Annotated in this window: 50 protein-coding genes and 1 riboswitch (2 of these 51 cut by a window edge); of the genes, 6 read left to right on the top strand and 44 right to left on the bottom strand. The window is 43.8% G+C overall.

Annotation, left to right across the window (positions count from 1 at the left end; all coding sequences use genetic code 11):
- From fliD to HPY31_RS05025, 12 genes are all read right to left on the bottom strand, one after another.
- Positions 1-48, bottom strand: partial view of a flagellar filament capping protein FliD gene (gene fliD / locus HPY31_RS04970; RefSeq protein ID WP_172139049.1) — the beginning only. It extends 1,440 nt beyond the left edge of the window; only the first 48 of its 1,488 coding nucleotides appear in the window; the start codon lies at positions 46-48; its stop codon lies off the left edge, out of view.
- A gap of 13 nt (positions 49-61) precedes the next feature.
- Positions 62-421 carry a flagellar protein FlaG gene (gene flaG, locus HPY31_RS04975; protein WP_016742353.1) on the bottom strand — a complete coding sequence of 120 codons (360 nt, stop codon included), beginning with the start codon at positions 419-421 and terminating at the stop codon, positions 62-64.
- 69 nt (positions 422-490) lie between these two features.
- On the bottom strand, positions 491-1,186 hold the full coding sequence (locus tag HPY31_RS04980) for an acylneuraminate cytidylyltransferase family protein (protein WP_172139051.1): 696 nt from the start codon (positions 1,184-1,186) through the stop codon (positions 491-493).
- Positions 1,183-2,229 carry a nucleotidyltransferase family protein gene (locus HPY31_RS04985; protein WP_172139061.1) on the bottom strand — a complete coding sequence of 349 codons (1,047 nt, stop codon included), beginning with the start codon at positions 2,227-2,229 and terminating at the stop codon, positions 1,183-1,185. The genes HPY31_RS04980 and HPY31_RS04985 overlap by 4 nt, the downstream gene beginning before the upstream one ends.
- Before the next feature lie 30 nt (positions 2,230-2,259).
- Positions 2,260-2,880: an acetyltransferase gene (locus HPY31_RS04990; RefSeq protein ID WP_172139063.1), complete on the bottom strand. Its 621-nt coding sequence runs from the start codon at positions 2,878-2,880 to the stop codon at positions 2,260-2,262.
- Positions 2,877-3,953, bottom strand: a complete 1,077-nt coding sequence (neuB, locus tag HPY31_RS04995; protein ID WP_172139065.1) for an N-acetylneuraminate synthase — start codon at positions 3,951-3,953, stop codon at positions 2,877-2,879. The genes HPY31_RS04990 and neuB overlap by 4 nt, the downstream gene beginning before the upstream one ends.
- Before the next feature lie 2 nt (positions 3,954-3,955).
- Positions 3,956-5,128: a UDP-N-acetylglucosamine 2-epimerase gene (gene neuC, locus HPY31_RS05000; RefSeq protein WP_172139067.1), complete on the bottom strand. Its 1,173-nt coding sequence runs from the start codon at positions 5,126-5,128 to the stop codon at positions 3,956-3,958.
- The gene (locus HPY31_RS05005) at positions 5,115-6,302 is read right to left on the bottom strand and encodes a LegC family aminotransferase (RefSeq protein WP_172139069.1); all 1,188 of its coding nucleotides are present in this window, start codon (positions 6,300-6,302) and stop codon (positions 5,115-5,117) included. The genes neuC and HPY31_RS05005 overlap by 14 nt, the downstream gene beginning before the upstream one ends.
- Positions 6,299-7,309 (bottom strand): NAD-dependent 4,6-dehydratase LegB, encoded by a 1,011-nt coding sequence (locus HPY31_RS05010; protein ID WP_172139071.1) that lies wholly within the window; start codon positions 7,307-7,309, stop codon positions 6,299-6,301. The genes HPY31_RS05005 and HPY31_RS05010 overlap by 4 nt, the downstream gene beginning before the upstream one ends.
- 25 nt (positions 7,310-7,334) lie before the next feature.
- Positions 7,335-9,200, bottom strand: coding sequence for a motility associated factor glycosyltransferase family protein (locus HPY31_RS05015; protein ID WP_172139073.1), 1,866 nt, complete (start codon positions 9,198-9,200; stop codon positions 7,335-7,337).
- Complete coding sequence (locus HPY31_RS05020; RefSeq protein WP_172139075.1) at positions 9,187-9,753, bottom strand: hypothetical protein; 567 nt, start codon at positions 9,751-9,753, stop codon at positions 9,187-9,189. The genes HPY31_RS05015 and HPY31_RS05020 overlap by 14 nt, the downstream gene beginning before the upstream one ends.
- A gap of 130 nt (positions 9,754-9,883) precedes the next feature.
- The gene (locus HPY31_RS05025; protein WP_016742363.1) at positions 9,884-10,702 is read right to left on the bottom strand and encodes a flagellin N-terminal helical domain-containing protein; all 819 of its coding nucleotides are present in this window, start codon (positions 10,700-10,702) and stop codon (positions 9,884-9,886) included.
- A 231-nt stretch (positions 10,703-10,933) separates the two neighbouring features.
- Here HPY31_RS05025 and fliB point away from each other — a divergent pair, with 231 nt between their 5' ends.
- Positions 10,934-12,178 carry a flagellin lysine-N-methylase gene (gene fliB / locus HPY31_RS05030; protein WP_172139078.1) on the top strand — a complete coding sequence of 415 codons (1,245 nt, stop codon included), beginning with the start codon at positions 10,934-10,936 and terminating at the stop codon, positions 12,176-12,178.
- 81 nt (positions 12,179-12,259) lie between these two features.
- Here the strand turns inward: fliB and csrA are convergent, their stop codons facing one another.
- From csrA to HPY31_RS05125, 19 genes are all read right to left on the bottom strand, one after another.
- Positions 12,260-12,505 carry a carbon storage regulator CsrA gene (csrA, locus tag HPY31_RS05035; RefSeq protein WP_172139080.1) on the bottom strand — a complete coding sequence of 82 codons (246 nt, stop codon included), beginning with the start codon at positions 12,503-12,505 and terminating at the stop codon, positions 12,260-12,262.
- 11 nt (positions 12,506-12,516) lie between these two features.
- On the bottom strand, positions 12,517-12,927 hold the full coding sequence (locus tag HPY31_RS05040; RefSeq protein WP_371811676.1) for a flagellar assembly protein FliW: 411 nt from the start codon (positions 12,925-12,927) through the stop codon (positions 12,517-12,519).
- Positions 12,928-12,946: 19 nt separating this feature from the next.
- A complete protein-coding gene (locus HPY31_RS05045; protein ID WP_371811677.1) occupies positions 12,947-13,504 on the bottom strand; it encodes a DUF6470 family protein in 558 nt (185 codons plus the stop codon).
- Between the two features lie 44 nt (positions 13,505-13,548).
- Positions 13,549-14,451 carry a flagellar hook-associated protein FlgL gene (flgL, locus tag HPY31_RS05050; RefSeq protein ID WP_172139088.1) on the bottom strand — a complete coding sequence of 301 codons (903 nt, stop codon included), beginning with the start codon at positions 14,449-14,451 and terminating at the stop codon, positions 13,549-13,551.
- 16 nt (positions 14,452-14,467) lie between these two features.
- Positions 14,468-15,955, bottom strand: a complete 1,488-nt coding sequence (flgK, locus tag HPY31_RS05055) for a flagellar hook-associated protein FlgK (RefSeq protein WP_172139090.1) — start codon at positions 15,953-15,955, stop codon at positions 14,468-14,470.
- A 12-nt stretch (positions 15,956-15,967) separates the two neighbouring features.
- On the bottom strand, positions 15,968-16,459 hold the full coding sequence (locus HPY31_RS05060; RefSeq protein ID WP_087341954.1) for a flagellar protein FlgN: 492 nt from the start codon (positions 16,457-16,459) through the stop codon (positions 15,968-15,970).
- A 72-nt stretch (positions 16,460-16,531) separates the two neighbouring features.
- On the bottom strand, positions 16,532-16,807 hold the full coding sequence (gene flgM, locus HPY31_RS05065; RefSeq protein WP_016742371.1) for a flagellar biosynthesis anti-sigma factor FlgM: 276 nt from the start codon (positions 16,805-16,807) through the stop codon (positions 16,532-16,534).
- Between the two features lie 110 nt (positions 16,808-16,917).
- On the bottom strand, positions 16,918-17,346 hold the full coding sequence (locus HPY31_RS05070; RefSeq protein ID WP_172139093.1) for a TIGR03826 family flagellar region protein: 429 nt from the start codon (positions 17,344-17,346) through the stop codon (positions 16,918-16,920).
- An 87-nt stretch (positions 17,347-17,433) separates the two neighbouring features.
- Positions 17,434-18,213, bottom strand: coding sequence for a ComF family protein (locus HPY31_RS05075; protein ID WP_172139095.1), 780 nt, complete (start codon positions 18,211-18,213; stop codon positions 17,434-17,436).
- Entirely contained in the window at positions 18,210-20,192 is a 1,983-nt protein-coding gene (locus HPY31_RS05080; RefSeq protein ID WP_172139098.1) for an ATP-dependent helicase ComFA, read from the bottom strand. Before HPY31_RS05080 ends, HPY31_RS05075 begins: the two co-directional genes overlap by 4 nt.
- Positions 20,193-20,341: 149 nt before the next feature.
- Positions 20,342-20,707 (bottom strand): glycosyltransferase family 2 protein, encoded by a 366-nt coding sequence (locus HPY31_RS05085; protein WP_172139860.1) that lies wholly within the window; start codon positions 20,705-20,707, stop codon positions 20,342-20,344.
- 70 nt (positions 20,708-20,777) lie between these two features.
- Complete coding sequence (locus HPY31_RS05090) at positions 20,778-21,485, bottom strand: response regulator (RefSeq protein WP_015893575.1); 708 nt, start codon at positions 21,483-21,485, stop codon at positions 20,778-20,780.
- 33 nt (positions 21,486-21,518) lie between these two features.
- Complete coding sequence (locus tag HPY31_RS05095; protein WP_172139100.1) at positions 21,519-22,661, bottom strand: sensor histidine kinase; 1,143 nt, start codon at positions 22,659-22,661, stop codon at positions 21,519-21,521.
- Positions 22,658-23,674 carry a polysaccharide deacetylase family protein gene (locus HPY31_RS05100; RefSeq protein WP_172139103.1) on the bottom strand — a complete coding sequence of 339 codons (1,017 nt, stop codon included), beginning with the start codon at positions 23,672-23,674 and terminating at the stop codon, positions 22,658-22,660. The genes HPY31_RS05095 and HPY31_RS05100 overlap by 4 nt, the downstream gene beginning before the upstream one ends.
- Before the next feature lie 148 nt (positions 23,675-23,822).
- Positions 23,823-25,028: a methionine adenosyltransferase gene (gene metK, locus HPY31_RS05105; protein ID WP_015893578.1), complete on the bottom strand. Its 1,206-nt coding sequence runs from the start codon at positions 25,026-25,028 to the stop codon at positions 23,823-23,825.
- Between the two features lie 133 nt (positions 25,029-25,161).
- Positions 25,162-25,263: riboswitch (SAM riboswitch) on the bottom strand.
- A gap of 61 nt (positions 25,264-25,324) precedes the next feature.
- The gene (locus HPY31_RS05110; protein WP_172139105.1) at positions 25,325-27,901 is read right to left on the bottom strand and encodes a S8 family peptidase; all 2,577 of its coding nucleotides are present in this window, start codon (positions 27,899-27,901) and stop codon (positions 25,325-25,327) included.
- A gap of 178 nt (positions 27,902-28,079) precedes the next feature.
- Positions 28,080-29,075 (bottom strand): SLAP domain-containing protein, encoded by a 996-nt coding sequence (locus HPY31_RS05115; protein ID WP_172139108.1) that lies wholly within the window; start codon positions 29,073-29,075, stop codon positions 28,080-28,082.
- Positions 29,076-29,115: 40 nt separating this feature from the next.
- Entirely contained in the window at positions 29,116-30,063 is a 948-nt protein-coding gene (locus HPY31_RS05120) for an SLAP domain-containing protein (protein ID WP_016740224.1), read from the bottom strand.
- 91 nt (positions 30,064-30,154) lie between these two features.
- Entirely contained in the window at positions 30,155-31,102 is a 948-nt protein-coding gene (locus tag HPY31_RS05125; protein WP_172139111.1) for an accessory Sec system S-layer assembly protein, read from the bottom strand.
- A 195-nt stretch (positions 31,103-31,297) separates the two neighbouring features.
- On the opposite strand from HPY31_RS05125, the gene HPY31_RS05130 reads away from it, so the two are divergent.
- Complete coding sequence (locus tag HPY31_RS05130; RefSeq protein WP_172139113.1) at positions 31,298-31,498, top strand: hypothetical protein; 201 nt, start codon at positions 31,298-31,300, stop codon at positions 31,496-31,498.
- Positions 31,499-31,677: 179 nt separating this feature from the next.
- Here the strand turns inward: HPY31_RS05130 and HPY31_RS05135 are convergent, their stop codons facing one another.
- Positions 31,678-33,471, bottom strand: coding sequence for a hypothetical protein (locus HPY31_RS05135; protein ID WP_172139115.1), 1,794 nt, complete (start codon positions 33,469-33,471; stop codon positions 31,678-31,680).
- Positions 33,472-33,903: 432 nt separating this feature from the next.
- Here HPY31_RS05135 and HPY31_RS05140 point away from each other — a divergent pair, with 432 nt between their 5' ends.
- From HPY31_RS05140 to HPY31_RS05150, 3 genes are all read left to right on the top strand, one after another.
- Complete coding sequence (locus tag HPY31_RS05140; protein WP_172139118.1) at positions 33,904-35,829, top strand: hypothetical protein; 1,926 nt, start codon at positions 33,904-33,906, stop codon at positions 35,827-35,829.
- Positions 35,830-36,049: 220 nt separating this feature from the next.
- Positions 36,050-36,913: a tyrosine-type recombinase/integrase gene (locus HPY31_RS05145; RefSeq protein ID WP_172139862.1), complete on the top strand. Its 864-nt coding sequence runs from the start codon at positions 36,050-36,052 to the stop codon at positions 36,911-36,913.
- A 56-nt stretch (positions 36,914-36,969) separates the two neighbouring features.
- On the top strand, positions 36,970-37,776 hold the full coding sequence (locus HPY31_RS05150) for a hypothetical protein (RefSeq protein ID WP_172139121.1): 807 nt from the start codon (positions 36,970-36,972) through the stop codon (positions 37,774-37,776).
- A 759-nt stretch (positions 37,777-38,535) separates the two neighbouring features.
- Here HPY31_RS05150 and HPY31_RS05155 read toward each other — a convergent pair.
- The 3 genes from HPY31_RS05155 to HPY31_RS05165 all read right to left on the bottom strand — a co-directional run bounded on the left by HPY31_RS05155 (position 38,536) and on the right by HPY31_RS05165 (position 46,506).
- Positions 38,536-41,553: an Ig-like domain-containing protein gene (locus HPY31_RS05155; protein ID WP_172139124.1), complete on the bottom strand. Its 3,018-nt coding sequence runs from the start codon at positions 41,551-41,553 to the stop codon at positions 38,536-38,538.
- A gap of 123 nt (positions 41,554-41,676) precedes the next feature.
- Entirely contained in the window at positions 41,677-44,847 is a 3,171-nt protein-coding gene (locus HPY31_RS05160; protein WP_172139864.1) for an S-layer homology domain-containing protein, read from the bottom strand.
- A 450-nt stretch (positions 44,848-45,297) separates the two neighbouring features.
- Positions 45,298-46,506, bottom strand: a complete 1,209-nt coding sequence (locus tag HPY31_RS05165) for a TolC family protein (RefSeq protein WP_172139127.1) — start codon at positions 46,504-46,506, stop codon at positions 45,298-45,300.
- A 272-nt stretch (positions 46,507-46,778) separates the two neighbouring features.
- On the opposite strand from HPY31_RS05165, the gene HPY31_RS05170 reads away from it, so the two are divergent.
- The gene (locus tag HPY31_RS05170) at positions 46,779-47,438 is read left to right on the top strand and encodes a YigZ family protein (RefSeq protein ID WP_172139129.1); all 660 of its coding nucleotides are present in this window, start codon (positions 46,779-46,781) and stop codon (positions 47,436-47,438) included.
- A gap of 92 nt (positions 47,439-47,530) precedes the next feature.
- Here the strand turns inward: HPY31_RS05170 and HPY31_RS05175 are convergent, their stop codons facing one another.
- From HPY31_RS05175 to HPY31_RS05215, 9 genes are all read right to left on the bottom strand, one after another.
- A complete protein-coding gene (locus HPY31_RS05175; RefSeq protein ID WP_172139131.1) occupies positions 47,531-48,400 on the bottom strand; it encodes a hypothetical protein in 870 nt (289 codons plus the stop codon).
- Positions 48,401-48,477: 77 nt separating this feature from the next.
- Entirely contained in the window at positions 48,478-52,461 is a 3,984-nt protein-coding gene (locus tag HPY31_RS05180; protein ID WP_172139133.1) for an S-layer homology domain-containing protein, read from the bottom strand.
- Positions 52,462-52,773: 312 nt separating this feature from the next.
- Positions 52,774-53,874 carry a glycosyltransferase family 4 protein gene (locus HPY31_RS05185; RefSeq protein WP_172139135.1) on the bottom strand — a complete coding sequence of 367 codons (1,101 nt, stop codon included), beginning with the start codon at positions 53,872-53,874 and terminating at the stop codon, positions 52,774-52,776.
- Positions 53,875-53,901: 27 nt separating this feature from the next.
- Positions 53,902-54,639, bottom strand: a complete 738-nt coding sequence (locus tag HPY31_RS05190; protein WP_015893594.1) for a WecB/TagA/CpsF family glycosyltransferase — start codon at positions 54,637-54,639, stop codon at positions 53,902-53,904.
- A gap of 70 nt (positions 54,640-54,709) precedes the next feature.
- A complete protein-coding gene (gene fabZ / locus HPY31_RS05195; RefSeq protein ID WP_172139137.1) occupies positions 54,710-55,168 on the bottom strand; it encodes a 3-hydroxyacyl-ACP dehydratase FabZ in 459 nt (152 codons plus the stop codon).
- Positions 55,169-55,340: 172 nt separating this feature from the next.
- Positions 55,341-55,862 carry a CDP-alcohol phosphatidyltransferase family protein gene (locus HPY31_RS05200; RefSeq protein WP_015893596.1) on the bottom strand — a complete coding sequence of 174 codons (522 nt, stop codon included), beginning with the start codon at positions 55,860-55,862 and terminating at the stop codon, positions 55,341-55,343.
- A gap of 133 nt (positions 55,863-55,995) precedes the next feature.
- Positions 55,996-56,250 carry a DNA-directed RNA polymerase subunit beta gene (locus tag HPY31_RS05205; RefSeq protein WP_015893597.1) on the bottom strand — a complete coding sequence of 85 codons (255 nt, stop codon included), beginning with the start codon at positions 56,248-56,250 and terminating at the stop codon, positions 55,996-55,998.
- Between the two features lie 35 nt (positions 56,251-56,285).
- Positions 56,286-57,134, bottom strand: coding sequence for a flagellar hook-basal body protein (locus tag HPY31_RS05210; protein ID WP_172139139.1), 849 nt, complete (start codon positions 57,132-57,134; stop codon positions 56,286-56,288).
- Positions 57,135-57,149: 15 nt separating this feature from the next.
- A protein-coding gene (locus HPY31_RS05215) for a flagellar hook-basal body protein (protein WP_172139141.1) crosses the window boundary here: on the bottom strand, positions 57,150-57,671 show its 3' portion. 474 nt of this gene lie beyond the right edge of the window; the window shows 522 of its 996 coding nt (coding positions 475-996); the start codon falls outside the window, past its right edge — the gene reads right to left on this strand; the stop codon is at positions 57,150-57,152.

Raw genomic sequence — 57,671 nt, forward strand, 5'->3', positions numbered from 1 at the left:
TTTCTCCGTGTCCATACCCGATGCCATTCCAGTCATACGTATACCCATAACTAATTACCTCCTATCTTTTCTCATCAACGAGTAACCCGATCATTTCGTGCATTTTCGCAACCATATCCATCATTTTTTTTGAAGGAATTTCACGCACAACTGTATTATCGATGTCACTTACAACTTGAACATAGTACTCATTTAACTGCTCATGTAATGTGAATTTGAGATGAGTTGTGCTGGATTGCATAAACTTGTTCAAACTCTCTACTTGCCGTTCCATATCACCCTTAGAAAACTGCTTCTCTGTATCAGAAAGGGTCTTTGTTTCATTCTGTTGCACTCCAAGTTGGTTTCCAGTTCCCCCTGCAACCTTCTCTACATATGGCATTTTTCCGTTACCAGCCATGTTACTCCCTTGGATACTCACAACCTTACCTCCCCTAATGGTTCCCTTTACCATAAGTATCGGAAAAAACCCTAGGACAGTTTACTTAGTTTATCGCGTCTTTTTTTCGTTCATTACGGTTTCAACGAAAGTAAAATCAAATTGTGTGTCAATATCAAATGAACGTTCTTTTGGCATGACAAAACCTATCGTCTCTGCTTGTAAATATGTACGAGTTTGCTGTAACCAGTTTGACCTCGCAACATATACAGCACCGTTAAGTACATAAACATCAGGTGCGTCTTGTCGTCTTAATACAGGCTGATCCGAATGAAGAACGGGCAGGAGTCCATTTGTTTCTGAAAGATGGTACATCCAGTAGGGGGATTTATCTGTAAGGGAAACAGATACGCATGCGTTTGCCCCTTGTTTTACACAATGCTCAAGACACGCATCAATATCTTCTGCTATTCGCAGTGGTGAAGTTGGTTGAAGCAGCATCGCATAGTCATAACCGGGGAGCATTTCCATCGCATGGAGGACGGGGTCTATGCCTGGGGCATGGTCTTGCGCGAACTCCGATGGTCTCAAGAAAGGAACCTCGCATCCCCATTCCCTTGCAACTTCTGCAATTTCTTCATCATCTGTCGAAACAATCACTCGATCAATGTATAATGATTTTTTCGCCTCTTCTATCGTCCAAGCGATCAACGGTTTGCCCGATAACTCTCGAATGTTTTTCCTGGGAACACCTTTGGATCCACCACGTGCAGGTATAATAGCAAGCACTTTGCTGTCGTTGATCATCCAAAGACCTCCGCAAACTCCATATTTGCTCTCTCAAAGTCAGCCATTCTCCCAATATCAAGCCAATACTCCCGGATTGGAAATGCAATCGTTTGCTGTTGATTCTTCACTAGATGATCAAACAAGCTCGGCATGTCGAAGTATTGGTTATGAGGTATATTCTCAACTGCGTTAGGGCTTAGTACGTAAATACCCGCGTTGACAAAGAAGCGCTGCGTCGGTTTTTCTTCAATAGAAGTAAGCCGATATTGGTCCAACCTGACTACACCATAAGGAATTTGATGATCATATTCCCTGACACACATCGTCGCTTGAGCTTGATAAGTTTTATGAAAATCAAGCAGCTGTTCAAAATTCACCTTGGTTAATAGATCCCCATTCATGACAAAAAACGGTTCACTTGGTTTTTCCGGTAACAAGCTGAGTGCCCCGGCTGTACCCAATGATTCTTTTTCCTGCAAATATTGGATAGAGATACCCCAATTTGAACCATCTCCAAAATGCTCTTGAATCATCTCTGCTTTATATTTCACTGATATGTAAAAGCGATGGAAACCTTGATCGATAAAACTTTGCAGAATGGTTTCCAGCAATGGCTTATTCCCTACTGGGAGCAATGGCTTCGGACAGTCATGTGTGAGCGGATGGAGCCTTGTTCCTAACCCTCCTGCCATCAAAACTACCCAGTTATCTTTCTTTGTTGGACGCAATAATTCATTTAAAACTTCTACATGAACAATTTTCCCATCCTCATCTACAATGGGAATTTGATGAATCTTTTTGATCTTCATGAGTGCCAAAATGTTTTCACGTGTTTCGTAAGGAGAAGCCACTGTTGGAAATGAATTCATAATGAGAGATATCGGGTCTTGCAGAGCTCTTCCTTTTAGCAAGCCCCTGCGTATATCACCATCAGTTACTGTCCCTAGCAACCTATCGTTTTCATCTGCCACCAACGCAATCTGCCTAGCACTTTTGTCGATAATTTCTAAAGTATGAAGAATAGGCGTTTGTGGTGATACTAGCAGCTCTCTCCAGTCCATTATTCGTCACACCTTTCTTGGAACTTATGCCTACATTTCTCTTGCGGGAACTCCCGAGACTTTTGTATCAGCTTGTACATGTTTTACAACGACGGCACCTGCTCCTACCAAACTGTTTCTGCCAATCGTCATTCCTTGAATAACAGCAGCACCCGTGCCTATATGTACATCATCTTCCACCGTGACACTTCCTGATAATACCACTCCGGGAGCGATATGTACGTGCTTACCTACCCTTGTGTCGTGTTCAATGACAGCTCGCGTATTGATAATTGAATTGCAGTCAATATGTGTATCAGGCTGGATAACTGCTCCGGCCATGACCAGCACTCCCTCTTCCAGTACTGCATGAGGTGAGACAATTGCGGATGGATGAATAACCTTGGAAAAGGAAAAGCCTTTCTCTTTCCAGAAAAGAAAAGCCTCTCGTTTTCGCGTGTTATCCCCAACAGATCCTAATCCATTTACCAACAGTACATTCGCCGGAGAGTAATTTTCTACCATCTGGTCGTTCCCAATCCAAGGGATGCCAAAAATCATGGACTTAGGTTGAGGATCTGTATAACCTATCACTTCCGCGCCCTGTAATTGTAAAATCTCTATGACAACCTTGGCATGACCGCCGCCGCCCAATACGATTATTGGCGTCATGATTGTATCACGTCATCTTCTTCGTAATCCCGATCGGCCACTTTCCCGATCCACTCCCAGTACAACATGGGTGAAATTCCTGTCCCTGGGCGTTTGGAGGTTACATTTTCAATTGTAAACTCCTCACCTTGCTTAATCGTTTTTGCAGCGACCAAGCTTTTTCGTGCAACCGATTTGTTTTTTTGTTCCACTGGAGTAGCAATCTTCATAGGCTTCCCTAAAGCCATTTCAACTTGGCGAATAGAATCAATCATCTGCTTTAACTCATCCGGCTCCAAGGACGCCATGTGATCGGGACCAGGTAAAGATCTATCAAGTGTAAAATGCTTTTCGATAACCTTGGCTCCTCGAGCTACAGCCGCAATGGGAACAGAGATACCACGCGTATGATCCGAAAACCCTACACGTAATCCAAATGCAGCTGCTAGTGTATCCATCGCTCTTAAATTTACGTCTTCAAAAGGCGCGGGGTACTCTGTTGTACAATGAAGAAGCGTAACTTTTTCCCGCAACACTTGTTGTCCTTCCTCACTTGAATAAACCTCCATAAACCTAGAAAGGGAAGGTGCTTGATTATCCGCAACATAACCATAGGAAAGGACAGCCAATGCTTGCTCAACTTCGCTTAAGTTTGACATCCCTGTCGACAGGAATACAGGGAGATTTGACCGAGCGATCTTTAATAGTAAGGGAGCGTTAGTAATTTCACCTGAAGGAATTTTTAACTGGTCAACCTGAATATCATGAGCAAGTAGATCCACACTATCTACATCAAATGGGGTGGACAGGAATTTAATATTATTGTTTCGGCAGCAGCGGACCAGTTCTTCATGCATCTCTCGACTCAATTCCAGCTTTTTAACCATCTCGAGCTGAGTCTCTTCATTATCTGTTCTTTTCTTCTGATATTCAGCTTTCAGGGCATGCCTACTAATAATATGTTCAGCCTTAAATGTCTGGAATTTCACCGCATCGGCTCCTGCTTCTACGGCCCGATAAACTAATTCCTTCGCCATGTCCAATGACCCATTATGATTGACTCCTGCTTCTGCGATGATAAATGTTCTGAACATGACTACACCTCCAAAGAAAGGTCATAGAATCCTTTATTTAGTAATGATGAAAGATTCACTTCTTTAAGAAGCCCCTTTATCTTGCCAGATACTTCTCCTTCTCCATAGGGGGAGTTCATAAATGCAATATCTCTTCTAAATTCTGGAGAAAGCGCCTGTTTTATCGCATCGCAAATCGATTCTTTTGTCTCCAAACAATTAATAACGGTGGAAGCTTGTATTCTTCCCTTTTGCCGATCTCCCATATTGACGGTTGGTTTTTTAAAATACGGAACTTCAAGTATCCCGCTAGAGGAATTTCCAATTACTACATCAACATGTTGTATGGCACTTAAATACCGCAGTTGTCCAAGCGACACAAAGGCTTTGCATGTGGAAGGACGTCTCTCAACGTACTCATCGATCATTCTGGAAATAAGACGCCCCTCCATGTCTGCGTTTGGTTTTGTAAAAATACACGTCGCATTGGGATACTCATCGAGCGCATGAAACAATTCATTCATCGCTTTCTCGGATTGGCCTTGGTTCAACGTTACCGGATGATAGGTCAAAAGAAAGCTTGGATCTCTTAATGGAAGCTGAACCGATTCCTCGAATGATTTGCGATCCATTAAATTCATCTTTCTGATATTATCCAGACCAATTGCACCAACGGTATATACGCGGTCAGGTTGCTCGCCCATTTGAATGACTCGCTGTCTATATACTTCCGTTGAAACAAAGTGTAAATGAGACATCTTGGTCACAGAATGCCTGATTGCTTCGTCAATGACACCTTCTGTGGTCTCTCCACCATGTAAATGGGCAAGCGGAATACGAGCTACCATTGCTGCCTGAGCAGCAGCTAAAATTTCAAATCGATCTCCTAAAACAACAACAATATCCGGCTTGAGTCTCTCAAAAGCCCCTGCAAAACCGATTACTCCCAATCCAACGGAGGTTGCAACCCCCACAGAAGTGTCACTTGAGAGAAGCATTTCTACTTTTTCATCGATAACAAAACCATCTTGCTCAATTACCTTATACGTAAGTCCAAATTCAGGAGATAAATGCATCCCCGTAGCAACTATTTGAAGTTGTAGATCCGGGTCATCCTGAATCTCACGCATTAACCAATAGAGAAGGCCGTATTCCGCTCGTGTTCCAGTAACGACACATATTTTACGATTCGACATACGGTGCCCCCAAATTTGAGCTACTTGGGATATTCACGATACTAGATTCTAAATTCAGAGCTACAGTCAGATCCATTCGAGGTGCCTGCTCATACATTGGAAGACTGCTCAATAGACGCCATACTGGCCTCGTCATCAAACCATGCTCGTTAGTCAATCTCAAGATATCATCACGCAGATGGTTCCATTCCGGCTTTAAACGGATCACATTGAGCCAATAGTTGCTGGTACAAAAGTTAGGCTCGGTTATAAAAGAAACTCCTTCCACATCCGAGAACCTATCTTGATAGACATGTGCCAAAGCTCTTTTCTTAGCTAGAAAAGCAGGTAGTTGCTCAAGTTGAGCACACCCCAGCGCAGCATTAATATTTGGCATCCGATAATTGTAACCAACCTGATCATGAACAAACTCCCATGCATGTGGCTTTTTCGCCGTTGTTGTCAGATGCTTAGCCAATTGCCCCAACGACTCATCATTTGTTATGATTGCTCCTCCGCCACCCGTTGTCATGATTTTATTCCCATTAAAACTTAGGGCAGAGACTCGCCCCCAATTACCGGTATGGCGTCCTTTATAATACGAACCTAATGATTCCGCTGCATCTTCAATGAGTTCTAAATGATATCTCTCACAGACGTCTACCAGCTTATCCAATTCAACTGGATGCCCAAATGTATGCATAGGTACAACTGCTTTTATTCTTCGGCCAGTTTGCTTGTTATAGCATGCTTGATTACGAAGAACTGCAATCTCCTGGAGGTACTCATCCAGCTTCACTGGGTCCAAACCAAGTGTTTCTTCAGAGCTATCAACAAAATGAGGAATGGCACCACAGTAGGCAACAGCATTGGCGGTTGCAATAAACGACAAGGCGGGAATCATTACCTCATCATCCCGCTCTACGCCTACGAGTTTTAGACATATATGCAGGGCGGCTGTACCGTTAACAACAGCAACGGCACGTTTTGTACCCGTAAACTCCTTAAGCATCTCCTCGAATTTGTCCACATATTTCCCAACTGACGAAACCCATCCTGTATCCAAACATTCTTTTACATAAACCCATTCATTTCCTTGAAAACTCGGCTCATGCAAGGCAATAAAATCTTTGTCAGGAGAAATAACTTCGTTTAATATTGATACGATCTTTTCAGCTGAGATTGTCGTCTTCATAGATTGTATATCCCCGCTTTGTACTGGCTTAAATGAGACGGATTTAAAAACCATTCGATTGTTTCAGCCAGGCCTCTTTTAAATCCCTCAGTCCCACTATAGTCAGGTTCCCAGCCAAGTAATTCTTTTGCTTTCGAATTGTCCGCCCACAAACGCTCTACTTCACTTTTTTCTGGACGAAGGCGATTGTCCTCCGTCACTATCTCAATGTCTTGTCCCATCAATTCAGCGATAAATTCAGCAGTTTGTCCAATCGATACCTCATAATTGCTGCCTATATTGATCACTTCACCAACAGAACGATCCGATTGCGCCATCGAAATGAAGCCCCTGACTGTATCTTTTACGTAATTAAAGTCTCGTGTTGGATGAAGGGAACCCAGTTTGATGGTCTTTTGCCCGGCAGCGATTTGGGTAATAATCGTAGGAATCACGGCACGAGCAGATTGTCTTGGACCATACGTATTGAATGGGCGAATAACAGAAACAGGAAGACCGAATGAACTATAAAACGACAAAGCCATCTGATCGGCACCTATTTTACTGGCTGAATAAGGTGATTGGCCTTGAAGTGGATGCTCTTCCGTTATGGGAACGAACTTTGCTGTGCCGTATACTTCACTGGTAGAGGTATGAATAACTTTTTCAACCTCCAACTCTCTCGCAGCCTGCATGATGTTTAAGGTACCTTTTATATTGGTATCTACATATGTATCCGGTGAATGGTAGGAGTATGGTATAGCGATCAGGGCAGCCAAATGCATAACGACATCGCAATTCTCCATCGCTTTCTTAACACCGTGAGGATCGCGAATATCCCCTGAGAAAATCTCTACTTGGGATACAATCTCCTGAGGAGAATGATCCAACCATCCCCAGGAGTTGAAAGAATTATAATTGACGAACGCCCTCACATCGTATCCTTCCTGAACAAGCCGCTCTGTTAAATGCGACCCGATAAATCCGTCAGAGCCTGTGACCAATATTTTCTTCCCTTTAAGGTTCATCACAACTACCACCATTCTTTTAAAACTATTTTTTCTCAGCGAAGATGCGGTCACTTGTTTCTTTCAAAACTTCCTTCACAGCGGCAAGATCATCCAAGCAGCTTTCCATGTACTTCGTAAACTGGTTCACAACTTTTTCAGCTTTATCAATAGGCTCCGTGTGATATCGTACTTCCTCGAACAACTTCATGACGATTGCAAATCCCAGACTGTTCATTCTTTGAATAACGAATAGATTAAAGTGATTTTGCTGCAACCGATCAAATAGTTTATCGAATTTGTTAAATGCCTTTTCCAGCAATAGTATATTTTTCGTGGCTGTTAATGCTCTCATCTCATCCAATAGCTCTTCAAAACGCCTGAATATTTTCCCCAACTCTTGACATGACTCATTAAGATTGCGATATTGCTGTTTAAGGTAGGTTTCATCAATATCAAGGCTTTCTTCCAGTTTATCTACCCATGCCTTATGAATGGCCCCATGTCCTATCAATTGGTTGGAGATCAAGTCCTCGAGCGGCATGAATGTAGTTCCCTCAATGTGAGCTCCACCCTTTGTTGCGTTCCATACCGTAATTGGTTGAATAGCAGAAATAAACTCCTCCATCTCCAACCTCATTTCATTATGGCCACGACTGCTCAATATCATGTTCCCGTAAACATCCTTAACGGAATAAGCGGTCTCTTTTTGTTCTTCAGTCGTCTTCGGATCAATGTAGGAAATTCCGGAAGCATAATAATCTTCCCCACGATATCCAAAATTTTGCCCCACCAGAATAATCGGTGAGCACCCAATCTGATGTAATACACTCATCGCAACGTTCGAAATGGTTCTTAATCGTTCCGCTTCCAATAGTTGTTCTTCGCTTTTTGACTTTATTAACATATCTATAATAGAGTCATTACGAACAAAAAAATGAATGAGTTTACCTGGATATTTCTCTACTGTCTCAAAGCCAATCGTCGATCCAAAGATCAATGGAATGTCCGTAATGTTTGAACCAATAATTTTCTCAAAAACTTTGGCATTCATGATACTACCATCATAAGAGAAGGCTGCATCCGGATAAATTCCATTTGAAATTAACGAGTTAATGGCAGAACCGACTGAAAATATATAAGCTAAGCCCTCTTCTTTGATTTTTCTTAAATTCTCATATTCGTCATTTAAAGAAGGACCGGCTGCTACAATGATTGCAGGTTTATCTCTAAATAATTCATTGTGTCCATGTAAAATGTTTGGCGTCTCTAACATGTAAGGGAGATTCTTGAGTCCATTGATTGCTTCCCTTTTTGAAAAAATCAAACGAGTGGAGATGATTTCTTTATTTTCATAAATGGACTCCCGAAATACTTCAACAAACTTTCGGGTCGATTCGGGATAAATTCGATCATAGCTACTCAGTATGACAATCTTAACTTCCTTATCTAAAAAATGAGTGAACTTGCGAAGATTTCCCTTCAAGTCATCAATTGTGGTTTCGGTCATCATATTTACTAATTGTTTGCCCGGTTTCCATTTGTTTAAATCGAAAACGGATAAAAACTTTGTGAGAATAGAAGGATTTGGTTCATAAATCGAAAAGCTAAGGGAAGGATGAAGCTTTAATAATTCTTGAATGTGATAACCTAAGCCAACCCCATAAAACAAAATATGCTGATTGGGGTCAAGCTCCTGAATCGAACTGACAAATCTCTCCGCTTCCCCTAACGGATCATATTTACTGTGGATATAGTTCCACCCCGACTCAACATGAACTGCAACTGTACTTACCTGCTTCCTTGTCTCCTCAAGACGTACCAGTGAGTCATTAGCTTTTTTGTCGGTTATCTGCTGCCATACTTGGGGAAAGTACGTTTTCAGTAACTGTATATTTTCAGTTAATATCAAATGTCTTCCCTCCATCTATTGCTGATAATGCTTCGATTGCCTTTTCAAAACGAGGGATGATCTCAAATTGAATAATATCACCGATTTGACCATTGTCTTGTTGGGATACGGCTAGCTCAAGATTACGAACCTCTTCCCGGCAGTCCAAAAATGCCTGGCTATCTGTAAATTCGGCCACCTTACTAATCCATTCAATACTCTCAATCAATTTACCAAAATCCTGCCATGCTCTTTCTGAAGGACTGTCATAAAAATCTTGATAAAGAGTCTCTAATAACGGCAAGGCGTTTTGCAAATACCCTTTTACAGAATGCAATGTCTCCCGTCTCCATTGTTCCTGTGTCAGGAGAATCGCTTCAATTGTTTCGATAGTTTCTCCTCTATCTGCAACGAGTTGAGCTAAATCATCATAAAATTCTTCTCTATTGACCTCAAATCCGCAAAATACCAGTGAATGGTCTCTAACCACTTGATCAACAATATTTAAAACCGTTTCAATCATTACAGAATTATTTTCGATGATATATTCTTGTCCAGCCGCAATCAGTTTCATGATTTGCACCTCCGTATTGTTCATTACTAGTATCGGCTAATCAATTTCCCCCGTTTATATGATAAACATGGAAATAAAAAAAAGCATGGGCATCCTTACGGATTTCCATGCTTTTTTATTCATTCTCTGATTAACGGAGAAGTTGCAGAACGCCTTGTGGCAATTGGTTAGCTTGAGCCAGCATAGCTTGGGAAGCTTGAGTCAAGATGTTGTTCTTTGTGAACGCCATTTGCTCTTTCGCCATATCTACATCGCGGATACGGGACTCAGCTGCAGTCAGGTTTTCAGAAGTAATGTTCAGGTTGTTGATAGTGTTTTCCAAACGGTTTTGGTTCGCACCCAAGTAGGAACGAGCAGCAGATACTTTGTTAATTACAGTGTCAATGCTACCCAGTACTTTAGAAGCTTTACCTGCAGTGTCAAGTCCCCATCCTTGAATAGCAGTATCAACTGCAGCGATAGAGAACTTATCTTTTGCCAAAGTCAATTTTTGACCTGCTTCTTGACCGATTTGGATATCAACAGATTTGGAACCATTCAACAAAGTAATTCCGTTGAATTTGGTGTTGTCTTTAATGTTAGTAACCTCTTTGGACAGCTCTTTCAACTCTTCATCCAGACGAGCACGGTCAGCAGCGTCATCGTAAGTTCCGTTAGCGGATTGTGTAGCCAGTTCTTTGATACGAACGAGCATGTTGTTCACAGTTTGCAGTGCACCCTCAGCTACTTGAATCAGGGAGATACCGTCTTGGGAGTTACGGGAAGCTTGCTCCATACCACGGATTTGTGCACGCATACGCTCAGAGATGGAGAGACCTGCAGCATCGTCAGCAGCACGGTTGATGCGGTAGCCGGAAGACAATTTCTCAACGTTTTTAGACAGGTTGCCACCGTTTACACCCAGTTGACGGTGAGTATTCATAGCAGACATATTGTGTTGGATAATCATGTACAATTCCTCCTTGAGTTTGACAGTCACGTCCCTGTGACTGTTGGTTAATAGGTAGGACTTACTACAACCGCGCGCTTGCAGCTTGCCCTCACAATATTTATATCGGAAATCTTCTTGATTCGGTTTAGTACTTTTTACTCTCTTTTTTCATTTTTTTCTCGAAATCTTATGAGCATCGCTAGAAATACCGATTTATATAAAAAGCACCGCAAAAAAGGAGGACTCAACTTGTCTCAATCCAATTCAATTATCCTCGTCCCTGCCTATATGGATCAGTTTCAATGCATTGGTTCTTCCTGCGAAGATACCTGTTGCACTGGATGGAGCGTAACCATAGACAAAGCAACCTACAAAAAATATAAAAAAGTAAAGGAGCCAGCTCTCGCAAAAAAGTTAGATAAAGTTTTAACAAGAAACAGGAGCAATCCAACCGAAAACAGCTATGCGAAAATGACGATGACTGAGTGTAAGAGCTGCCCTATGCTCTCGGCCGATCACCTTTGCGAGATCCAGTTAAATGTAGGGGAAGACTATTTGTCAACAACGTGTGCTTCATACCCTCGTGTAACCAATAGCGTAAACAACAACTATGAAATGTCTGCGAATTTATCCTGTCCTGAAGCTGCAAGACTGGCATTACTTAACCCGAATCCAATGGAATTTTTCGAAATAAAACTGGAAAAAAACCATAAACATCTGTTCTTTTCACAGCTTGAACCGAATAATTACACCAATAATCAAATAAGATCTTACTTTTGGGACTTGCGTATTTTTTCTATTGGACTCATACAGAACCGAAGTTACGACATTACAGACCGACTCTTAATTTTAGGGTTGTTTTATCAAAATTTACAGGACATCGTTGAGGCTGGAAACATAGCTGAAACCCCTCAGTTAATCGAAAACTACAGAAAGTTGATTCAAGCAGGCACATTACGCCAATCCCTAGCTCAAATTCCTATTGAGGCATCTGCACAAATTCGTTTATTAAAAGAACTAATCGATGTTCGTATTCATGCAGGAGGCGCCAACAGCCGCTATCTTAACAGCGTCGAAGCTTTCTTGGCTGGAATAAATTATACGGATACGGATGACATTGAAACCATTGCCTCACGATATCAGCATGCTCACGATATGTACTATAAGCCTTTCATGGAAGACCATTTTTACATTCTAGAAAACTATCTAGTTAATCAAATGTATAAAAACCTCTTCCCCTTCTACGGAAACAGCTTAAGCCTCATGGATAATTATGTTATGCTAGCTCTTCATTACAGCTTGATCAAGATGCATTTGATTGGGATCGCTGGCTTCCACAAATCTGATTTCAATTTAAATCATATACTTACATTGATTCAATCTTTAGCAAAAACAATCGAGCATAACCCAAGATATCTTCAATTCGCCTTCGATTATCTAAAGAAAAAAGAATTCACGTCCATCGCCGGGATGGCGATATTCCTAAAAAACTAGACAAAAAAGAGTTGTCGAAAACACATTCGACAACTCTTTTTGCAATTATACAAGTATCTTGTCACTCTAATCGTGTTATTACTATTTATCACTTTCATGATCATTCTTTAGAAAAAGCTGCTTCACCGCTACCCAATCTCTCTGATTCTGCGTCGCCAGTCGATTTTCTTCCTGAATCGCATCAAAAATTTCTTTCCTATACACTTCCAGATTACGCGGTGCATCGATGCCTATTTTAACCTGATCTCCATCAACTGCGATAATCTTGATTTCGATGGTGTCTCCTATCATGATCGATTCGTTTTTCTTTCGAGAAAGGACCAGCATGTACACACCACCTACTTTTGATCGTCAGCTTGTTGTTTAAACAACGGCTGACGAATGGAATATGTATCTTCCTGCAGAATCACTTGTCTGCCCATACGATTGCTCAGATTCACCACGATCGGGGCCTTTAGGTTCACGGTTGCCTCATTGTTTCCACGGAGCGTAACAATGGAGAATACCCCTAATTGGGATTCTTCGTCTACATGCAGGGCATTTTTGGCTACATCTGAAAGCTCAAATTCGTACTCGGGGAAAAAAGAAAAAGGATCGACTACCCAAAAGCCTACTTCCTTCTCTTCGGTAGACTGAATGATAAAAAGAGGACTTTCCTCTTCCTGTAACAGTTGAAAAAATTGCAAATGGGAAAACCCAGGGATGCCATCTTCAAAAAATAGCTTGCCCAATTCAACCTGTTGACTCATGTTCATGTTTTCCCCTCACTCACATCATTTGATCCAGTTGACTGCCAACCACATCTATTTTCAGACTATTATATTGTATCATATACGGCTCAACCTTGCCCGGCGTATAGGACAACTCCGGTGATCGTAATACCGGATCCATACGCATCCCGTTACGCTGTACATCTATAACAACCGGCTTGAATTCCGCGCTTATATTTACACCATCATCTGTCGAGGCTGCTGGGGGAGTATAGCCTCCCTCCAGCACGCGCAATCCTTTTTCTTGACCAATTGCAGCAATGGCGTTTTCCTTCGTATAGATCCGCATGAGACGATCGCCCTCTTGACTTTTCTCTGCAATCGCCTGCATAGCCTTTTGTTTGCCATAAGCAGCACTACTATCGCTAAACTGCATCGAAGTCATAATGCCAATATTAGCACGGGCCTGACTAGAATCGATCTGCAATATCGTACGGGCTTGTTCTATCGAAAGTGTAGCAGGAGTCTGGTGTAAATTCATTTCTGCTTTTGGCTGCTTAATTTCTTGAATAGGCTTATTTATGTTTAATCCTAGCTGAGCAAACGTGCTTTCCATTCGAATTTTGGGAATTTGCATTGGCTATTCACCCTCATCTTTCCCTAGCGAAGGAAATCCAACAAAGTTGGCTGAATAATACGGGCACCTGAACCTAAAGCTGCGTTGTGGACACTTTCCTGTGTTTTTAAATCTGTCATGACTTTCGCCATATCCGCATCTTCATTTTTTGACATTAGCCCAGTAATATTAACATCTTGACCCTTTAAACGCTCCGCAATAAGGTCGACACGGTTTACACTTGCCCCGAGAGAAGCTCGCTCGGCCAATAATTTATCAAATTGCTGATCAATTCCCGTGATAAATTGCGCGGCACTTCTACCATTGCTCAACTCAGTAATAATATTATCTAGCACCTTAAACATATTGTTCGCATTGTTAGGATAGTTAAATAAGTTTTGTGCGTTAATGTTTGAGGTCACAAAAACATTCTGGCTCACTTCCAAATTAATTGGAGAGCTGTTTGTACTGACGAAGTCACCTTTTCCCCCATTTGCAGCGGGATCATAAGGAGCTATGTTTGTATCTGTACCAGCAAAGATATACTTACCATTAATTTGCTGATTGGCTAGTGTACCTAAGTGAGTTTTCAATTCCCGTACTTCTGAAGCCATTGTGTTCAGGTCAGCAGGAGAAATGGCACCATCACCGGAATAAACAAGAAGCTCTTTGATCCGCTTCAAAACACTTCCAACTTCATCCATCGTACCATCTGTCATATCCATCCAGGATTGTGCTTCGTCAACGTTTCTTATATATTGATCATTCTCCATCAATGAGGAACGATAAAACATCCCCCGTGCTGCCACTACTGGATCATCAGATGGTTTAGCGATTTTGCTTCCAGATGAAAGCTGGTGCTGAAGATTATCCATAGTGCGCATGGAATTATGCAAATTCCGTAGCATATTACTATTTAACATGTTTTGCGTTACACGTACCGCCATGATTTAATCCCTCCTACTAGAGGCCCACTCGGCCCATACCGTTGATGACTTTATCCAAAACCTCGTCCATGCTTGTCATGACGCGTGCAGATGCACTGTACGCATGTTGGTACTTCACCATTTCCGCCATTTCATCGTCGATGGATACACCTGATACAGATTGTCGCTGGTTGTCTACAGTACCGACAAGCATTTCGGAGTTAAGTCGGTTACGTTCAGCTTCTTGAGCATCTACGCCCAATTGACTGATCGTATAGCGATAGTAGTTATCCAAAGTTGAACTCTCTGCTAAATCATTTGGACCAGCACCTGCTTGGAGCACTTTGAACTTAATGGATGCAATAGCCAATGCATTCTCATTGTTTCCTACTGGAGTACTTCCAGTTTCAGGTTTTGCCACAGCAATCGCATCCAAACTTTTCGTAATTTCTGGATTAATGACAATCCCAGATGCACTCGTTGGATAATTTTTAGTCGCTGGGTTTGCAGCCAGTGAACTCGCATCCACAAAGAACGGCAGATCCTGTACAGTCCCACTGTTAATATCACTCAAGCTTCGTCCTGCCCGGTGCAGATCGTTAATTTCCTTCGTCAGATTCACTGCCAAAACATCCAAGCGTTTCAGCATGCCCGGCACGATCTGATCACGAGATTGGAGGGTTCCTGCCATGTAGCCGGTTGTCGGCACAAACGCCGCTCCGCCCAGCGTCATATCACTCATGCCCGTAGCTGGATTCTGTACAGTAGCTACCGGCTGCGAAGTAATTCCAGTAACAAATTCACGACCTTCAATAGTCACGTTAACCATACCAGCTGTTGACTGAGTTGCACGGACCTCCACCAGCTTGGAGAGCTTGTCCAAAAGCACGTCACGTTGGTCATAAAGATCATTTGGCTGATAGCCGTGAGGGACAACGTTTGCAATCTGATTGTTCAAGTTAGCAATCTGTTGGCCCAAGGAATTGATCTCCATTGATTTTACGTTGACCACGTTATTGAGATCAGTTTGTACTTCCTTAATATGATTGGTTAGCGTATTAAATGTATCCGCTACTGCCTTGCTTCGTTCCCGAACAACTGCGCGAGCTGAAGTATCTGTCGGGTCCTTGGCAAGGTCCTGCCATGCTTGCCACATTTGGTCCATAACCTTTTGCAAACCAGTGTCAGAAGGCTCGTTCATGATGCCTTCCAATTTTTCCAATGTTTCCAAGCGGCCATCCCAGTATCCTTGGCGTTTGTACTCATTCCGATACTGAATATCCAAAAACTCTTCCCGCAGACGCTGGATACTAGTAGCTTGAACCCCTGTACCGAGCAACCCTGGCTCGATACTTGCTTGCATCCCTACATAAGGCAAACCAGTCGTAGCCTGCATATTCACGCGTTGGCGGCTGTAGCCTTCCGTATTCGCATTGGAGATATTGTGTCCCGTTGTATTTAGCGCGGACTGTTGAGCGAACAAGCCGCGTTTGCTGACTTCAATTCCATGAAAAGTAGAGCGCATTTCGACACCTCTTTACGCTTTTTTGTTGAAAAAAGTTCGATTAGCCTGACGATACGTATCCGAGGTCGGCCTTCCGTAGATGAAGTCGTCCTCGGGCGTATCCGTGATCAGGTCGAGCGTCATGTTGACAAAAGAAAGGGATTGCTCCAGTAACTGCTGATTCAGGTCGTTAGCATCGCGCAGTTCAGTCACAATCCGGCTTAGCTCATTACGACAGGAGTTGAGTCGCATCTTCTCTTCCGCACTGGTCGTCAACTTGATCAATTCAGCCAGTGTGCCTTCTTGCAGCGCAAAGCCCTTCTGTGCTGTCAGTTCTTTTACGACTTGCTGGCGGGCTGCTTCAGCTTCTGTGACGCCCTTGATCAGTTTTTGCTCCTGGCGTGTAATGGCTATAAGTTCATCCACATTTCCTTTTACCAGCACTTCTTTCTTGTGCATAGCTAAGGTATACAAGGCTTTGTGCAACTGGATCAAGTTGTCGAGCAGATCGTAGAGTCTGTTCATTCCTTGCTTCTCCTCATCTTCCATCGAAAACTATTCAAAGAGGCTGTTCAAAAAGCCCTCTTTTGGTCTGTATTACAGCTTTTTCCAAAAGGACAGGAGCTTATCAGCGATCCGCTCACTTGAGACGTGATATTTTCCTTCCTCTACTTGCTTCTTCAACTGCTCCACTTTTTCCCGACGTTGCGGAGAGTTGACATCTTCTACTTGCTTTTGCATTTCCAGCGCTTCTGTGGAAATATTTACTTCATCCTTGCCCATCGGGATTTTGCCGCTTTTGCCTACCTGATTGTTACCTGTCTTGTTGTAAGCATTGATCATCCCGACACGGTTAGGTTCATTAATCCGCATCTGATTACCATCCTCTCATACCAACGGTCTTTTCATAGAAAAAACCGATGACACCTCTTAGTAGTATCATCGGCAATTTCATCATGTACGATTAGTTTTTTTGCACAAAACTATTCGTCACTATTCTGCTTTCTTCGATAAGCTGCATTAGCCAGTTCGGCGCGTTGGAATTCGTCCAATCGTTGCTCTACCTCGAGTTGTTGCGTAATTTCATGCTTCAAGCCTTTTAGACAAGATTCGCAAATATTGCCTGCTCGAATCAAAAAACCGCATCGCTCACATGGGTAGCCAAGGTTGGGACTTCCGGCAACCGAAATGCGCCCTTCCTTGATAAACTTCGTGATTTGCTTCACGCTCACACCGGTAGCTTCGCTCACTTGATGAATATTCGATCCGCGATTTTCGCGCTTACGCAAATACTGGGCACATGCCTCATATTCTTGTTCCACTTCTTTATAGCATTTGGGGCAAATGTCACGGACTGCTTGTACAAATACAGCATCACACCGCGAGCAGTTTGCCAACTTGCCCATAGACATATCGGACAACCCCTTTTCCGTTCAGAAAGTTCATACGGTTCCATATCTGTTGTATGCCTACATCATAGCTTAATTTTCCCAAACTGGCTATCGGTATATTGTCAAGGAATACATATCACAGCTTGGCCCCAAATACTCTCTGATTGTCCTCGCGCATGAACGCAACGTCGAGCCAGTCGTATAAATATCGTCAAGGAGCAGGATTTTAGCAGCAGCAGGCATTTCCTGACCATCCCACACAAAAGCTTCGCGCATACTTTCGTGACGTGCTGTCCGCCCTTTTTGCTTGCTCAGCTTTGGGGTGTCCTTCGCCCGGAGAAGCAACGATTTTACAGGAATTTTGATTGCTGCTCCTAAATGACGAGCCAGCAAGTCAACCTGATTGAACCCGCGTTCCCGCAATCGCTGTGGATGTAGGGGAACCGTCGTGATACAGGTAAACCCCATAGACCTGTAATAACGCTGAACCGTAATGGCGAGAAGCGTACCGTAAAATGAAGCTAGCCGTTCGTCACCGCGGTATTTAAACAATCCGAGCAAATCCCTTTCTCCCTTTTCATAGCGAAGCAAACTCCGATTTGCCACCAATATTTGACCATCTTCCCCATGAACACAATCCCTGCATAGCCCTTCGTTGCCGATACTAGCCTGCAACTCCCTATCACGCCCGCACCGTTGGCAAATATCATGCCCGATCAAAGGTAAAGCATCAAGGCAAGCACCACACAACATAATCCCTTTTAACATGCGATAGGTGACTGGATAGCCCGCCTGTTCCGATAGCTGTCGCGCTTTTTCTCGAGCGACCGATTCCTTTTGAAATGCTAGGATACGCCCACCACAACGGACACACACCCCACTGGTCATGAATGCCCCCTTTGTTCCGCCAACCTTTGAGCCAAGCTGTTCATCTGTGAAATCTGCCTGACAGCCCGCTTTGGAGAAGTAGAGCGTTCTGCTTGTAAAAATAGAACGTTACCTGTCGTATCATCGACTGACCGCCCAACTCGCCCTGCTATCTGCACCAATGATGCCTCGTCAAATACTGGCGCCTCCGCACCTACGACTACTACGTCACTCTTTGGTATGGTCACACCCCGCTCCAGAATCGTTGTCGTCACCATGACGGTATAACGTTTTTCCCGAAAGGCGAGTACCTTCTCCTCCCGCATAGGGTCTTCCGCATGAACACCAGCCATCTCCCCCACATGAGCAGGAAGCCACTTGCGAAGGTATGATAGCACCCTGTCAATTTCATCAACCCGCGGTACAAAAACAAAAACTTGTCGGTCTTTATTCAGAGATGTACGCACTGCATCAATAAATGGCGCCACGATTCGATTCGTCTGAACGCGCTTATGTAAGCCTTGTACCGTGAGAATCTTGGGGACAGGAAGCGCAGCACCATGATAGCGCCCAGGCAACAGAACATGTGTATCAGAGAAAAGCGGTATCGCCCCAGACGAGCCTAGGTTTGAGCGTCCTTTTCTAACGAGCCGCTTTTGCAAATATCCCGGAGGTGTTGCGCTTAAATAAAGCAGCTTGCCATTCTTTTTCACCGCTCTGGATAGAGCGCGATACAAAATGGGATCATTATGATAAGGGAACGCGTCAGCCTCGTCGAGAACCACCAGCAAAAAACGTCGATGGTAGCGCATGACCTGATGCGTAGTCGCAATCGTGATGTCACTCTCTTCCCACTTTTCCGAGCTCGAACCGTGGACGGCAATCACTTTAGACCCTGGAAAAACCCGCTGAATCCTCGGAGCCAGCTCCAACACGACGTCTTTTCGAGGTGTTGCAATCAAAACGCGACCTCCAGCAGCAAGTGCCTCTGTAACCGACGGGAATAACAGTTCTGTTTTGCCCGCTCCACAAACAGCCCAAATCAAATATTCCGACAGCCCTGGTCTCGGATTGGCTACAAAGCAACGCGCTCGCTCAGCAGCCCGTGATTGATCGGCCGAATACTTCCCCGCCCACTCCAATCTCGCCACGTTCTGCAAATGTTCTGCGCTTCGGATAGGGGATGAACCTACATCCATTAAAAAATACGGCGTGCAACACTTACTCCTGCCCATCCCTAAGCAAGCTGTGCAATAAGCGCAACCTTGCTCACACGTATGACAGTAAGTAAACTCCACCTTCGCCCCAGCACTTCCGCAGCGTTCACATACCAACTCCAGCCGATCGCGCCGCCATCCTTTTGTGACCGAAAAACGAATGCCAGGTCGCCACTCCGCTTTGTTAGCAAGCACGAATGAATGCAAAATGGCGGACAAATCATGCACCTCCACCCCTCGCTTTTTCAGCAAGGACTCCACTTCATCCCATAGAAGAGCACGACCATCCAAAATCTCGCTTAATACAGCTTCTTGTGAATTCTCGTGTGATGAGCTCCTACGAAGTAGCTCGCGACCACTCGAATAGCTCAACCGAGCATCCGGCATTTCCCCCGATTCTTTGCCACCTTGATACGGGACTTCCACACTCTCCTCAACTGACTCCCAAGAAAACCACCCGTGCTTTCGGCGGTCCTGTACACTTATTACTTCCCGCCCATATAAGCTACTTGCTTCGCACACACTACTTACCGCTATCGCCCTCAACTCTTTTACATATCCATCAGTCAGCACCCGTTTGTCTTGATCCATCAAATACCCGTTTACCTTCGCACGCAAGGAAAAAGCCAGAGCAAGTGACGATGTCTTCCCGATGACATGAAGGACACATCCTTCTCTTTCCTGCCAAAAAGAACGATCTACAGAAAAGCTGGGCGTAACATAAGTCTGCACCTGTGGTATTGATCCGCCGCAAGCTTTGATATACAGCAAATACTCACGCATACGCTCACTCCTCCGCCCTCTTGCTCTTAGTGTGCAAAAAGACAGACTGGTCCAGCAAATAAATTTCGGAACCAGAATCAGGGCCTAGAAAAATAAAAAAGCTGCCGATCTATTGTCGACAGCTCGTAATATTTACGCTCACTAACTTTTTATGCTCCCTCTTTATTCTCCCGCAGATCAATGACGATGGTTCCAGCCGCCATCTCCTCATGTACGTCACCCAAACAATAGCCGTACGGATAACGTTTCAAGACGGCTGTCATCCGTTTCGTATCATCGTCAGCCCCATCATCTATCAAGGTAATTCGGATTGGTCTGCCACTCCAATACGAGCGAAACAGCAGACTCCTCACTACACGTTCTAGCACCTGTTCCGAATTGCGCACCAGCAACCGATAATGCTCATGCGGGAGCTCGCTCGCGGTATCCGTCCGAGTGGTCCAGCGCTCCGCGATCATTACCAATAAAGAGGAGCAGCCAAATGCTGCCAAAAGCCATACAATCAGCTCTTCCATCACGGTCATACCTCCTCCTATACCAAGGTATGCCGCACGGCTTGAACAGAGTGCAAATCGGAAGCGCTTCCTACAATTTCACCCAGCCGTTTTTAATGGAGATGACAACAGCTTGTGTCCGGTCTTGAACATTGAGCTTTTGCAAAATGCTGCTGACGTGATTTTTAACCGTCTTTTCACTAATAAACAGGAATTCCCCAATGGCACGATTGCTCTTCCCCTCTGCCATCAGCTGTAACACTTCCCGCTCGCGGCGGGTAAGCGATTCAATCACTTTTGGATCGATGGCTTGCGATTCATCTACAGAGAAGCTACGCTCTGCCGTCCCTTCCTGCTCGCTCAGACGACGGAATTCTTCAATCAGCTTGCCTGTCACCTTCGGATGTATGTATGCACCACCACTCGCCACTACACGCACAGCGTCAACGAGGTCTGACGTTCCCATTTCCTTCAGCAAGTAGCCAGACGCTCCAGCTCGGAGTGTACGATACACATATCCCTCATCATCATGAATCGAGAGCATAATCACACGAGTAGACGGGCTTACCGAAATCACATTTTCTGCAGCAGAAACGCCATTTATGTTTGGCATGTTAATATCCATCAACAAGACATCCGGCTTGTGCTCTTCCGCCAATACTGTGGCTTCTCCTCCGTCCGCACCTTCACCGACGACCTTGAAATCTTCTTCCATTTCCAATATTCGCTTTACGCCTTCGCGAAATAATTGATGGTCATCCACAATCACAATGCGGAGTTCTTGCTGTCTCTTATCCATGGTTCATCCCCCAGTACTTATTTACGTATCACGTCACAATTTTATCGGTATTTGGAATATAACCTTGGTTCCCTCTCCCGGAGCGGATTGCAGCTCGACACTGCCCTCTAAGAGCTGTACACGCTCACGCATTCCCAAGAGTCCAAAAGAGTTGCCATTCGCCATGCGTTTTTCCAGATCGAATCCGACCCCATCGTCTTTGACGATTAGGCTTAACGAATCTTGTACAAATTCCAGCTTCACTTGTACGGTCGTAGCGCCTGCGTGCTTCTCCACATTGTTCAGGCATTCCTGAACTAACCGGAAAATCGCCGCCTTTACCGAACTGCGCAAAGGAGGCTCCACACCGAATACTACAAGATCAATGGAAGACTGAATACGCTCTTCGCATGTCTGAATATATTTTTGCAAGGTAGGTACTAGCCCTAAGTCATCTAATGCCATCGGACGCAAATCAAAAATAATACGTCGAACATCCGCCAAGCTCAAGCGTACCATTTCCTTCAGCTCGTGAAGTTCCATTTGCGCTTCCAAAATACGTTCGTTCTTTAGCATGCGTTCTACAATTTCCGAACGCAACACGACATTCGCCATCGATTGAGCTGGCCCGTCGTGAATCTCGCGCGCGACACGCTTGCGCTCTTCTTCCTGAGCCTGGATTACCTTCAGGCCCATCAACTGATGCTGCTTAGCCGATTCCAGTGCCTCGCCTATCTTGCTTAAATCACCCGTCAAGTAACCAAGCACGACGCCCATTTGAGAAACCAGCTTTTCTGCTCGGACGATCGTTTCTTCCAAAGTACGCAGTTGACGTTCCAAATCATTTCTTCTGCGCTTCAAATTGTTTTCCCGCTCGCGGTAAATAGACAGTTCTACCTGGATACGGCTCGCCTCTTCATACGCAACCCGAATGTCTTCCTCCGTGTACATATGAAAATTGCGACTGACCAAGACGAGCTTGTTGCGTGATTTGCGATATGCAAGTTCAAGCGCATCGACTTTTTGAATCACTTTGGAAATCTCTTGTCGAAGTTCATGTAATTCAAACTTCAATGAGTTGCCATGCTGTCTGGCGTTTTCAGCTATATCAAATATTTGGGTTTTACTCGTTTCTACGGTTTCAATCGTTCGCTTGATCACCCCGTCCAGCACGCTGATGTCTATCGCTTTGTTCATGATTGCTCTCCTTCAAACTCATTTTTAGCTTTCGTGAACAACTGTTGGAGGTGCTCTTCTTCTACGTCTCGCAGTCCCATGTCATTGCGTGGAATGGCAAATGGATCTGTTCCCTGTTTTACGAATCCACGATTAGATGTAAACACATAGCGGTAGCCAGCTTCACGCGCTGTCTCCAGTACGATTGGACTTGTGTACCCAAACGGCAACGAGATGACGTCGATCTCTTGCTTCATCCACTCGCTTAGGCTGATGCGGGATATACGAAAATCCACATAGAGGCGGTCCCTGTACTCTTTTTCGTCCTCTAAACGATGCAAGTCCTTCAAATAGACCGGAGCTGTTTCTGGACCAAGATCGCCCCACTCATTTCTTTCTTCCTCTTCATGCAGACTGTACGTATGGGACCCGATTGTAACCAGTCCCGATTGAATCATTTCGTTAACTTGTTGACGCGTAAGTGGTGGCGTCATATTCTCCCGTTTTCGGTCAGCTACATCTCTTAAGCGCCCCGCAATCGCGAAGTTCACTGAAGGGTAGCCGTATGTACGTAAGATCGGAAATGCTTCTTTGTAGTAACTCTCATACCCATCGTCAAACGTAATCAAAACAGCATTCTCAGTCGGTAAGGTACCCGTCTCCATAAATCGCAGGAACTCCTCCAGCGAAATCGGATTCAGGTCATTATCATGCAAAAATTTCATGTGTCGGGCAAATTGATCAGGAGCTATGACATACCGCTGATTCGATTGATCCGTGACATGATGGTACGTCAAAACAACAACCTGATTGTTATACCACTTTTTCGTTTGAACCACTGCTTCTTCTGTTGGTGTGACGTTTGGCTCAGCATTTTTTGTCTCACTTATGCTTATAGACGTATCCACTTGGGGAAAAGGTTGCACTTCTTGTTTATTCTTTTTTTCCAGAAAAGATTCGCCTAACAACCCAATAGCCACTATAAAAAACAAAAAAGTAAGAAATACGATCAGGAAGAGCCTTCTGTTCGGCAAAAAAACCCCTCCTCTACTTCCTCACTAGGAGATTCGACACAGTCATACAAATTCCTGTGCAACAATTGACCCAATAATTGGATGACTCTGCTCCTAAAAGAAAAAGAGCCCAGTAGCAACACCAGGCTCTTTTTATGTCTTTGGAATATTAGAGTTGAGCAGCCTCTTGCTTCAGAACTTCTGCTTTGTCTGTTTGCTCCCAAGGAACATTCAGGTCATTGCGTCCGAAGTGGCCATATGCAGCTGTTTGTTTGTAGATAGGACGACGCAGGTCGAGCTGCTTGATGATACCAGCAGGACGCAGGTCGAAGTGTTTGCGAACCAATTTCACCAGAGCTTCTTCGGAAATGGTACCTGTGCCGAATGTATCTACTGCGATGGAAACTGGTTGTGCTACACCAATTGCGTAAGCAACTTGTACTTCGCATTTGTCTGCGAGACCAGCAGCCACGATGTTTTTCGCTACATAACGAGCTGCGTAAGCACCGGAACGGTCAACTTTCGTCGGATCTTTACCGGAGAACGCACCACCGCCATGACGAGCATAACCGCCGTAAGTATCTACGATGATTTTGCGGCCAGTCAAGCCAGCATCCCCTTGTGGTCCGCCAATTACGAAACGGCCAGTTGGGTTGATGAAGTATTTGGTTTCAGCGTCCAACAGTTCAGCTGGAACAACTGGTTTGATTACGTGTTCAACCAGATCTTGCTTGATTTGCTCGAGAGTTGTTTCAGGAGCATGTTGGGTAGAAATAACAATTGTATCGATACGAACTGGTTTGTCGCCATCGTACTCAACGGTTACTTGTGTTTTTCCGTCAGGACGGAGGTAAGCAAGTGTTCCGTTTTTACGTACTTCAGTCAGGCGACGAGCCAATTGGTGAGACATGCTGATTGGAAGTGGCATCAGTTCAGGTGTTTCATTGCAAGCAAAACCAAACATCAAACCTTGGTCACCAGCACCAATTGCTTCGATCTCAGCATCAGTCATTTTGCCTTCGCGTGCTTCCAATGCTTGGTCTACACCAAGTGCAATGTCAGCGGACTGCTCGCCAATTGCAGTAATAACACCGCAAGTGTCAGCGTCAAAACCAAATTTCGCACGGTCATAGCCGATTTCACGAATGGTTTCACGAACGAGCTTTTGGATATCCACATAAGTGTTTGTAGTGATTTCACCTGCTACGAGAACCAAACCAGTAGTTACGGAAGTTTCGCAAGCTACGCGAGCGTTTGGATCTTTGGACAGGATCGCATCCAAGATGGAGTCGGAAATTTGGTCACAAATTTTATCCGGATGTCCTTCAGTTACAGATTCGGATGTAAACAGACGACGACCTTTTTGCAAAGCCATGAGAAAATACCTCCTTTGACCTCATACAAATAGTGTGGTAGCCGAGTTAGGATTTTATCTACGTAAACGCAAATAAAAAACCTTTTCCAATTTTTAGGAGGAAAAGGTTTGAGCGTTTTTTGCTTCCTTCATCCTCTTATCGGCCAGAACAGATGTCCGTTCTGCTGGTTAGCACCGCTCTAGCTCGGTTGCCGGGCTTCATAGGGCCAGTCCCTCCGCCTGCTCTGGATAAGAGTATCCATTACGGATAATAGAATAATTGTTTTTTTCAGAGATGTCAATAGGAAAATTTTTACTTATAATTGATAGGCTTTTGAAAGTACTACCACTACCTCGGCGCGAGTTGCTCTTCCATTCGGTTTAAAGGAAGAACCGTACCCATTAACCCAATTCCTCGAGGTCAAAGCCTCGATGGCAGGAGAAGCCCAGTGACTCGTTGGCACATCCCGATAATTCGAGGTACCGTGATTATACATCAACACATTACGTGCCCGCGCGATCATTATCGCCATCTCTGCACGCGATATCGGCTGATCCGGCTTCATTTCATTCTTCGGGTACCCTTTCAATATTCCCAATTGATAAGCTACGCCTAGGTTGTGATACGCCCAGTGCCGCTTTGGCATATCCCGGAAGGTCGTTTTTCCTGTATAGGTAGTCGCTACCTTAGAACCGGTCGCACGCATCGATTTAAGCAGCATCGTCGCAAACTCCGCACGGGTCACTGCCTGATTCGGCTTGAATGACGCATCATTAAACCCATTTACAATATCGCGAGAGCTAAGTCTGACGATCTCTGAGCGCGCCCAGTGGTCCGAAATATCGCGATAACCCGCTATCAATTTCTGCTGCGTCACCGTGAGTCGGTACGATTCATATTTGAACGAAGTACCACTATTAAGGCGCACATAATATTTTCCTGGCTGCAAACGCAAACCGATAATATCGTTTCCTCGCTTCGACAGCTCCGCTACCTCATTCGTCGAAGCAAGCGCATAGTTCAAGTTTCGATCGCTATAGAGCGCGAAACGAAAGCCGCTATCGACAGGAATGTACGGCGCTCGGAACGTCACATACGATTCACTATTCACAGTAAATTGGAACCAGTCGGAATCGGTAGCTGTCGGTATCGTGCCTGACATAACTGTCCCACCGCTTAGCGGAGACGCTGTTTGATAGGTGTCATTCGGCTCATTAAAATCTTTTTTTACTGGCGTGTATCCCAGATCCAGCTGATATTCGCCATTCACCGCATTGCGATTGTACTCACTCACACGGATGTAATACTTGCCTGGTGACACTTCTTTTTGGACGCGCTCTGTCGGATTGTCTTTTGTTCCATTATCGTAGGTAGGGTCCCAGACAACCATCTTTTTACCGAGCTCTTGTTTACCAATACTCAGCAATAAATCGACACGCTTGTTATCAGGACTAACCGTGACATCCAAATGCCCGTATTCACGAACATAGTAGGAGAACCAATCCTGATCCCCTTCATCGTGAAAATTGCCTGTTACACTGATTTCGTTGCCTACGAGTGGCCTTGCCGTCTCTTGCGTATCGTTCGGTTCGTTACGGTCCGGATTGATGGTAAACTTACTCGTCAGCACGTAGGTAAAAGCGTTGTTGACCCCTCCGTTACGCATTAACCGGATATTCATATTTCCCGCTTTGACCGGGACAGTAATCGTATCTCCATTCCCGAAGTACTGCGTAATCGGCGGACGATTCTCTGGGTAAAAGGTAGCTGCCATCGCGGAAGAAACACCAGATGTCACTGACGCTGTGAAGCTGACCTTCCCATCGTAAGGGATGTCCATCTTCAGCCAGTCTATCGTGTCTTTTGGTCCCAAATTTCCACGTATCTGAGATTCGATCGGGAACGCTTTTGCTGAGTACGTCTGATTATTCGGCTCTAAAAAGTCATAGGATAAGGGCGTTCGAACTGCCTTGTCGACATTTAACAACCCGTAGCCCGTTTTCCGGTCCCATCCCTTTTCCCCTAAATCCGTAGCCGTTTGATAAAGCAATTGTCTTACATCAAATGGACTTAGTTTGGGATAACGAGCTAGTATGAGAGCCGCTGCACCTGCTACTTGTGGTGCGGCTGCTGAAGTACCGCTAAAGGAACCGTACTTCCCCCCTAGCTTGGTCGTATAAACATTGAAACCAGGCGCTACCAGGTTAAGTTCAGGTCCCGTATTGCTTTGATACAGCACTTCATTGTTACTCCTTACAGCCCCTACCGCTACCACTGTGGGATAAGCTGCCGGATAAGCCACTCGGCTACTCTCATTGCCACTCGCTGCAATCAGAACCGCTCCGCTTCTTTCCGCTCGTTGTACAGCATTCGCCAGTTCCTTGGAGTAGGACATACTGCTGAGAGACATCAGAATGACTTTGGCACCACGATCCAAGGCAGTATTGATACCTTTAGCAAGAGTCTGCACCGTAGTATCACCATTTTTGGCCAAAACTTTAATCGGCAAAACCTTGGCATTCCACAAAACACCAGATACACCAATGCTGTTATTCCCGCTAGCAGCCAGTACACCAGTTACCTCTGTTCCATGTCCGTTATCGTCCTGGGCCGATCCCCCGGGATTGACCAGATTCACACCCGGCAAAAGGTTGTCCTTCAAATCAGGATGCCTATAATCCGCACCAGAGTCTAGCACCGCGATGATAATCTGTTCATTACTATTTACGACTGCCCAGGCCTGTTGAGCTCTAATCTGATTCAAGTGAAGCTGGTTACTTAAATAGTAGTCATTCGATGCTGGTGGTGCTGCAGCATAGATTGTTTGGTTGTTTGCCATCACTAGTGCGACACTTATCGCAGTCGCTACTGATATGTTCACTGATTTTTTCATGTAAAACAGTCCTTCCTTCTCTCCCCTGCAAAATCAGCAGTCTAAAAGGAATTCAGGTATTTATCTTCTCGTCCTAGCATAGCGGATGAAAAGGGAGACATGCAACCCTGATTAGCAATATTTGGAACGTTAGAAAAGTACAAAACCCTTTTCACCATGGGCAAAAAGGGTTTTCTCCTTACTGTAACAAACCTTTATTGTCTTCCACTTCAGGTGCTACCTGAGCTTTTTCTTTTTTTCTTTGCTGAGCTTTTGGAATAAAAGCAGTAACTTCCGCCAGATTTACCTCTTCCTTTTTAATGGAGGAGAACGGAATATCAAATGCCCATATACGATGGCTATTTGCTTCTACCTTCATGTTTTCCAGGGTAAAGTGTACACGTGCTACGGTATCGCCATCCTTATCATGAACGATAATCGGCACTTCAGTAAACTCCAGACGTTTTGCCAGACCGTTACGGAAAGCAACGATGACTTTCAGTCCGTTATCTTCACCTGGCTTGATGTCGAGGACTTGCAAGTCTACTTCTCCCTCTACAATCGGAGCCTTTTCTGCTGCCTGCTGCATGTATTGCTTGGATTCATCTGCACTCAGACCCAGATTAAAGTTTTGATTCTCTTCGACTTCGTGCTTTTCCGGCTTGATAAAGGTCAGCTTCAATGGAACCTCTTGTTCAGGAATACGGTCGAATTCATCCCAGCGGAACATGAATTCCATCGGACGGCTGGACATTTCCATCACTGGACCAGATGTAATCAGATCAAAAGTCTTTCTCGCGACTTCCTCTCCATCCTCCGTCACCAAAGACAACGGAAGCCTTTGCAGCAAAATGCTGCGGTCAGTCGCATTACGAACGTAGGTAAGAACCAAGAAACCATCATTAGTAACCTGTGTAAAGAATGGAATGATACCTACTTCGTTACGAACAACTGGAGGCATTTCATCATGCGCGTATTGCAAGAGCTCATGCTCCGCTTCGTCCAATTGATCATCCCACGGACCGTTCAGCACCAAAAACAATTCCTTGGATTCCACACGGTTCGCAGATTGCTGCGGATTCTCTAATCCGGATACACCCAAATAAAACTCTCTATGAAGATTCTCATGAATATCTTCGCGTACTTGCTCCAAGCTCTCCTTGGAACCAAACCAATTTTCCAATAACCAACTCATAAGTCAACCTCCTCTTTCCCAACCTCAAAAGTATTGCGCCCTATTCTACATCAAGCGTCCATCTTTTCAGGTCGGCATCAGGCTTTTTCACTAAATTTGGCGGGAATACAATCATCCACGGACGGCTGTAACCCGGCTTCACATTAATGCTGCTTGCGTCGAGTACACCTGTTGCTACCAGATCACCATTAGCATCAGCAATCGTCAGCTTGATTTCATCTGGACGGTATTCATGGCCCATCCCATTGCGGAAGAGCATCGCTGCTACCAAATGTCCTTCCTTTGTCATTCCGATATCAAATCCAGTAACCTGTACGGTATTAATCGGAATCATTGGCAAAGACTGCGTCAACGCTTCTAAACGATCCTTTTGGCGATCAGTCATGCGGCTTTCCATTTCAGGATCGAGCTCTAGATTACGAGGCCATACATGTGAATTTCTACCAGCCTTCATAACCACTTTCCAACGGTTAAAGGTGAAGTTCTCATGCAGATAGCTCTCTTCCGGGAACAATACCTCCCACGGACGGCTGGTATGCGGCGGAATTGCGCCCATATCTGACAAATCCACCTTGATTCTGGCAAACGCATTATCATCAAGATAAATCGCTAACCCAACGTTTTTGATCCGCACTGGCTTATTCGTGGAGTTACGGAAGAACATCGCTACCGTCATGCCATTTGGCTGGGGAATCATACTGAATCCCGTTACGCTAATCATGCCTTTACGCATCTCTGGCAATTCTTCTTGCAAAAAGCGAAGTGTATACTTTTTCTCGGAATCCAGTTCGCTCTCCCAGATCGGGCTCAGGGACAATTCCGTACGAATTTTTTCAACTCCACCTACAGACTCTTCCTGCTGCTCGTTGCTTTCCATTTCGACCTCGGTGTTTTTCAATTCAGCGACATCGATAGCAGACTCTTCTTGAATATCTTTTTTCAGATCCTGTTGATCCTTACCTAAAAAATTCTTCATAAAGGAAAACATAGGCTACCTCCTCAGACGTCCGGACACGAACGAAGCTTCTCTTATCATGATAAACTTTTTTGACTAGCCCATGCAAATTTGCTTTCTTGCATTAGGCTCCTTGGGGAACGCTCACTTTCCAACGGGACAAGTCCAGCTCTTCCTTTTGAATGCTCTCAGGTGGGAAAATAAACAACCACGGCTTGCTCGTATTTGCATTTACAGTGAGGCTTCCTAGTTCAAACAGACCTTCTGCCACTTTATCCCCGCTTGCATCATAGAGCGCCAGCGGCAACGTTTCGAAGGACAGCGACTGTGTAGAGCCATTGCGAATCAAAAGCATCACATTCAGAGCACCACTTTCGGCTTTACGAATCTGCACACTCTGTATATTTACTTCTCCCTCTTTTAGAGCGGGGAGGTTCTTCGCTAATTCAATTAAGGACGTTTTTTGTTCATCAGTCAGCGCCTTAATCCAGGATTCCTCCAGTTCCAGCTGCTGTGGAAGAACCATCTTCTTCTGCGCCATCTCAAAGGCAATCTTCCAGTTCACAAGAAGAACTTCTACCTGTAAAAAGTGCTCTCTCGCAAATACAAACGACCACGGTCTTGCAGAACGCGGCGGAATTTCTCCGAGCTCACTCAAATCAAAGGATTGGCGGGTAAACAGCTCCTGATCCCCAAACAGTACCACCAGCGTCATCTCATTCAGGCTGATTGGACGGTCCGTGCTATTTCGGACGAATGCTACCACTTCAATCCCGTCGTCATGCGGAACGAGTGAAGTCCCTGCCAAGGAAATATTCCCTGGTTGCAACGGTTCCAGTTCCTGAGCCATAAAGGAGAGCGAGTATTTCTCTTGCGCCCCCAACTGCTTCTCCCACAATTCATGCAGCGAGAGTGTGGTGATGACGCCAGTTGAATCCTCATGTACCTGCTGCGCTTCCTGATGAGACTGTTCGGTATCAGCAGCGGAAAGGATCGATTCCTCCTGCACCTGCTCCCGCACCTCATTGGTTGTCGGTTTTTTCCCCATTAAATTCTTCAAGAAGGATAACATATCGTCGCTCCCAACTTTTCTCTACATCTATATATAGTAACATTCGTCATCCACTATAGCATAGTGACATCCTTTTGCAACATAGAAAACTTGGCATTCCAAGCAGAGAACAAAAGGCTTTTGCAACCTTTTCATTGCCCCATTCGTACTGTTAGTTATGTTAGGATACCCGTACGCAACAGGGGATGTCAAGGAATGGAAGCATGGGTGGTGGGACAAAAACGGAGAACCTGGTTTGCGCTCAGCCACAAGGACCGTTTCTTAGTCCGTCTATACCGTGCAACACCTTTGAGCGCTCACCGTGTCTTCGTTGCATATTTAATGAAGAAAAAATTTTTATGCTATCGTGCCGAAGAAGATTTCATTTTCATGTATAACATTTCCATAATAAGTTAAAGTTTACAACGTTGTTTACTATTGATAAAATGTAAGGGTCTAAACAAATAACTTGGGGAATTTCTTTTTGGCCAACTGTCTTGTGCAGTTGGTTCTTTTTTTGTTCATAGCAAAAGAACCTATCACGAATATGATAGGCCCCGCCAACGCTTTACATTTCGGATTTTTCCCCCTGCCATCTATTGCGGTGGAATGTTTACATCGATACGTGTAGTGGTACTCGCATTCCCCGCTGTGAACGTAATTTTCACGTGCTCGTAAAGTGTAGTATTAGTGGAATTTTGTTGAACTAGCCTAATTCTTCCTGCGTCATCTAGCTGCAAATATTGTGCTGGTTTATTTCCTCCACCCATTCCTTCGATTTGTCGTACTTTGTATGAAACATGCGGATTTTTTTCACTTCCCTCTTTCATGCGAATAATCTGGTCAGTGACATCTTCTCCGACGATGTTCGTATTCGAAATCGTTGCTGTTCGGAAGTACTTATCGCTCTCCGCTATCGCAATTTCCATTACACTTTTTTGACCCGCACCCGTTTTCGGCTGAAGTAAAACGTCTACATACTTGATCGTAGTCGCTGTCCCGGCAGTAAACATGATTTGGACATGCTCAAAAACCGTAAAGTTGGAGTTGTTTTCTTGGATGAGTTTGATTCTTCCTGACTCATCAGCCTGTAAATATTTGGATGGTTTATTATTTCCGCCCATACCTTCAACTTTCACAATCTCGAGTCCTACCACAGGATTTTTTTGCGTTCCTTCTATTAAACGTATGATTTGATCCGTAACATCTTCCCCAACCTTGCTCGTGTTCCCGATTAATGCACTCTTGTAGTACTTATCACTTTCCGCCATGAGTATTTCTCGGTCACTCAGCCCACCATCATGAGCTTTGGGCAGAATACTTACGTCTATTCGGAAGATCTGGCTCGCAGTACCTGCTGTAAGCTTGATTTTTACATGTTCGTACAGAGTCGTACTCGTGGTATTCTGTTGAATCAAATAAATTCGACCTGATTGATCAGCTCGCAAATATTGTGCAGGTTTATTTCCTCCACCCATTCCTTCGATTTGATGAATTTGAATCTGTACATGCGGATTCTTGTTCATGCCATCTTTCAAGAGAATGATTTGATCGGTGACATCTACTCCGGCTTCTGTTGTTGCAGAAATCGAGGCGACTCTGTTGTATTTATTCACTTCCTCTTGGACGATTTGATTATCGCTCGGCTCCCCGGTATCGCCTTTTGGCTGTATGGTGACTTCTACTCGATGTCCTGTGCTCGTATCGTCTACAGTGAACCATACATTTACGAGTTCTTTCACAGGCATCCCTGTGTTATTTGATTTGACTAATATTACTCTGCCATTTGGATCAACCTGCAAATATTCCACCGGGCGATCGCTGCCCTTCATCGGGAGAACTTTTTTCGCTTTAACCAACACGAGTGGGTTTTTCTCGTTGCCTTCGATCATGCGAATGATTTGGTCGGTAATATCGTCCCCGGCCTTTACTGCGTCAGGGATCGTCGCTGTTTGTTCATACTTGGGAATTTCTTCGTCGGCTGTTCGGAGATTAATTGTTTCCTGGATGCAATAGTCCAGACCAGCTTGGACATCCTTTTGATCGAGAAACGGTTTGTATTTTACCAGATACACCATACGCGAATAGGTATCTTGCTTGTATTCTTCGGTGAAATCATCAAAGGCATCAGCAAACTTCAGCTCCAAGATGGGATCTGATAATGCCTCACGCATCTGTGAAATCGCTGCCTGCTCCTCTTCCCTTGTCGGGTTATTACTCATTTTGATCGCGTTGATTCGATCGATTGCTTCGGATAACGTTCCCTCTTGAGCAAGAGCTGCCAATGATCCTGTTGCTGAGAAAGGTAAAATCAGTGCGAGCGCTACAAATGTTAGGAAAACCTTTGACATGATTGACTTGAAACGATTGCCACGGGTTATTTCGCTCATGATATGCGCCTCCATTAATTTGTAATAACAACGATGTAAATCATAGGAATATTTAACATTTTTGTATAGGTGTTTTTCCCCGGACCAAAATAAAAAGCTTATCACGACTCTACGATAAGCTTCTTATTCTATGATATTCGAGATTTCATTGAGAGATTTGTCTTTCCAAAGGCAAAACTACACTTCCATATTGTGGGGATTTCCATTACTTAGCAATCAGCTACATCCATATTCCTTTTTTCTACAAATGATGGGTAACATAGACACCATGAAAATACTGGTAGGACGCGATTTGCTGGAATTGGTGAACAATTAGAAATTATTGTAAGGGTTAGTGCTATTAACCAAACTCAAGTTAAAGTTGTTTTCAACAAAGAAGTTGATAAAACTTCCGCTGAGACTGAAGGCAACTACAAACTGAATGCTGCTGTATTGGCTGATGGTACTACACCTGGTGCTACTCCAGCACAAGCAAAAGCAGTTCTGGGAGCAGACAAGAAGTCTGTTGTTATTACTTTTGCTGACCAAAAAGCTAACAACACCGCTTTCACTTTCCAAGTTGATGGTGTAACTGATGTTGAAGGTAAAAAAGTAACAAGTGAAGTTCAAACTATCACTGTAACTGATACTGTAGCACCAACAATCACTGAAACTAAATTTGCTGCTAACGGTGATCTGACTATTACTTTCTCTGAGCCACTTGCAGCTGCACAACAACCGATTGTTCGTGTAAACAACACTCCAGTTACACATACTACAGTTGCTGCAGGTGATACAGTAGTAACAGTACCAGCTGCTAACTTGCCAGCAATAGCTGGTGGCGCAACTGCAACTGTATTTGTTTCCAGCGCACAAGATACAGCTCTGAACACAATGGCTGTATACAATGGCACTGTTGTAAAAGCAGTTGATACTACTAAACCTGCTATTACTTCTGTGACTCAAACTGGTCAAAACACAGTTAAAGTTGTATTGAGCGAAGAACTTGCTGGTGGTGCTTCTGCACTGGAACCAGCTGATCTCAAGATTCTGATGGGTTCTACTGTTTATACTCATGGTACTGCTGGCACAGTAGTAACAGTTACTCCAGATGCTAATGATACCACAAACAAAACTTATGATGTATCCTTTAACCTTGGTGGAGCAGGTGCACCTAACTACGGTCTCTATGCTTCCAACACAGCTGCAACTGCACAAGTTACTCTGATTGTTGATGCTAATGCAATTAAAGATGCTTCCAACAATGGTAACGATGCGTATACACAAGCAATCACCTTCAACCGTGATGCTCAAGGTCCTCGTTTCGTTTCTTCTAAAGTAGCAGACGACAAACAAACTCTCGAATTGACTTTCGATGAAGAGTTCCAAGGACAAGATGTAGACGTAGATGAGGCTAAACTCCTTATCACAAATGCTGAAGGCGTTCGTTTCGATGCTATCGCAGCAACTACTGTTGCTAAAGTTGGTTCTCCTAAAGTATTGCTGGTTGATTTCGTAGCTGGTGCTACTGAAATCGAAAACGGTACTTACACCGTACAAATCGGAGCAGGTGCAGTAAAAGATGCTCTTGGTAACTTGAGTGCAGCAGCTACTACTACAGTAACTGTAGGAAACGCAGCTGATACTGTAAAACCAACTGCTACTCTGGATACTGAAACTAATGCTGATGCAGCAGTAACTGGTGTTAACAAGTTTGTTGTAGACTTTAGCGAAGAAGTAGGAGCTTCTGCTCTTGATCTGGCTAACTACAAACTCGACGGTGTTGCACTGGATAGCACAAAAGCTAACATCTACTTCAATAGCTCCGCTAAAAATAGCGTAACTATCGAACTGAAAGCTGAAACTGTAGCGTTCGGAGCTCAAGCTGGTACACCAGCAACTCTGACTGTAAGCAATGTAGCTGATAAAGCTGGCAATGTTATGGAAAAAGCTGCTGATTTCGGAGTGAACATCGCTGACAACACAGCTGCTGTTCTGCAAACTGTTCAAGTTCTGGGTAACGACATCGTTCTTACTTTCAACGAGAACATTGACAGCACAACTGCTACAACAATCGACGATCCAACTAAACTCGCTTCTGAGTTCGAAATCTTGGTAGGATCAGATGCATTGACTTTGGGTACTTTGGGTACTAACGGTACAGGTGGTACAGATGGAGATGCAGCAGTATCTCTGGTAGCTGGTAACGCTAAACAAGTGAAAATCTCACTGACTCCTCAAGTTAACGGTACTGGTTACACTGGTCAAGTTTCTTCTAACTGGGATCCAACTAAAACAATCACAGTTAAAACTACTGGTGCAACTCTGACAGATGCGAACGGATACGGTGTTAAAGCTGACGTAACTGCTCATAACTAATCGAACCGTTAAGAAAATACCCCATACGCAGAAATGTGTACGGGGTATTTTTCTGGCCGTTTGAAAAAATTATGTAAAAAGAAGAAAATGGTGGAAAGCTACTATTCTATTTAAAGGATTTAAATAACCAAACTACGGATATACTAAAGGTGTTACCCGGATATTTCGGCTACTCTTTTTGTATTAGTATGGTGACATTAATGGTGGTGTTTTGAACCAAATGGTTTTAACCCAAGCAGTAGATATTTTCCTGAAATACTTGTTCTCCATTGCCAGGAGTGAACAAACGATAACGGGGTATAAAAAGGATTTGACCTACTTTACCCGTTTTCTGGAGAGCAAATACAACTGTGAGCCTTACGTCGATGAAGTAACGGCAACGGATATTGAAGATTTTCTTTTATATCTAAAATCCGAGCGTTCCTATGCTCCTGCTAGTAGACAACGTAACCTTCATACTTTTCGTTCATTCTTTGCCTATGCACATAAAAAAGAATGGGTTCCTCGCAATATTGCGTTGTCCGTCGAGAAAATAAAGGTGCAGCAAAAGGAAAGAACATACTTGGAAGAAGGGGAAGTAAACGATTTAGTTAACGCCATCGACCACTCGCTAATTAGACTAGTGGTTATGGTTCTCTTCTTGACTGGTATGCGCATATCAGAATGCCTGAACCTGACATTAGATGATGTGAAGTGGGATCAGCAGGTGATTCACGTAGTGGCCGGTAAGGGAAACAAGGATCGATTTATTCCAATCTCTCCCCGTTTACTGCCAATGTTGAAAGAATACGTATTGCATCATCGACCTGATTCTGATTCAAATCGATTTTTTTGTACCAAGAAAAGCGGTAAACTATCACCGGTATACGTCAATCGAGAAATTACAGAAGCCGTTAAACGATTAGGGTGGAGTAAGAAAGTGACAGCTCATATCCTCCGCCACAGCTTTGCAAGTCAACTAGTCAAAAAGGATGTTAATCTGGTTCAAATACAAAAACTTCTAGGACATTCATCTTTGAACGTAACCAGTGTTTATACACACACCAATTTAGATCAGCTGCGAGATGCGATCAGCCATTTGTAGGTGAGTGTATAAAATATCCAAACACTTTAAAAGAGAGATAAATAGGAGTGTAGAGAGTGGATATACGTACAGAGAAAAAACCAATCTATGACGAGCGTGTCAATGAGATATTGCGCGGCATGGTTGAGGGAAAAACGAGAGATGAGCTAGCGAAGGAATTGGGACATAAGAATTACAAGACGTTAGATATATATATGCGGCGCAAGAACTTTATGTGGGATCGGTTTAAACAAGCCTATGTACCTATACATACAAGTACTGAGAAGTGGGATCCAAGCAAGGATTTAATGAAATCTTCAATGGAGTCGACGATTCTCTCGCTCTTTCAGAAAGAGGGAGCAGATGCGAAGACGATTGCCAAACGTATGGGCTTTCAGGATCATCGGGAACTGGCAACATATATGAGGGCAAAGGGATACAAGTGGTGTTCTGATACGAAGAACTATGTGAAGGAATATGGGAAACTTGAGGAACAGGAAAGGAAGTATAGCGAGTCAGAAATGAAAGTTATGGACTCTCTGGAAGAACAAGAAGGGCCTTCTATAACGAATAGAGTAGGTCATACGCCTTCGAATCAGCTTGATCAGTATCTTTCCCTACTCGAGATGCTAGAGCGCAACAGAGGCCGTCTAATCGATCTCATCGTGCCTGGCTCGGAATCAGGTAAAGTTCCGCGATATGCGGTGCCTGGCGTTTTCGTTACGAAGTCCGTACATATGACAAATACACTAGACCAACTAGTGCGGGAATATAGCAAAGAGAAAAACATTAGCCAGCGAGATATTTTTGCTGTGGCTTTGATTGAGTTTTTCAAGCGTTATGGGTATGAGAGAGAGATTAGTACGTTGATTGGGAAAATGTAAGGTGTTCTCTTCGTATAAGTGATCAACATATTGGTTAAACATCGCCTCCAAAACCAGTTGCTTACATCAGGTTTGGAGGTTTTTTATATGTAAAGGTATTAGGTCTACAGTGTTCTGTAATGACTTTGCCCACGGCGCACCTTCAATGAATGCGATCGCTCTCCACCAGTTTTCCTCTCCACGGCTGTGTATCCATTATGGTTACAAATGGCATGCCATCCACACTACTATGAACCGACTGCCATCTTATCAACCTCACCGGTGCTAACCTACTTCTTTTGATAAGACTTCAAACATTCCACCTTGTCTTTCCCTTGTTTTGCTGACCTTAGGTCCCCACTATACAGTGCGGGAAAAATAGGTTTAACAGCCTGAATTATTCCTGTTTCGTCTGTACGATCTCGGGTGCATCGCCTGTTGTTAAACGCCTAGCGCTTAACTACCTAACAACAGCTATCTAGTTTTGAATCACCATGGATTCGTCACCAAACCTTAGTCAACTTTTAAAGAGCCCCGCCTTGCATCTTAGTAAGTACGACTTCACCTGACTTCATGGGGGAAGTTGGTATAGGGCTGCTTTTCGTGAAGGAGGATTAGGTACACGAGGGGTTAGGCTCTTCTCATGGATTGAGATTGCACCAATCTATTTGAGAGGATAAATAGAAAACCCCTAGACCGCTTTGAAAGTTGTCTAGGGGCCGTTCTCCACTTCTTTCACTCAGGTAATGAGTTGTATGAAGTAACGTTTCGTGATTTTAATTAGATTGCTGTAAAAGTTGCGGAAACTGCTGTAGCAGGATTTCCAGCCTTATCAGATACATTGTAAGTTACTTTTACAGTGTTATTTGCAGTACCCAAGTGAGCTTGAGCAGAAGCCAAATCTGTTACTTTGTTTCCTGCATCGTCACTTGAATAAGTAACATCAATCTTAGCAGTGATGTCGCCGTCTACATCATCAGTAGCAGTAGTTTCTGGTGCTTTCCATCCTGATGCATCTGCAACAGCGACATTAGCATCCTTTACAGTTGTAATTACTGGTGCTTTTGTATCTTTAGCTTGAATATTAACTGTGAATTTCACAGTTGTTGGGTTACCTGCATTGTCAGTTACAACTAGCTCATATGAGCCATTATCTTTGATTTCTGTTTTCAAAGTATAACCAGGTACTTCTATTCCATCCTTTTTCAAAACTACAATTTTGATATCTTTATCAGCTGAATCAGGTGTTACTGCGGTGTCGTAAGTTTTTCCATTCTCAACACCTGTTACTACAGGTGCTTCTTTATCTGGTGCATTCACACCATCAACAGCTTTTTGTGGTTCAAATGGACCAGATGCATTACGTTTCAGGTCTTCTACAGAGCCAATTACTGCTACTGTAGGTGTAGCCTCGGAATCATCGATGTCCAACTCTGTGACTTTAATCGTTACTACTTCACCATTAGTTGCTACACCGGCGATAGTGTATCCTTCAATTTTGAAGTCGCTATCTTGAACAGATGCAACATACAGCGCCTCAGAGAAAGTCAGTTTGAACTGATCGATTTTTCCGTTGTTGTTTGTATCAACGGTTTCCGCTTTAAGCCAATTAGGACCGATCTTGTCGTCTGCAGGAACATCAGACAGAGCTACAGCTGCATCGTATTGGTTTTTAGCATCTACTTCTCCAACAGTTTTAACTTTCACATCAGCTGCTGTAGTTGGCAACTCGTTAGCTGTAGTAAGAGTGATTACGGATTTATTTTCTACCACATCATTGGAAATGGAGAGAACTCCTTCATATCCTTTTCCATTATCAACTGCAAAGTCGTCAGCCTTTGCATTGATGATGAGTTCTTTGAAATAGAGTTTAACTGTATTTTTACCAGTTACCTCAGCTTTATCAAACAATGGAGCGGACACGCTGTTTGGCAAATTAACTTTTGTTTGCATTGCAGCAATTGGGTTTCCTGTTGTATCCAGTACACGTCCTACATTGATAGCATCACCTTTATTGAACCCGTTGAATCCAACTACATTAGTAAAGTCGACAACCACAGCAGTGTTGCTGTCAGTAGCAGTTAAAGTTACTTTGCTATCGAGGTTAACTCCATTAAACAAGTAGTTGTTTTTATTCTCGATGGATGCTTTATCCATTGGTTCAGTGAAAGCAATTTTCACTTTAGCTTTAGAGATCAATTGAGCATCAAAGTCAGGTGTTGCTGGATCAAGGTCTTTCACGTTCGGAGCTACTGTATCTGCAACAGCAACAGTTGCGGTATACTCAACAAGTTTATTCTTAGAAGCGTCTTCAATACCTTTAACTGTCAAGTAGTAAGAACCACCGTTCAATGGTTCAGTAGTAACTACTTTGTAGATGTTCTTAGCTGCATCAACTACTTCAGCACCGCTAAGTGGAATTACATTGCCAGCTACACCCTTCAGAGTGTAGTTTGCCTTAATATTTGCTCCAGTTACAGCTTCGCTAAATGTAACGAGAATCTCTTTGTTTGTTTTAGCCTCAACTTTGAGTACTGTTGGAGGAGTTGTATCAGCAGCAAACGTTCCTGTGATAACTTGTTCAGGAAGTTTGTTGCCCCACAAGTCGGAAATTTGAGTACCGTTATCTACTACATAATCCACAAAAATTTTGAATTGACCTTCTGGGAGTGGATTTACGAATGAGATTGTAACTTCTTTACCATCTACTCCATCAATTTTACCTTTGTATCCGTCATGACCTTTAGTAGTGTGGTAGAAAACAACGTTGTTGTTGTCTTTGACGTTTTGTACATCTTCGCTAAATTCCAAAACTACTTGTTTAGCAGATGCCTTTTTAACAGAAACTGTAGGAGGAGTTGTGTCAGCTACAACAGTAAAGTCCTTAGTTACTTTCTCTACTTTGTAACTTGCATAATCTGCTCCACCTTCAACAGTCACAGTGTTAGTGCTAGCTGTTGGTTGAGCTCCCAAAGTCAAAATTACTTCTTTAGTACCCTCTACAAAGTTATCTGCTACAACTGCAATAGCACCGTTGTTAACAGAGAAACTTGGTTTTGCACTCAGTGGCTCAGAGAATGTAACTTTTACTTGTTTTGGACCAATTGCAGCAACAGCTGCTACAGTTGGAGTTGTATTATCGAAGAACTTGACTTCTTTTGTGGTTTTCACCAAACCTTTAATACCATCAACGTTCAGCTCATAGGAAGCTTGATTTTCAGCTTTAGCTGCAAGAGTAAGAACCACTGTTTTACCAGATACTGTTACTTTGTCTACAGCCAATTTATTTGCAGTGAAGGTGTAATAAGCCTTGTCTCCAGCTGTATCAGCGTCAACAGCTTTGTCGAATGTTACTACAACTTCTTTGAGGTTATTAGCACTTACAGATTCAACTTTCAGATCGCCAGTAGGAGTAGGATCTACTTTTGCTCTAGCATCTTCAGTTGCTGTAGAAGAACCATCTTTGTTTACTACTTTGTAGAGATCAGCGAAGTCTTCTTTTTTCAGAGCCTCGCCCAGAGCAACTTTGCTGCCCTTGTCGAACATTTCTTGCAGAGAAGCACCGTTTCCTTTGTAGTCAACGAATACTACGTTGTTCAGGTTAGTAGCCATAGTTTTCAGCTCATTGTTGTAAGCTGTTTTAGCTGCTGGCGTCATTTCGAACAGAACGTCAGTAGAATAGAATTTTTTGATGTCTCCACCAATGTAAATACCATCTTTTGGTGCTGCGAAAGCAGAAGCTGCCAAGCTAGCTACAAGTGTAGTTGAAAGAACAGAAAGTACCACTTTTTTATTCACGTACTACCCCTCCGTATGTTTGATAGGAAGTTCTCTATAGTCGGGTAATATGAGTTAGAGGGGAAATGTCCCCTCTAACTCTTTAGTAACCCAAATCCTGCTTCAGACTAGCTAAAGTAATTCTTACGCTTCTACGAAGTTTACTTTTGCTTTGTCGGAATCTTTACCATTTTTGTTAGTAACTTTGAGTTCGCTAGAAGTTACTTTGTCTTCAGTTTGGTACTGGATGGTAATTTTGCCATCTTTGAAGTCCAGAACGTTAGGCGTTACTACTTGGCCGTTGATGGAGAAAATGATGTCATCAACCTCATCAGCCTTGATGTCTTTGTTCAGTTCTACAGAAGCACGGTAAATTTTCAAAGTACCAGCAGATACGAATTTACCTTCTACAGTAGTTGGAAGAGCATCCCATTTATCTCCGCCTGGATCTGGCTTAACTGGTTCTTGTTTCAAGAATGCTTCTGCGTCATCTTCCAGTTTGTCTTTACGAACTGTCTTAGCGTCAGAAACGATCAGAACGAAGTCGTATTTAGTACCGGAGATGTCACCGCTGTCGATCATTACAACGTAGTCGCCTTCGTTAACGCCATCTGCTTCACCCAAGTCATCGAACAGATCGAAGTAAACTGTAGCAGATTTGATGCTAGCTTTCTTCTTGTTGTCGTCAGCATCTTTGTAAGTGATGGTGTCTTTGTTTACATCAGAAACCAAACCAACGACCATTTTGTCGATGTTTGCATCTTTCATGCCCTTTTCATCAGTAATTTCTGCGAGCATGCCTTTAGAGTTTTTGTTAACTACTTCAACTACATCGTCAACAACAACTTCGTCGTTGGAATCCAATGTGAATGCGATGAAGTCGTTACGACGGATGTCGTCATCTTTCAGATCGTCTTGATCGCCATCCAGTTTGTATTCTTTCTCAACGATTTTGTTGCTGTCTTTCTCTTTTTCCCATACTCTGATGGTGTCTTTACCGCCTTTGCGACCAAAGTCGATCACTTGACCGTAGTGAGCGTCACCATTCAAACCGTCACCTTCAACAACGAAGATTGCTTCTACTTCGTCTTTGTCGTTGATAGTGTAGATTACGGACAGATCGTTTTCGTCAGCAACGTCTTTGAACTTCGCAGTTTTAGCGTTTTTCAGCTCAGCGCGTTTGCCGCTGTTTTCCAACTCACCAGTCATGTCGAAGACAGCTGTTTTGTCGGTAACTTCGTAGTCGCCAACCATATCGTCGTCTTCATCTGCGAGGTCATCCCAAGCTTTGCCGGATTCCTGTTCAACTTTAACAGGTTTTTGGAATTCAACTTTGGATGGTTTGCCATCTGCATCAAGAGTTACTTCCAAGAGCAGAGTGTCTTTGTCTTTGCTAGGTACCAGGATGTTTTCCAGATCCCACTCGGACTTGCCATCTCTCGCGTAGTTTTTGCCATCGAAGTCATAGATGTTTTTAGCTTCGAGGGAAACAGTTACTTTTTTACCTTTTTGAGTCAACACAGTGAAATCCCAAGTGTCTTTGCTTGTGTTGAAAGTAGCTGCACGAGTGATGATTGCTTTTTGTTTGCGATCGTCGATAGCATCCTTAGTTTCGATGTGACGAACACGACCAGAAGCATCCAGGTACAGTTTTACTGTTTCGTCGTCCAAGCTGTCAACCAGATCCCAGTGGTCTTTGTCGATGTCTTGAACATCTTTGTTACCGTCATCGGAGAAAGTAACACCTTCGTAAATGCGGTATGTTTTGTCGCCGATAGTCAGGCGGTAGTCGTTGTTGTTACGGCTAACAACTTTGTCTACTTTACCTTCTACTACTGTGTCAGTAGCGAATACCAGCAATTTGTCTTCGTCGCCATCAGCGTAGTATACGCTGTAAACCATGCCTTCTTTCAGATCGCTGAATTTAGCTGGTTTACCGTTGAGGAATACCAAGAAGTCTTTACCTTCTTCTTTGCCTTCCAGATCGTTGAACTTGTCGTTATCACGGTTCGTGATTTTCTTCTTATCAGTATCGATTTTGGAGATAACTTCGGAACCGTATTTAACGCCTTCGTCTTCTTTGTTGATTGTTTGGTCATCAATAACGTGGATGTAAGCAATCTCGTTATTGTTGTCCAGAACAACTTTCGCTCCGAAAGTGTAACCAGGAGTTTCAGCGTTGTCCTTGATGATTTCTTTCAAACCATCAACTGGATCGTTGAAGCGAGTGAAGTTGTAAGTTACTTTAGTGTTTTTGTTGAAGCGGTAGCTTTTTTCGCTAGCATCCAACTCCAATTTCAGATCAGCCAGATCAGAGTTGCTCAGATCTTTTGGATCTTCGAAAGTTTTACCTTTCAGAGTGAACTCGCCAACGCGGTCCATGATAACTTCTTGGTCTGTGGAACCTTCCATCCAAACGATTACGTCTTCTTTGTCGTCTTTGATCCACACTTGTACGTGTTGACCATCGAAATCGTTAGCGTTGATACCGTCAGCTACTTTGTAAGTAGTGTTGCCGATACCAGCGTCTTTACCATTCAAAGTAACTTCGTTAGCTTTGATTTTGCCCAGACCGATAGCTGGTACGTTAGTTACCAATGGCAGGTCTTCGCTGTCGTTGCCAGCTTCTTGAGCCCATTCCATGTCACGAACAGTAACTTTCAGGTATTTAGTCAGGAGAGTTTCTTTCGTGATTTCATGACGGATGTCAGTACCGAATTCAACTTGCTCCATCAGGTCTACGCGAAGAGCGTTGTCGAGCATTTTGAAGATGTCGCCACGAGTTGCTGCATTGTTAGGAGTAGTGATGCTTCTAGCAATGTTCAGCTCGGAAGCTTTGGAGATCATGCTGTTAGGCCATACACCCTTAACGGATGGCTCATAACCCAGTGCACGAACGATCATAGTTACAGCTTCAGCATAAGTAACTTGGTTTTGTGGTTTGAAAGATTTGTCCGGGAAACCTTTTACGATTTCTTCGCCGGAAGCTACGTTTACGAAACCAGCAAACCAATCAGTAGATTTCACATCTGTGTAAGTATTGCTGAATTGTGCCAATTTCGCACCTTGCTCCAGTCCGCGAGCGCGAACAACCAGAGTAGCGAACTCTGCACGAGTGATAGTTTTGTCTACACCGTATTCGCCGTTGCCATAACCTGCTACCAGGCCAAGAGCTTCCAGACGTTTTACGGTTTTTTCCATATCAGCGTCCATTTTAGGAGCTGTAGTAGTTGCTGCTTCTTCTGCTGCGAAAGCCATTGGAGCAACAGTAAGTGCGAGTGCACTAGCCAATACACTGTTAACGACCTTTTTCATAACCTTGTGTTCTCCTCCTCTAGTATAAACAAATTGTTCTTGGGGAATATTTGTTGTTAATCTATCTTTCTTTTTAAAGCCCGAATCCTGCAAGCGCGTGTCACCTCCTTTCGCAGGAAAGCCTCGCTTTTTGTGTTAAAAATCTCTAGTATATTCAGTATTGTGTAAAATGCAACAATCACTAGTGTAACACAAGTGCTAGAATTCGTGAATCTTTTTTACACAATTCCCCGTTTTTCGTGTGACATCCTATTAAACGCCTGAGCGAATCAAAAGTTGCGGCGCCTTCGAAAAAAATTTAAAGTTTTTTTCGTGGTTCGTTATTCACCTGTCCATTATGTACGAAGTGACATCCGCCACAATCCGTATTATAGGGGACATATGGCGGGCTGTCACGACTGAACCTTTTTCCAATTTGGTTCAAAACCTCATAATCTTGCTTGAATTAGGTTAATTTCCTAATGCATTTTCAAAGTTTACGACAGCCAAGTTGTAAGACAGGATAGCTTTTTGGTATTCGTTCTCACGAGTAGACAATGCTTCTTCCGATTGAATGACTTCCAAAGTCGTCGCGAGTCCATTTTCATAACGCAAATTTTTCAAGCGATAGCTCTCAGCTGCGGAATCTTTTGCTGCTTTTTGGAAGTCAATCGCCTCGCGAGCTGCGTTTAGGTTGAGGTATGCCTGCGCAACATCTTTCGAAACGGTACGTTTTGCCTCATCAATGGCAAGCTTCGATTTCTCGACGTTGTTGCGAGCTTGTTGACCAGAAAGAGTTGACGCCGCTGTATACTCAGCGATCAGCTTCACATTCAATTCTGCCAGCTTAAGCTCTTCTTCTGCTTTGGTAATCTCCAAACGTTTAGAGAGAGCCTGATTTTCGGCCTCTTTCATGGTAATCGAAATTGGAGCCATCTGCTTATTGGCAGAAACGACTTTCCATTCTTTTTGCAGATCAACGCCAAGGAAATCGTTCAGATTCATCACAGCAATTTCCAAGTTGTTTTCCGCACTCGTCAATTGAGCTTTTGCACCTGCTACGCCCATTTCTGCTTCAAGCACGTCTGTCTTTGCGTTGGTTCCCACACCAAATGCAGCCTTAGCTACTTTTAGTTGTGCTTCAGCACGGGCCAAGCTTTGTTTTTTCAAATTTAAGTCATCCTGAGCAAAAATCAGTTTGTAATAGGCATCTTGAGCGCCCAACTTGATTTTTCCTTCTGTAGTCTTAACAGCGAGAGCATTCAGCTTCTTGGTCATTTCACTTTGGGCGCTTCTCACATACTTTGCTTGCGCTGCGTCCAAGGATTCCAGCATGTCTGCTGTCATTTGTGCCGTGCTTCTGTAAATAATGGAGTCGTTAATATCTGCATTTTTCGCATCCAGAATAGCATTTTGTAATGTGACGTTGGTTTTCAAAGCTTGTTCAATCGCTTTTTCCAGCGTCAACTCATCTGTTGCGGCAGTATCAGACGTTGTCGTATTATCTTTGCCTGCCTCAGCTGCTACTTTATCGGTAGACGCTTGTACAGTCGTAGGTGCCTTAGTGTGATCGGAGCCTGTATTCGCAGATGCTGTCAAAGTTCCTGCGCCAAGGGCTGTTGTTAATAATGCCGCCAAACTGATAGACATCCATTTCTTTTTCGAATATGGAAAATTCACTGACTTCCACTCCTTTATTTTATATTGAGCATAAAATTATTAACCACATTAAATATGTGGTTTGTCCCAAGATCACTATATCACAGAGTTATCCTTCTCACACGCAAAATTATGCCATACCAGCATTTTCATAAGGGAATCATAAGGAACTCCTCCCTTTCCTTTTTTATTCCACAAGCACCACATAGAGTACTACGATTATGTGTCAAAAACATTTCAGTGTTCGCCAACATTTCTTTGGCATGCTATCCTTTTCTTGAGGTGATTGTACGATGCTTACCCAATACAAAACCATCGCCGGCTACGGTGAGGACTATATCGTCATTGAGCGATCCCGTTTTATCGGATATGCTCAGCGGGTTATCACTGAGGAAGAAGCGACAGCGTTTATCGCGATGATCAAAAAGAAGCACTGGGACGCTACCCATAACTGTTCTGCTTTTGTCATCGGTGAAAACGATCAGATTCAGCGCTCAAGCGATGATGGGGAGCCTAGCGGTACTGCGGGCAAGCCGATCCTGGAATGCATCAAGAAAAACGGCGTGAAGGATACTGTCGTAGTCGTCACTCGCTATTTCGGCGGAATCAAGCTTGGGGCCGGTGGACTCGTTCGGGCTTATACAGCTGGAACTGTCACTGCATTGAAGGCTGCAAAGATCGTGGTGCACACGCTGCATCAGACCATCTCTGTCAGTGTAGATTATACGTGGTGGGGCAAGGTCGAGAACGAACTGCGTCTGGGCGAACATCGCGTGAGTGGTACGGATTTTACAGACAAGGTTACCGCGCATGTGCTAATCCCTGAGGGGGTACAGGATGAGTTTGTCGCACGGATGGTTGATTTGACGAATGGACAAGCTCAGATCGTGCTGGGGGAAAAGGAATATGTGGAGGTTCCTGTAGACGCGGTTGGCGATGTAGAAGAAGAGTAATTTCTCCATGAAAAAAGCTGAAGAGGCGATGACCTCTTCAGCTTTTCTTCTATTATATATGGCGAAATATTGAGTTACTACGTCAGCATTATTTATTGCTTAAGAAGCCACTTCTCAACTTCCTTCTTTAAGCTGTCTTCATTCACCTGACCTGGTTCATCCATCACTTCACCAGTCAGCAACTCGATTGCTTCATACAGGTTTTCTTTCACTTCTTCAACATAGTCCCTGTAATCATCGAGATCATCTTCATCCGAGCTCCGCAGCCAATCCTCCAGCACATTGTATGCTTTGTTTTGATATTTGATTGCATCTTGGATGTGATCCCTTACATCCTCCATATCTCGCTCTTCTCTTCGACCGATCTGATCCCCAAGCTCTTCTGCCAATGCTTCCATCCGATCATCCATCAGTTCCAATGGTAACCCTCTGTATCTTAAAGCCTGCTTAATGATTTCCATATTGGGTTCCCGATTAATGCTTACTTTTGATTGAACGGCATTGTCCATCATCTCTGTTACCGTCAGAAAAGCTTTTGAGAAAGAAGTAATGTTCAAAATATCTTGATGCATCATACCCGAATGATAATTCGAATCGTCGTAAGGGATGTTTTTCATGACTTCTGCAGCCAGTTCAGATTTGGACTTATATTGGTAGCCGTTGTCACGATAATAGTAATCGACGGTATTGTTACTTTCCTGGCCACCGCCAAAAAATAAATGTACCTGATAATTGGCTGAATCATAATAGTATGCGCTTTTATTATTTTTTTGCATGGCGCTTACCGGAACATAAATTTCTCCATTAATTAAAACACCTTTTGCATTCGTTTTCTCCCTATCCATGTTAATGGAAACTTGCTCGTAGGGCCCCAGTTTTCCGTAGGGACTTCCAGCAGCATAAGCCGTTCCAATACCAATGGCAAGCGTAGCAACCGTAGCTAGGATTGTTAATTTTCTCAATTTGATCCACTCCTATTGTCATTAGGTTGTTAAAAAGCCTTCTTTCTGGACCAGTCCAAAAAGAAGGCTTTTGGTTCTTACAACTTGATTTCAAGAACTGGAGGTATTTTCTTTTGATTTGCCATCACACGTGACATAAGGATGGCTGCATCTCCACGTAGAATGTTTGCATTTGGTTCAAATACATATCCTTTTTTCAGATCCTCAACATCTACAGGTGAACCAGCAATCAATTTCGCTTTTGCAACTGCCACGACAGCTGGCGCAGCATAATCATCGATCAAGTTAAAATCCTTGAACTGTTTCTTGAGCGCTAGTTTAGAAGCCGGAGCAGACGTACCCAATTTCAATTTCAGAGCTCGGGACAAGATTACTGCTGCTTCTTGGCGCGTTACTTTGCCTTGCGGGTTAAAGATCCTTGGATCCGTCCCTTTCACGATTCCAAGTCGAGCCGCAGTTTCAATATGGCGATAGTCATATAGATCTGTCGGCGAGTAATCCATAATTACATCGTCAAAGCTAGGTTTGCTCACATCTGTGACAAGAGGCAACTCCAATGCCCTAACTACCATTGCAGCGAATTCACCACGAGTAGTATCCATGTCAGGTGCGAAATCAAGAGAACTTCTTGCCCGTACTACCCCTTTTGCAAACATGGCTTCCATATGATTGCGCGCGTACGGATGGTGTACCACATCACGGAAGGAGTCATTCAATTTTGCTACAACGTAGTAACCGAAACGATCAAACGGAACTTTAATAGTCTTTTTGCTGGTGTTCACTACCCCACCGAGATTTTCCCAATAGAATTTCTCCGGATCGTAACGCATAACGGTTAGCGTATGAGAAGCATCTGGCACGACATGCTCGTCAAAGGACAACTCCAACGTTCCACGCTTTGTCGGCATTACCACTCGGTTCCTAGGTACATCGTTAAAATTGTACAGTCGAGGATTCATCTCGTCTGGATCAGGAATCGCCATGATTGGCAGCATTCCGTATTGATATGGGTCATACTCATCTGTGTTCGGATTATCTGCCATACCCGCGTCAATCCAGAACACATTACTTGCTTTTATAAAATGCATATCAAAGGAATTCTTGAACTGTCTACCCAAATCTTGAACAGTGTCATCGAAGTTTCTTGGGCGATCTTCGAGATAGTCATATCGATCAAGGACACCGTCATCAGTATTTGCAATACCAAACAAGATGTTATGACCTTTAAACACTTGTCCTCGCAGATTCTCTGGAACTGTATAGTCAGTTCGCATCAAGTATGTCTCTTTCGGGAATGTCAGTGCGACTTTGCCCCCGAAGACTTTCCCGATCTTATCCATTGGCGCCATATGTTGCGCACCTTGAATGTTCGTAGGTGCATAGAACACTTCAATCGTGTCCTTTACCGTGTCGGCTCCACGTGTAATTGTAATCGGAATCTTATTCGCCTTACCCGGTTTTAAATCGGTAAAGATCGCGCGGTAAGCATCCGTTGTATCAATGTCGCCATCGAGATCAGAGTCAAAGCTGATTTTTTGTGCTTCTGTTTTTCCAACTGTTACCTTGCTGGAGTTTTTCGATTCGATTACCACTTCAATATAGTTTTGGTTTACAGTTTTTTGCAAAGGTGTCGGACGTAAAATCTTGTAGGTAACACCTGGTGCGGATACTTCAAGACGGTACGATGCTTTTGAACCGCCATTTACACCATTGTTGTAAACCGTGAATTTATAGACTGCTTTACTTCCATCGGTAGGAATATCCTGCTCGTCAATATCGAAAGTAAAGTAATGCTTTTTCATATCGTAGTACACATCTAAATCGGTAATGTCAGTCTTATTGTTGTCGAACGGTTTGTTATCGTTCATCAATGTGTTTGTTTTAAGATCCCATGTTTTCGTTCCAAATCCGTCAGGGCCTTCGATTACGAATACATACTTATTCGCCTCAATATAACCAATTGTACTGTTTACTTCTGATTCTTTATCCCCTAAGTCCACAAAATCAAACGTACCTGTAATCTTCATTTTGTTTTCTTTGGTTGTATAAACCCCATCTTTTCCTACGAAACGTGAATCGGGTTTACGTGTAGTTGTGTTATATGGATAAATCTCAGTATTAGCTACTGGAATCTCCGGGACTGAATTCGAATACAGGGTCACAATCAATGTCTTTTCATATACTAAATTATTTTTATTGTATTTGAAAATCACTGTATTTTGACCATCATGAAAGTAACCCGATACTTTTTTGTAAGTTTGGTTTCCATCCACAGTCATTTTAAATGAGTTTGGACTGCTTGCATCAGTAGGCGCTAAAATTACCTCATTATTATTAACCTTTAATGTAATAGCCTTCTTACCATTGGAGTCCTTGTAGTCATCAGCTACTACATTAACATTGTCCAAGCGTCCTGAAAATTCCTTCAAAATGTCCTCAATTAAATATTTTGTGTTACCTTCTCTAGTTGCATAACCTTTATCACTATTTGACAGGTTAGGGTCATACTTAAAGATTAATCCGTCATATACACCATCCATTTTCAATACTGGTCCAGCTGCAGCATTGACTTTTACAGATGCAAACGTATTTGCATCATAGTAGACAGTTAATGTTTGAGTTCCATCAAATGGAAGACTGTCAATTTTCAATACATATTCCGCCGATGCACCCACAGGCGTGATACTTGATGGAATTACGACAGATTTATTTCCATAGGAATTCACTGACTCCACTTTTATTCCTGCATTATTGGCTCCATTCGATACAAGCATTTTAATATAGAATGGCTTCTCATTAAGAATAGTGCCATCCTTCAAATCATTGTAAACAGAACTTGTTCCAAATTTATATTCTAGCTTCGTAATAGAAGGAGCATTTGCACTTTGGAATAAGTATCCAAACTCATCATCTGTTGGATCATCATATACTGCTGGTGGTGTAGCATTCGATGGATCGGACTTATACGTTTCTATCGGGCTAAAAGCCGAGAGTTTGGCATAGACACGTTGATTGTCCACAATCATATTGTCGGACAAGCTTGTACCACTAGATTCAAAAGAATAGATTGCATACGTGCCAGTTTGAGTTATAAATTGGCTCGTAATACTAGGTACAGACTCCGTAATTCTATTTGCAGTATTCAGCATGTCTACCTTAACGATCTGAGTTGTTCCCGGATTCGCTGGGTTAAACGAGGTCAAGCGCGGCTCTTTTGGAATAATGACGTACCCGCTGAACTTTGCACCTTTCCTAGCCGCAGCATCTGCATTAGTTTTTACAGTCGGATTGTCTGCCAATTGGTACTTCTCTGTATTAACTTGCATTTGGACGTCATAAAAAGTACCTGTACCGTCGAAATAAACAACGTTACGTTTTACCTCTACAGTCTGATTGTCATTTTTCAATAAAAATGTCAGCTTGTTGAGACCACGTTTTAGTGGTACTCTCCCCACGATAAAGTAGGCATCTGCATCTGGAGATACACTTGTTGAAACAGATTCGCTTCCATTCCGAATGATTACCTGAGTTACGTTTGGAGAGTTCCCTTCAATCGTAAAATAGTTACTGGTGGAAAAATCTCTCGTCACGATCGTATTATCGTTTGGATTGATTGGCAGTTTTTTACCTCCACCCGTAAGTTGAAGGTTGTATAATAATGGTGTGCTAATGTACGTGATTTCATACGTATTTATGACTTCAGAAGTACCTTGCTTCCCATAAAAAGTAACCGTATTGTCGCCATCGAACAACTCAATATTCGCAACGGTGATTCTTGCACCATCTTGAGATACTGTGATTCCTCGTGATGATGGAGTTGTTTCAATATTGGCCGCCGTGTTTTTTACGGAGTATGTAATTCCGTTAGGCGAAACATTACTTAAAACCCCTTGCAGCGTCACATACTTATAGTTTACTTTCGCTACTACATCTGGAAAGACGAAGTTCTTCTGATTTTTATTGTTGTCGCCCCATGCAGCGTCTACTTGCACTGGGTACAATGGAAGCATTGTGAATAACAACGCTATGGCAATCATTATTCGAAAGACTTTTTTACCCATTTGATTTTCCCCTCCGAAGTATTGATTTACTTACAGTATCTTCGCTAATTTCTATTTGCAAAAAAGTGTTGCCCGCGTAGTTCGACGCCAACACGCGTCAACACTTCCCCCACACTAGCCAATCATGAACAGAGACATCCCTCCAATTACTTCCCCTATGACTCAGGAGCCACACCATGTAAAAACCGGGCAGTATACTTCTCCTTTCTTTATCGGACAAACCCCTTCTTTTGTTAAGAGTTTCCCCGTAATAATCTGTCAAAAAAAGCCCCGGTATCAAAAAGATACCAGGGCTCAGGGCTCTTGCTATTTTTAATTCGTCCGACGCTGTTGCTCGGTTTGTTTGATTTTAATCCGTCGATATGCATTAATTAGCGGGCGGTGACGACGGCTAACGAGTCCAACGATCTCCGTTCCGAGATGAATAACAATCAGCAGCGCGACCATGACAATAATCGTAGTCCACTTTGTCGTCTTCGTCAGCAGGATCGCCATCGTCCCGAAGAAAATGCTGATCGAGTAAATCGTGAGTACAGTCGAGCGGTGCGACAGACCCATGTTCAGCAAACAGTGATGCAAATGCCCTTTGTCTGGGCTCGAAATCGGCTTTTTGTTCACGATCCTGCGCACGATGGCGAAGAACGTATCCCAGAGCGGTACACCCAGCACGACGATTGGAATGATAAAGGAAACGAACAACGCTTCTTTAAAGCCCATGATCGACAGGGCAGCCAGATTAAAGCCTAAGAAAAGCGAACCGGTGTCACCCATGAACAGACGAGCCGGATGAAAGTTAAAGTAGAGAAAGCCCAAGATCGCTCCAAGGAGCACGAAACAGTAGGCCGATACCTTGTAATCATCCATCAACAAGGCCATGACACCCATTGTCCCTGCAGCAATCGCTGACACACCTGCCGACAAACCATCGAGACCGTCAATCAGGTTCACTGCATTGGTTACACCGACAATCCAAAACATCGTGATCGGAATCGCGAGCCAGAAAAGCCAGCCACTGCTGAAATCAATGCTTCCGCTATACGGCAGATTCACGACGCCAATCTTCAAGCCAAAAGGAATGACGACAATCGCTGTTGCGACTAGCTGTCCGAGCAGCTTCCATTTTGGCGAGAGCTGGTATTTGTCATCGAGCATGCCGACGACCATCACAATCGTACTTCCAATGAAAATTCCCAGCATTTCCGACATGCTTGTATGCGGGACAAATAGGAAGAACGCAACCAGATAACCGAAATAAATAGCCAAGCCACCCATACGTGGCATGATTCGCGTGTGTACCTTGCGCTGGTTCGGGGCATCCACTGCTCCTACTTTTACAGCCAGGTTTTTCACATACGGTGTTGCAATAAACGATATGATCAGCGAAGTCAGAAATCCGAGGATTAGTGTAGACATCGACTGTTCTCCTCTCTACGGATGCATCTAGGAACGGCTACTCCATTTTTCTTTCAGTACGGTTAGAACAAACCGAGGAATAGCCAGTTGACGCTTCCAGCGGGAAGGCTCAGAAGCAAGTCGATAAAACCATTCCAAATGCAGTTTTTGCCAAATCTCGGGAGCGCGCTTCACTTTCCCGGAAATGACGTCAAAGCTTCCGCCTACCCCCATCATCAGGGAGGCATTTAACTGATCGCGATACTTCGCCATCCATTCGTCTTGTCTAGGCGCACCCAGCGCGACGAACAGGAGCTGCGGTTTCGCTTCGGCAATTTCTTGTACAATTTGAGTTTCTTCCTCTGGGCGAAAATAGCCATCCCGACATCCGACGATTCGGGCGTTCGGATAACGGGCACTCAGTTTGTCTTTTGCCAAATGAATGACATCTGGCTTGGCGCCGAGTAAATAAACGCCCCACTGATGCTGATCGGCTTTCGCCATGAGCGCTTCCAGAAGCTCCACACCGGTAACGCGCTCATAAATCGGCTGATTCGTCCATTTGGCAGCGTACACGATTCCAATTCCGTCTGGAACGACATAGGCTTGTTCTACAATAGAACGGAAAGCGCGATTCTCTCTCGCTACCATAACGATTTCCGGATTGGCTGTCACCACGTGGGTCTTTTGACCGCCTTGTATGCGCTCAGTTATATGATCGACAGTCTCACGAAAACCGCGAGTCGTAAATGGCACATCTAATATGGTTGCGACCTGTTTGGTCATTTCTTCACCTTCAATGCATGGAGTTGCCCATTAGCCATTCTACCCGAAAAGAAAGACACATTCAAGATGATCATGAATGTGCCTTATTTCCTGCCGTCAGGGCAAACATTAATCCACCCTCTGCTACTACTTTCCCATTTACCAGTGCTCTTCCATGCCCTTTGCCGACGGTACCACGTACACGAGTAAGCTCAACCTCTAGTACCAGCGTATCTCCCGGCTTCACCTGATCTTTGAAACGGAATTCATCAATGCCTGCAAACAGTCCGATTTTTCCTTGATGTTCCTCCATGCTGAGCATCGCTACTGCCCCAACCTGTGCCAACGCTTCCACAATAAGGACACCAGGCATGACTGGATAACCAGGAAAATGGCCTTGGAAAAACGGTTCATTTACCGTGACATTTTTAATTCCAACTGCTCTTTTCCCTAACTCCAGCTCTTCAATTTTGTCTACCAACAAAAACGGGTAACGGTGCGGGATAATTTCCTGAATTTGCATAATATCCAAAGGCGCTTTGATTTCCATTATGTATCGCTCCATTTCCATACTTAACTAGACTTGTCTATGCATGAATACCCTTTGACCAACGAAACAATATACATAACTCCCGCCCCAGTTAAACGGACAAGCGGGATTAAGATAAAAGGGGCACTTCCTCCCAAAAGCGGAAGTGCTCTTTTTCAACGTGCAGGAACCCTTACACGCGGTTCAATAATCGAGCCTTTGCCAGATAAATCGCACTCGCAATAAATGAGAACGCTATAACCGACCAAAGTATCGCTTCACTGTACTCATAACGATACATAACGAGCGGAATGACCAGATACAAAAGCACGGTTGTCAGCTTGCCATAGGCATTTGCCGGGACAGTTTTTTTGCCACGGAAATGGTAAACAGCTCCTGTTACTATCATGGCCAGATCGCGCACAAAGAAAAACAGGGCGGCCCATACACTGATTCGATCCGTCAAAAATAATGAGGCGATGACTGCCAGCATCATTAATTTATCTGCCAGAGGATCTAACATCATTCCGATGGTGGTCACAAGCTTATGCTTCCGCGCGATGTACCCGTCCGCAACATCGGTCACTCCCGCCAAAATCAAAATGCCTAAAGCGATTTCAACATGATACGGAAACTCCGAAAAAAAGACATACAGGTACAAAGGGATGAGCACGATGCGAAAGATCGTAAGCAAATTAGGAAGATTCACGGACATCATCCCTCCGTATTCAAATCGTCACTTCCTTTTTCAACCACTCGCCCTATTATACTCTGTGGACAAACACCACAACAAGTCCTCGAAAAAATAGGAGCCCCAACCATAGGTTCGGGCTTGTCCAGCTTCGTTTTTACGTATCTTCAAACATTAAATCCCACATATGTTTGTAGGTTCCTGGATCGAATACATCAGACATTGGCTTCTTGCCAACCCCACCGTATCCGATCATTAGACCAATGACCAGTGAGAAAAACAGCAGGAGTGGGACCAGCACCATCTTGGCAACTCTCAGCCGCCAATTTTTGCCGCTCCGTTCCCGCTCTCTTGCTTTTGACTTAACCTCTTCGGTCTGACGCGGGAAACGTTTGCTCTTCCCTTGTTCCATGCTCCTCTCCTCCGTCATGTTGAAATGATATGGGTTTATCTGCTTCTCAGTTGGTTGGCAATACCCATCATTTGATCACTGATGCCGATTGCACGTGAGTTCAATTGATACGCACGCTGAATGTTCACCAGTTGAGACATTTCTTCTGTCATGCTGACGTTGGAGCCTTCCAGTGCGCCTTGGCGAATTTTAGCGATACCTTCATTTATGGCGTTGACATATTTAGCATCTGGTTTAGTAGCCGTGTCAAGCTCAGCATCAAACAAATTTTTACCTACTTGCTCCAACTGATCTGGATTATTTACTTTCCAAACCTGAATGGTATTGATCGGATTCGGATTATCACCGACTACGATGCCACCATCAGAATTGATGGTAAAAGGCTTTGTTGGATCAGGGATCGTAATAGGTTCCCCATTATCTCCAATGAGAAAATCTCCATTAGAATTAGTTAAAACAAATTCTTTATTAGGATCAGTAGGATCAGCACCATACTCACTTAATTTAAAATTCCCGTCGCGAGTAAAATAGAACTTTTCTTCAAGGTTTCCATTTACCATGGTTCGACGGCTGACAGCAAAATATCCGTCGCCCTCAATCATCAAGTCAGTTGGTACATCAGTAACCTTGACTGCCCCTGGCGAGAGATCCAATTTGGACATGCCAAGGTGCGCACCGCTACCGATTCGAATCCCTTTAGGGGAATTTCGATTCACGTTGTCTTCTGCTGGCTGCTCGTTCATTGAATCGGAAAGTAGTTCAGAGAACGATGCGACTCGACGCTGATAACCAGCAGAATCTATGTTAGCAAGATTGTTTGCTGTGTTGTCCAATGCTTGCTGGATCCCACGCATGGCTGATGTAGAGATATTTAGTGATTGCATCCTTTTCCCCTCCTATTATCCGTTTACTCGACCAATTTCATTAGCAGCCTTGTCCAACGTACCATCGATCGTGGTAATTACTCTTTGGTTGGCTTCATAGGCTCGCAAAACACTCATCATGCTCGTCATCGTTTGCGCTGGATCTACATTGGAGCGTTCCCGCCATCCCTGTTGCGTTCCATAGCGTCCCTTAACTTTGGAAACATCGTAGTCTCCTCTAGTAAGGGCATCCTGGTCGTCTTGTTCCGCTGCTTGTATTCCCTGAATGGCAAAATCGCCTTCGTAGCGAAAGACGTTATTGCCTTCCCTCAACAGCTTAGAAGGGTCTGTAATAACATTCAATCCAAGCTCAATGTTCATATCATCGAGTATTGTTTCGCCTCTTCCACTGTCGAAGTACTCATTCCACAGCTTGCCTTTTTCATCAATCTTTACATTCTTGCCGGCATTTTCGTTAGGCTGTGCATTACTTGCATCGTTCGTATTGATTCTAATTGCTTGGTTCTGATTATCCAGCACATAATACCCTTCCGCATT

This window comes from Brevibacillus sp. HB1.3, from assembly GCF_013186635.1.
Lineage (GTDB): Bacteria > Bacillota > Bacilli > Brevibacillales > Brevibacillaceae > Brevibacillus > Brevibacillus brevis_D.

What these genes read in the sequence shown, in the direction of transcription:
- HPY31_RS05115 (WP_172139108.1), bottom strand. Translation starts at nt 29,075, where the DNA reads ATGAGTTGGTTATTGGAAAATTGGTTTGGTTCCAAGGAGAGCTTGGAG.
- HPY31_RS05130 (WP_172139113.1), top strand. Translation starts at nt 31,298, where the DNA reads ATGGAAGCATGGGTGGTGGGACAAAAACGGAGAACCTGGTTTGCGCTC.
- neuC (WP_172139067.1), bottom strand. Translation starts at nt 5,128, where the DNA reads ATGTCGAATCGTAAAATATGTGTCGTTACTGGAACACGAGCGGAATAC.
- metK (WP_015893578.1), bottom strand. Translation starts at nt 25,028, where the DNA reads ATGGCTTTGCAAAAAGGTCGTCGTCTGTTTACATCCGAATCTGTAACT.
- HPY31_RS05020 (WP_172139075.1), bottom strand. Translation starts at nt 9,753, where the DNA reads ATGAAACTGATTGCGGCTGGACAAGAATATATCATCGAAAATAATTCT.
- HPY31_RS05040 (WP_371811676.1), bottom strand. Translation starts at nt 12,927, where the DNA reads ATGAGTCAACAGGTTGAATTGGGCAAGCTATTTTTTGAAGATGGCATC.
- csrA (WP_172139080.1), bottom strand. Translation starts at nt 12,505, where the DNA reads ATGCTGGTCCTTTCTCGAAAGAAAAACGAATCGATCATGATAGGAGAC.
- HPY31_RS05010 (WP_172139071.1), bottom strand. Translation starts at nt 7,309, where the DNA reads ATGAACCTTAAAGGGAAGAAAATATTGGTCACAGGCTCTGACGGATTT.
- HPY31_RS05125 (WP_172139111.1), bottom strand. Translation starts at nt 31,102, where the DNA reads ATGTTATCCTTCTTGAAGAATTTAATGGGGAAAAAACCGACAACCAAT.
- HPY31_RS05180 (WP_172139133.1), bottom strand. Translation starts at nt 52,461, where the DNA reads ATGGGTAAAAAAGTCTTTCGAATAATGATTGCCATAGCGTTGTTATTC.
- fabZ (WP_172139137.1), bottom strand. Translation starts at nt 55,168, where the DNA reads ATGGAAATCAAAGCGCCTTTGGATATTATGCAAATTCAGGAAATTATC.
- HPY31_RS05090 (WP_015893575.1), bottom strand. Translation starts at nt 21,485, where the DNA reads ATGGATAAGAGACAGCAAGAACTCCGCATTGTGATTGTGGATGACCAT.
- HPY31_RS05135 (WP_172139115.1), bottom strand. Translation starts at nt 33,471, where the DNA reads ATGAGCGAAATAACCCGTGGCAATCGTTTCAAGTCAATCATGTCAAAG.
- HPY31_RS05120 (WP_016740224.1), bottom strand. Translation starts at nt 30,063, where the DNA reads ATGTTTTCCTTTATGAAGAATTTTTTAGGTAAGGATCAACAGGATCTG.
- HPY31_RS05185 (WP_172139135.1), bottom strand. Translation starts at nt 53,874, where the DNA reads ATGTCTACACTAATCCTCGGATTTCTGACTTCGCTGATCATATCGTTT.
- HPY31_RS05210 (WP_172139139.1), bottom strand. Translation starts at nt 57,134, where the DNA reads ATGCAATCACTAAATATCTCTACATCAGCCATGCGTGGGATCCAGCAA.
- flgL (WP_172139088.1), bottom strand. Translation starts at nt 14,451, where the DNA reads ATGGCGGTACGTGTAACGCAAAACATGTTAAATAGTAATATGCTACGG.
- HPY31_RS04980 (WP_172139051.1), bottom strand. Translation starts at nt 1,186, where the DNA reads ATGATCAACGACAGCAAAGTGCTTGCTATTATACCTGCACGTGGTGGA.
- HPY31_RS05060 (WP_087341954.1), bottom strand. Translation starts at nt 16,459, where the DNA reads ATGAACAGACTCTACGATCTGCTCGACAACTTGATCCAGTTGCACAAA.
- neuB (WP_172139065.1), bottom strand. Translation starts at nt 3,953, where the DNA reads ATGTTCAGAACATTTATCATCGCAGAAGCAGGAGTCAATCATAATGGG.
- HPY31_RS05080 (WP_172139098.1), bottom strand. Translation starts at nt 20,192, where the DNA reads ATGCGTGAGTATTTGCTGTATATCAAAGCTTGCGGCGGATCAATACCA.
- HPY31_RS04985 (WP_172139061.1), bottom strand. Translation starts at nt 2,229, where the DNA reads ATGGACTGGAGAGAGCTGCTAGTATCACCACAAACGCCTATTCTTCAT.
- HPY31_RS05005 (WP_172139069.1), bottom strand. Translation starts at nt 6,302, where the DNA reads ATGAAGACGACAATCTCAGCTGAAAAGATCGTATCAATATTAAACGAA.
- HPY31_RS05205 (WP_015893597.1), bottom strand. Translation starts at nt 56,250, where the DNA reads ATGGAACAAGGGAAGAGCAAACGTTTCCCGCGTCAGACCGAAGAGGTT.
- HPY31_RS05045 (WP_371811677.1), bottom strand. Translation starts at nt 13,504, where the DNA reads ATGGAAAGCACGTTTGCTCAGCTAGGATTAAACATAAATAAGCCTATT.
- HPY31_RS05145 (WP_172139862.1), top strand. Translation starts at nt 36,050, where the DNA reads ATGGTTTTAACCCAAGCAGTAGATATTTTCCTGAAATACTTGTTCTCC.
- HPY31_RS05160 (WP_172139864.1), bottom strand. Translation starts at nt 44,847, where the DNA reads ATGAAAAAGGTCGTTAACAGTGTATTGGCTAGTGCACTCGCACTTACT.
- HPY31_RS05170 (WP_172139129.1), top strand. Translation starts at nt 46,779, where the DNA reads ATGCTTACCCAATACAAAACCATCGCCGGCTACGGTGAGGACTATATC.
- flgM (WP_016742371.1), bottom strand. Translation starts at nt 16,807, where the DNA reads ATGCGGATTAATGAACCTAACCGTGTCGGGATGATCAATGCTTACAAC.
- HPY31_RS05070 (WP_172139093.1), bottom strand. Translation starts at nt 17,346, where the DNA reads ATGTCTATGGGCAAGTTGGCAAACTGCTCGCGGTGTGATGCTGTATTT.
- HPY31_RS05095 (WP_172139100.1), bottom strand. Translation starts at nt 22,661, where the DNA reads ATGAACAAAGCGATAGACATCAGCGTGCTGGACGGGGTGATCAAGCGA.
- HPY31_RS05075 (WP_172139095.1), bottom strand. Translation starts at nt 18,213, where the DNA reads ATGACCAGTGGGGTGTGTGTCCGTTGTGGTGGGCGTATCCTAGCATTT.
- flgK (WP_172139090.1), bottom strand. Translation starts at nt 15,955, where the DNA reads ATGCGCTCTACTTTTCATGGAATTGAAGTCAGCAAACGCGGCTTGTTC.
- HPY31_RS05200 (WP_015893596.1), bottom strand. Translation starts at nt 55,862, where the DNA reads ATGTCCGTGAATCTTCCTAATTTGCTTACGATCTTTCGCATCGTGCTC.
- HPY31_RS05085 (WP_172139860.1), bottom strand. Translation starts at nt 20,707, where the DNA reads ATGGAAGAGCTGATTGTATGGCTTTTGGCAGCATTTGGCTGCTCCTCT.
- HPY31_RS05190 (WP_015893594.1), bottom strand. Translation starts at nt 54,639, where the DNA reads ATGACCAAACAGGTCGCAACCATATTAGATGTGCCATTTACGACTCGC.
- HPY31_RS05110 (WP_172139105.1), bottom strand. Translation starts at nt 27,901, where the DNA reads ATGAAAAAATCAGTGAACATATCAGTAGCGACTGCGATAAGTGTCGCA.
- HPY31_RS05025 (WP_016742363.1), bottom strand. Translation starts at nt 10,702, where the DNA reads ATGATTATCCAACACAATATGTCTGCTATGAATACTCACCGTCAACTG.
- HPY31_RS04990 (WP_172139063.1), bottom strand. Translation starts at nt 2,880, where the DNA reads ATGACGCCAATAATCGTATTGGGCGGCGGCGGTCATGCCAAGGTTGTC.